At 67.6% G+C, this 57,052-nt stretch carries 51 protein-coding genes, 1 other RNA gene and 1 pseudogene (1 of these 53 cut by a window edge); 38 read left to right on the top strand and 15 right to left on the bottom strand.

Annotated features, from left to right (window positions below):
- From ASC87_RS15295 to gyrA, 6 genes are all read right to left on the bottom strand, one after another.
- Window positions 1-1,226, bottom strand: partial view of a bifunctional 3-phosphoshikimate 1-carboxyvinyltransferase/cytidylate kinase gene (locus ASC87_RS15295; RefSeq protein WP_056663485.1) — the 5' portion only. Its footprint begins 787 nt before the window's first position; only the first 1,226 of its 2,013 coding nucleotides appear in the window; it begins with the start codon at window positions 1,224-1,226; its stop codon lies beyond the left edge, outside the window.
- Between the two features lie 65 nt (window positions 1,227-1,291).
- Window positions 1,292-2,176 carry a prephenate dehydrogenase/arogenate dehydrogenase family protein gene (locus ASC87_RS15290; protein WP_056663483.1) on the bottom strand — a complete coding sequence of 295 codons (885 nt, stop codon included), beginning with the start codon at window positions 2,174-2,176 and terminating at the stop codon, window positions 1,292-1,294.
- 44 nt (window positions 2,177-2,220) lie between these two features.
- Complete coding sequence (gene pheA / locus ASC87_RS15285; protein WP_056663480.1) at window positions 2,221-3,327, bottom strand: prephenate dehydratase; 1,107 nt, start codon at window positions 3,325-3,327, stop codon at window positions 2,221-2,223.
- On the bottom strand, window positions 3,320-4,426 hold the full coding sequence (serC, locus tag ASC87_RS15280; RefSeq protein WP_056663588.1) for a 3-phosphoserine/phosphohydroxythreonine transaminase: 1,107 nt from the start codon (window positions 4,424-4,426) through the stop codon (window positions 3,320-3,322). The genes pheA and serC overlap by 8 nt, the downstream gene beginning before the upstream one ends.
- A 39-nt stretch (window positions 4,427-4,465) precedes the next feature.
- Window positions 4,466-5,116 carry a hypothetical protein gene (locus ASC87_RS15275; RefSeq protein ID WP_056663478.1) on the bottom strand — a complete coding sequence of 217 codons (651 nt, stop codon included), beginning with the start codon at window positions 5,114-5,116 and terminating at the stop codon, window positions 4,466-4,468.
- Window positions 5,113-7,740, bottom strand: coding sequence for a DNA gyrase subunit A (gyrA, locus tag ASC87_RS15270; protein WP_056663476.1), 2,628 nt, complete (start codon window positions 7,738-7,740; stop codon window positions 5,113-5,115). Before gyrA ends, ASC87_RS15275 begins: the two co-directional genes overlap by 4 nt.
- Before the next feature lie 258 nt (window positions 7,741-7,998).
- Here gyrA and ompA point away from each other — a divergent pair, with 258 nt between their 5' ends.
- From ompA to ssrA, 4 genes are all read left to right on the top strand, one after another.
- Window positions 7,999-8,652, top strand: a complete 654-nt coding sequence (ompA, locus tag ASC87_RS15265; RefSeq protein WP_056663473.1) for an outer membrane protein OmpA — start codon at window positions 7,999-8,001, stop codon at window positions 8,650-8,652.
- A gap of 87 nt (window positions 8,653-8,739) precedes the next feature.
- Window positions 8,740-9,441, top strand: coding sequence for a bifunctional 2-polyprenyl-6-hydroxyphenol methylase/3-demethylubiquinol 3-O-methyltransferase UbiG (ubiG, locus tag ASC87_RS15260; RefSeq protein ID WP_056663470.1), 702 nt, complete (start codon window positions 8,740-8,742; stop codon window positions 9,439-9,441).
- A complete protein-coding gene (gene gph / locus ASC87_RS15255; protein ID WP_056663586.1) occupies window positions 9,438-10,103 on the top strand; it encodes a phosphoglycolate phosphatase in 666 nt (221 codons plus the stop codon). Before ubiG ends, gph begins: the two co-directional genes overlap by 4 nt.
- A 15-nt stretch (window positions 10,104-10,118) precedes the next feature.
- Window positions 10,119-10,489, top strand: a transfer-messenger RNA (tmRNA) gene (ssrA, locus tag ASC87_RS30775).
- Window positions 10,490-10,635: 146 nt separating this feature from the next.
- Here ssrA and ASC87_RS15250 read toward each other — a convergent pair.
- Both ASC87_RS15250 and ASC87_RS15245 read right to left on the bottom strand, forming a co-directional pair.
- On the bottom strand, window positions 10,636-10,956 hold the full coding sequence (locus ASC87_RS15250) for a HigA family addiction module antitoxin (protein WP_056663467.1): 321 nt from the start codon (window positions 10,954-10,956) through the stop codon (window positions 10,636-10,638).
- 55 nt (window positions 10,957-11,011) lie between these two features.
- Window positions 11,012-11,281 carry a type II toxin-antitoxin system RelE/ParE family toxin gene (locus ASC87_RS15245; protein WP_056663463.1) on the bottom strand — a complete coding sequence of 90 codons (270 nt, stop codon included), beginning with the start codon at window positions 11,279-11,281 and terminating at the stop codon, window positions 11,012-11,014.
- A gap of 247 nt (window positions 11,282-11,528) precedes the next feature.
- Between ASC87_RS15245 and ASC87_RS15240 the strand changes: the two genes are divergently transcribed.
- The 3 genes from ASC87_RS15240 (at window position 11,529) to ASC87_RS15230 (ending at window position 13,300) form a co-directional block, all read left to right on the top strand.
- Window positions 11,529-12,452 carry a class I SAM-dependent methyltransferase gene (locus ASC87_RS15240; RefSeq protein ID WP_056663459.1) on the top strand — a complete coding sequence of 308 codons (924 nt, stop codon included), beginning with the start codon at window positions 11,529-11,531 and terminating at the stop codon, window positions 12,450-12,452.
- Between the two features lie 70 nt (window positions 12,453-12,522).
- Window positions 12,523-12,729, top strand: coding sequence for a hypothetical protein (locus ASC87_RS15235; protein ID WP_056663456.1), 207 nt, complete (start codon window positions 12,523-12,525; stop codon window positions 12,727-12,729).
- Between the two features lie 166 nt (window positions 12,730-12,895).
- Window positions 12,896-13,300 (top strand): nuclear transport factor 2 family protein, encoded by a 405-nt coding sequence (locus tag ASC87_RS15230; protein ID WP_056663449.1) that lies wholly within the window; start codon window positions 12,896-12,898, stop codon window positions 13,298-13,300.
- A 32-nt stretch (window positions 13,301-13,332) separates the two neighbouring features.
- Here ASC87_RS15230 and ASC87_RS15225 read toward each other — a convergent pair whose 3' ends face one another.
- On the bottom strand, window positions 13,333-14,127 hold the full coding sequence (locus ASC87_RS15225) for an IclR family transcriptional regulator (protein WP_056663447.1): 795 nt from the start codon (window positions 14,125-14,127) through the stop codon (window positions 13,333-13,335).
- Between the two features lie 143 nt (window positions 14,128-14,270).
- Between ASC87_RS15225 and ASC87_RS15220 the strand changes: the two genes are divergently transcribed.
- The 13 genes from ASC87_RS15220 (at window position 14,271) to ASC87_RS15175 (ending at window position 22,508) form a co-directional block, all read left to right on the top strand.
- A complete protein-coding gene (locus tag ASC87_RS15220; protein WP_056663444.1) occupies window positions 14,271-14,720 on the top strand; it encodes a type II 3-dehydroquinate dehydratase in 450 nt (149 codons plus the stop codon).
- Between the two features lie 39 nt (window positions 14,721-14,759).
- Window positions 14,760-15,902 (top strand): ABC transporter substrate-binding protein, encoded by a 1,143-nt coding sequence (locus tag ASC87_RS15215; RefSeq protein ID WP_056663442.1) that lies wholly within the window; start codon window positions 14,760-14,762, stop codon window positions 15,900-15,902.
- A gap of 172 nt (window positions 15,903-16,074) precedes the next feature.
- The gene (locus ASC87_RS15210; RefSeq protein ID WP_056663439.1) at window positions 16,075-16,962 is read left to right on the top strand and encodes a hypothetical protein; all 888 of its coding nucleotides are present in this window, start codon (window positions 16,075-16,077) and stop codon (window positions 16,960-16,962) included.
- A complete protein-coding gene (locus ASC87_RS15205; RefSeq protein ID WP_056663436.1) occupies window positions 16,959-17,714 on the top strand; it encodes an ankyrin repeat domain-containing protein in 756 nt (251 codons plus the stop codon). Before ASC87_RS15210 ends, ASC87_RS15205 begins: the two co-directional genes overlap by 4 nt.
- Before the next feature lie 75 nt (window positions 17,715-17,789).
- Window positions 17,790-18,371, top strand: coding sequence for a leucine-rich repeat domain-containing protein (locus ASC87_RS31900; RefSeq protein WP_157604061.1), 582 nt, complete (start codon window positions 17,790-17,792; stop codon window positions 18,369-18,371).
- Window positions 18,372-18,410: 39 nt separating this feature from the next.
- Window positions 18,411-18,893, top strand: a complete 483-nt coding sequence (locus tag ASC87_RS15200; protein WP_082568648.1) for a DUF2004 domain-containing protein — start codon at window positions 18,411-18,413, stop codon at window positions 18,891-18,893.
- 42 nt (window positions 18,894-18,935) lie between these two features.
- The gene (locus ASC87_RS30770) at window positions 18,936-19,493 is read left to right on the top strand and encodes a hypothetical protein (RefSeq protein ID WP_200954365.1); all 558 of its coding nucleotides are present in this window, start codon (window positions 18,936-18,938) and stop codon (window positions 19,491-19,493) included.
- Between the two features lie 195 nt (window positions 19,494-19,688).
- On the top strand, window positions 19,689-20,318 hold the full coding sequence (locus ASC87_RS15195) for a DUF4375 domain-containing protein (protein ID WP_162255164.1): 630 nt from the start codon (window positions 19,689-19,691) through the stop codon (window positions 20,316-20,318).
- A complete protein-coding gene (locus ASC87_RS15190) occupies window positions 20,315-20,752 on the top strand; it encodes an SMI1/KNR4 family protein (RefSeq protein ID WP_056663427.1) in 438 nt (145 codons plus the stop codon). Before ASC87_RS15195 ends, ASC87_RS15190 begins: the two co-directional genes overlap by 4 nt.
- A 36-nt stretch (window positions 20,753-20,788) precedes the next feature.
- On the top strand, window positions 20,789-21,160 hold the full coding sequence (locus ASC87_RS30765) for a hypothetical protein (RefSeq protein WP_200954364.1): 372 nt from the start codon (window positions 20,789-20,791) through the stop codon (window positions 21,158-21,160).
- Between the two features lie 51 nt (window positions 21,161-21,211).
- Window positions 21,212-21,706 (top strand): DinB family protein, encoded by a 495-nt coding sequence (locus ASC87_RS15185; RefSeq protein ID WP_056663425.1) that lies wholly within the window; start codon window positions 21,212-21,214, stop codon window positions 21,704-21,706.
- Window positions 21,707-21,780: 74 nt separating this feature from the next.
- Complete coding sequence (locus tag ASC87_RS15180) at window positions 21,781-22,182, top strand: hypothetical protein (RefSeq protein ID WP_157604060.1); 402 nt, start codon at window positions 21,781-21,783, stop codon at window positions 22,180-22,182.
- Window positions 22,179-22,508, top strand: a complete 330-nt coding sequence (locus tag ASC87_RS15175; protein ID WP_056663419.1) for a hypothetical protein — start codon at window positions 22,179-22,181, stop codon at window positions 22,506-22,508. The genes ASC87_RS15180 and ASC87_RS15175 overlap by 4 nt, the downstream gene beginning before the upstream one ends.
- A 44-nt stretch (window positions 22,509-22,552) precedes the next feature.
- Here the strand turns inward: ASC87_RS15175 and ASC87_RS15170 are convergent, their stop codons facing one another.
- From ASC87_RS15170 to ASC87_RS15160, 3 genes are read right to left on the bottom strand one after another with little or no spacing between them, the layout of a single operon-like run.
- On the bottom strand, window positions 22,553-23,326 hold the full coding sequence (locus ASC87_RS15170; protein ID WP_082568646.1) for a MetQ/NlpA family ABC transporter substrate-binding protein: 774 nt from the start codon (window positions 23,324-23,326) through the stop codon (window positions 22,553-22,555).
- The gene (locus ASC87_RS15165; RefSeq protein WP_056663579.1) at window positions 23,323-24,336 is read right to left on the bottom strand and encodes a formylglycine-generating enzyme family protein; all 1,014 of its coding nucleotides are present in this window, start codon (window positions 24,334-24,336) and stop codon (window positions 23,323-23,325) included. Before ASC87_RS15165 ends, ASC87_RS15170 begins: the two co-directional genes overlap by 4 nt.
- A 22-nt stretch (window positions 24,337-24,358) precedes the next feature.
- Window positions 24,359-26,293, bottom strand: coding sequence for an arylsulfatase (locus tag ASC87_RS15160; RefSeq protein ID WP_082568652.1), 1,935 nt, complete (start codon window positions 26,291-26,293; stop codon window positions 24,359-24,361).
- A 226-nt stretch (window positions 26,294-26,519) separates the two neighbouring features.
- On the opposite strand from ASC87_RS15160, the gene ASC87_RS32615 reads away from it, so the two are divergent.
- A complete protein-coding gene (locus tag ASC87_RS32615) occupies window positions 26,520-26,693 on the top strand; it encodes a hypothetical protein (RefSeq protein ID WP_056663417.1) in 174 nt (57 codons plus the stop codon).
- Window positions 26,694-26,720: 27 nt separating this feature from the next.
- Here ASC87_RS32615 and ASC87_RS15150 read toward each other — a convergent pair whose 3' ends face one another.
- Complete coding sequence (locus tag ASC87_RS15150; RefSeq protein ID WP_056663416.1) at window positions 26,721-28,388, bottom strand: Na/Pi cotransporter family protein; 1,668 nt, start codon at window positions 28,386-28,388, stop codon at window positions 26,721-26,723.
- A 79-nt stretch (window positions 28,389-28,467) separates the two neighbouring features.
- A complete protein-coding gene (locus ASC87_RS15145; RefSeq protein ID WP_056663414.1) occupies window positions 28,468-29,664 on the bottom strand; it encodes a GGDEF domain-containing protein in 1,197 nt (398 codons plus the stop codon).
- A gap of 138 nt (window positions 29,665-29,802) precedes the next feature.
- On the opposite strand from ASC87_RS15145, the gene ASC87_RS15140 reads away from it, so the two are divergent.
- The 8 genes from ASC87_RS15140 to ASC87_RS15105 all read left to right on the top strand — a co-directional run bounded on the left by ASC87_RS15140 (window position 29,803) and on the right by ASC87_RS15105 (window position 38,270).
- Window positions 29,803-30,618 (top strand): TIGR00266 family protein, encoded by an 816-nt coding sequence (locus ASC87_RS15140; RefSeq protein WP_056663412.1) that lies wholly within the window; start codon window positions 29,803-29,805, stop codon window positions 30,616-30,618.
- A 34-nt stretch (window positions 30,619-30,652) separates the two neighbouring features.
- Entirely contained in the window at window positions 30,653-31,522 is an 870-nt protein-coding gene (locus ASC87_RS15135) for an EI24 domain-containing protein (protein ID WP_056663408.1), read from the top strand.
- Window positions 31,523-31,537: 15 nt separating this feature from the next.
- Window positions 31,538-32,356, top strand: a complete 819-nt coding sequence (locus ASC87_RS15130) for a molybdopterin-binding protein (RefSeq protein ID WP_056663406.1) — start codon at window positions 31,538-31,540, stop codon at window positions 32,354-32,356.
- A 263-nt stretch (window positions 32,357-32,619) separates the two neighbouring features.
- Entirely contained in the window at window positions 32,620-34,035 is a 1,416-nt protein-coding gene (glnA, locus tag ASC87_RS15125; protein WP_056663403.1) for a type I glutamate--ammonia ligase, read from the top strand.
- A gap of 194 nt (window positions 34,036-34,229) precedes the next feature.
- Window positions 34,230-34,751, top strand: coding sequence for a hypothetical protein (locus ASC87_RS15120; protein WP_056663400.1), 522 nt, complete (start codon window positions 34,230-34,232; stop codon window positions 34,749-34,751).
- Between the two features lie 71 nt (window positions 34,752-34,822).
- A complete protein-coding gene (glnL, locus tag ASC87_RS15115; RefSeq protein ID WP_157604064.1) occupies window positions 34,823-35,845 on the top strand; it encodes a nitrogen regulation protein NR(II) in 1,023 nt (340 codons plus the stop codon).
- Between the two features lie 42 nt (window positions 35,846-35,887).
- Window positions 35,888-37,450 carry a nitrogen regulation protein NR(I) gene (gene ntrC / locus ASC87_RS15110; protein ID WP_056663395.1) on the top strand — a complete coding sequence of 521 codons (1,563 nt, stop codon included), beginning with the start codon at window positions 35,888-35,890 and terminating at the stop codon, window positions 37,448-37,450.
- A gap of 22 nt (window positions 37,451-37,472) precedes the next feature.
- A complete protein-coding gene (locus ASC87_RS15105; protein ID WP_056663393.1) occupies window positions 37,473-38,270 on the top strand; it encodes a transporter substrate-binding domain-containing protein in 798 nt (265 codons plus the stop codon).
- Here ASC87_RS15105 and ASC87_RS15100 read toward each other — a convergent pair whose 3' ends face one another.
- Complete coding sequence (locus tag ASC87_RS15100; protein ID WP_056663388.1) at window positions 38,271-39,044, bottom strand: exodeoxyribonuclease III; 774 nt, start codon at window positions 39,042-39,044, stop codon at window positions 38,271-38,273.
- A gap of 207 nt (window positions 39,045-39,251) precedes the next feature.
- Between ASC87_RS15100 and ASC87_RS15095 the strand changes: the two genes are divergently transcribed.
- The 9 genes and pseudogenes from ASC87_RS15095 to ASC87_RS33235 form a co-directional block, all read left to right on the top strand.
- On the top strand, window positions 39,252-39,773 hold the full coding sequence (locus tag ASC87_RS15095; RefSeq protein WP_056663385.1) for a sigma-70 family RNA polymerase sigma factor: 522 nt from the start codon (window positions 39,252-39,254) through the stop codon (window positions 39,771-39,773).
- Window positions 39,774-39,874: 101 nt separating this feature from the next.
- A complete protein-coding gene (locus tag ASC87_RS15090; protein WP_056663382.1) occupies window positions 39,875-40,099 on the top strand; it encodes a DUF4880 domain-containing protein in 225 nt (74 codons plus the stop codon).
- 127 nt (window positions 40,100-40,226) lie between these two features.
- Complete coding sequence (locus tag ASC87_RS15085) at window positions 40,227-40,493, top strand: MbtH family NRPS accessory protein (RefSeq protein WP_056663379.1); 267 nt, start codon at window positions 40,227-40,229, stop codon at window positions 40,491-40,493.
- 4 nt (window positions 40,494-40,497) lie between these two features.
- A complete protein-coding gene (locus ASC87_RS15080) occupies window positions 40,498-41,217 on the top strand; it encodes a thioesterase II family protein (RefSeq protein WP_056663376.1) in 720 nt (239 codons plus the stop codon).
- Window positions 41,214-46,352, top strand: a complete 5,139-nt coding sequence (locus ASC87_RS15075; RefSeq protein ID WP_056663372.1) for a non-ribosomal peptide synthetase — start codon at window positions 41,214-41,216, stop codon at window positions 46,350-46,352. Before ASC87_RS15080 ends, ASC87_RS15075 begins: the two co-directional genes overlap by 4 nt.
- Window positions 46,349-52,153: a type I polyketide synthase gene (locus tag ASC87_RS15070; protein WP_082568644.1), complete on the top strand. Its 5,805-nt coding sequence runs from the start codon at window positions 46,349-46,351 to the stop codon at window positions 52,151-52,153. Before ASC87_RS15075 ends, ASC87_RS15070 begins: the two co-directional genes overlap by 4 nt.
- Window positions 52,154-52,181: 28 nt before the next feature.
- The gene (locus ASC87_RS15065; protein WP_056663370.1) at window positions 52,182-53,243 is read left to right on the top strand and encodes a TauD/TfdA family dioxygenase; all 1,062 of its coding nucleotides are present in this window, start codon (window positions 52,182-52,184) and stop codon (window positions 53,241-53,243) included.
- Window positions 53,240-56,161: pseudogene (locus ASC87_RS33795) on the top strand (amino acid adenylation domain-containing protein); the annotation flags it as partial. The gene ASC87_RS15065 and the pseudogene ASC87_RS33795, both read left to right, overlap by 4 nt.
- A gap of 94 nt (window positions 56,162-56,255) precedes the next feature.
- The coding region (locus ASC87_RS33235; protein ID WP_369820768.1) for a condensation domain-containing protein at window positions 56,256-57,052 on the top strand (797 nt) is incomplete at its 3' end.

Genomic DNA, 57,052 nt, shown 5'->3' with positions numbered 1-57,052 from the left:
GCCAGCGAGAAGCACATGGCCACCCGGTGGTCGTCGTAGGTGTGGATCGCGGCGCGGTCCCAGCGGGCCGGGGCGGCGATCTCGATGAAGTCGGGCCCCTCGACGACCGTGGCGCCCAGCTTGCGCAGCTCGATGGCCATCGCGGCGATGCGGTCGGTTTCCTTCACGCGCCAGCTGGCGATGTTGGTCAACCGGGTGGTGCCGGTGGCAAAGAGGGCCATCACGGCCAGCGTCATGGCGGCGTCGGGGATGTGGTTGCAGTCGAGGTCGATGGCCTTGAGCGGCCAGGCACCGCGGCGCACCTCGAGCCAGCCGGGTCCGCTCGACACCTGGGCGCCCATGGCGCGGGCCGCGTCCACGAAGCGGATGTCGCCCTGGATGGAATCGTCGCCCACCCCCTCGATGCGAATGGCACGGCCATCGAACGCGGCGATGGCGCCGAGTGCCACGAAGTACGAGGCCGACGAGGCATCGCCTTCGACGTGGATGCTGCCCGGGGAGCGGTACCGGCTGCCCTGCGGGATGGTGAACTGCTGCCAGCCGTCGCGCTGCACGGCGATGCCGAAGCGGGCCAGCAGGTTCAGCGTGATCTCGATGTACGGCTTCGACGTCAGTTCACCATCGACCGCGATGGTGACCGGGCCGTGGGCCGACACGAGCGGCAGGCCCAGCAGCAGCGCGGTGAGGAACTGGCTGGACACGTCGCCGCGCACGCGGATGGGGGCAGACGTGTCGAGCGGCCCGGTGCCGGCGTTGAGGCGCAGCGGCGGGTAGCCGTCGTTGCCGAGGTAGTCGATGGGGCAGCCGAGCTGGCGCAGCGCGTCGATGAGGTCGCCGATGGGGCGCTCGTGCATGCGGGGGATGCCCTTCAGCTCGAACGTGCCTTGCTGCGTGGCGGCCAGCACGGCGAGTGCGGCTGTCAGCGGGCGCATGGCGGTGCCGGCGTTGCCGAGGAACAGGTTGGCGGACTTGACGGGCAACTGGCCGGCGAGGCCGGTGATGTGCCAGTCGGCGCCTCGCGCCTCGACGCCGCAGCCGAGCGCGCGCAGCGCGTCGAGCATCACGCGGGTGTCGTCCGAGTCGAGCAGGTCGTGGACGACCGTGGTGCCCTCGCTCAGGCCGGCGAGCAGCAGCACGCGGTTCGAGATGCTCTTGGAACCGGGCAGCCGCACGGTGCCCTGGGCAGCGCGCAGCGGGGGGAGGTCGAGGAACGGGGTCGTGAACATGGGCGGCGCGGGGAAGCTGCGGGCGAACTGAGGAAAGGGGGCGGGCGGCCGGCGGCGCGCCCGGTTCAGCGGCCGGAGCCGGGCTTCGTGGCGCCCATCTGCCAGCCAGCGCGGGCGTCGGAGGCGTTGCGGATCAGGTCCTCGAGCGCCTCGACGTTGCCGGACTTCATCACGTGTTCCATCGCGTCGAGCGTGTGCCGGAAGCGCATGGACTGCTTGAGGATCTCTTCGCGGTTGGACATCAGGATGTCGCGCCACACCTCGGGATCGCTGGCGGCGATGCGGGTGAAGTCGCGGAAGCCCGGGCCGGCCAGTGAAAGGAAATCGCGCCCGGCCGGCTGCTTGGCCACCGAGCTGAAGAAGGCGAACGCCAGCATGTGCGGCAGGTGGCTCACGGCGGCAAAGGCCGCGTCGTGGTTCTCCGGCGTCATGCGCAGCACCTGCGAACCGATGGCGGACCACACATCGGTGGCTTTCTGCACGAGGTCGGGATCGGTCTGCGGCAGCGGCGTGATGATGACCTGCCGGCCGGCGTACAGCGATGCATCGGCGTGGGCAATGCCGGCCACTTCCTTGCCGGCGATGGGGTGCGCCGGCACGAACGAGGAGAGGCGGTCTTTCAGCACCCGGCGGGCCGCGTCGACCACGTCGCGTTTCGTGGAGCCCACGTCCATGAACAGCACGCCGGGCTCCACCAGGTGGCGGATGGCGCGGAACGTGGCTTCACTGGCCGACACAGGGACGGCCATCAGCACGATGTCCGAGCCCGACACGGCGAGCAGCGCCGATTCGGCCGTATCGTCGATCACGCCGAGCTTCTTGGCCCGCTCGGTGGTGGAAGGCGACTTGCTGTAGCCGATGACGCGCTTGACGAGGCCTGCACGTTTGAGCGCGAGCGCGAAGGATCCGCCCATCAGGCCGCAGCCGATCACGCCAAGCTGGTTGAACATCGTGCGAGTGCTCTCTGTGTTCGTTGTTTTGGGGGCGCGGCGTTTCAATGGACGTCGACCGGGTAGGTGCCCAGCACCTTGAAATACGCGCAGACACCGCGCAGCGCGGTCAGTGCCGTGGCCACGTGGGACTGCTCCGGGTGGCCCTGCAGGTCGATGTAGAAGTAGTACTCCCACTGGCCCGAGCGCGCGGGGCGCGATTCGAAGCGGGTCATCGACACGCCGTGTTCCTTCAGCGGCACGAGCATGTCGTGCACGGCCCCGGGCCGGTTGGTGACCGACACCACGAGGCTCGTGCAGTCGTGGCCGGACGCCTGCGGCTGCGGCTGGCGCTGCGGGTGGGCCACGATGGCGAAGCGGGTGCGGTTGTGCGGGTCGTCCTGGATGGCGGGGGCCAGCGTGTGCAGGCCGTACTCGCCCCCGGCGCGGTCGCTGGCGATGGCAGCCAGCGACGGGTCGACGCTGGCCAGGCGTGCGCCCTCGGCGTTGCTGGAGACAGGGCGGCGTTCCACGTTGGGCAGGTTGTTGCTGAGCCAGCCGTGGCACTGCGCCAGTGCCTGCGGGTGGGCGCAGATGGCCTGGATGCCGTCGAGCGAGTTCTCGCGGCGCAGCAGGTTGTGCAGTACGAACAGGCTGGTTTCACCCACGATGTGCAGTGGCGTGGTGAGGAACAGGTCGAGGGAGCGGGCCACGACCCCTTCGGTGGAGTTCTCGACCGGCACCACGCCGAAGTCGGCCGCGCCGGCGGACGTGGAGCGGAACACTTCGTCGATGCTCGCGCACGGCACGCGCACGATGGACGAACCGAAGAAGCCGAGGGCCGCCAGCTCGCTGAACGTACCGGCCGGGCCCAGGTAGGCCACGCGGGTGGGTGTTTCGAGCGCGCGGCAGGCCGACATGATCTCGCGCCAGATGGGCGCGACGCTGTCGGACTTGAGCGGTCCGGGGTTCACGGCCTTCAGGCCGTCGATCACCTGCGCTTCGCGTTCGGGCCGGAAGGCCACCGAACCCTCGCGCTTCTTCACCTCGCCCACTTCCTGGGCGAGGCGGGCGCGCTGGTTCAGCAGGTCCAGCAGTTCGCGGTCGACGGCATCGATCCGGGTGCGCAGGGACAGCAGGTCGGGATTCAAGGGGGGCGTGGGGTCAGCCATGGCGGGTGGCAAATTCTCGCATGTGGCTCACCAGGGCTTCGACCCCGGCGATCGGCATGGCGTTGTAAAGACTCGCGCGCATGCCGCCCACGGACTTGTGGCCCTTCAGCTGCAGCAGGCCCTTGGCGCGCGCTTCGGTCAGGAAGGCGTCGTTGAGCGATTCGTCGTTCAGGAAAAACGGGATGTTCATGCGCGAACGGCAGGCCTTGTCGACCTTGTTCACGTAGAAGCCGGAGCCGTCGATGTAGTCGTACAGCATCGACGACTTGGCGATGTTGCGGGCCTCCAGGGCGGCCACGCCGGTGGCGGAGCCTTCGGTCTGGCCCTTGATCCACTGGAACACGAGCCCGGCGATGTAGATCGCGTAGGTGGGCGGTGTGTTGAACATGGACTCGTTGTCGGCCACCACACGGTAGTCGAACGCGGACGGGCAGGTGGGCAGGGCGTGGCCCAGCAGGTCTTCGCGCACGATCACGAGGGTGACACCGGCCGGGCCGATGTTCTTCTGGGCGCCGCCGTAGGCGAGGCCCACGCGCGACCAGTCGGTGGCGCGCGACAGCACGTGCGACGAGAAGTCGATCACGAGCGGGGCCTTCGACCCGAGGTGGGCCAGGTCGGGCAGGGTCTGGAACTCGATGCCGTGGATGGTCTCGTTGCTGCAGACGTGCACGTACGCTGCGTCGCTGCTGAGCTTCCATGACTTGGGGTCGGGCATCGACGTGTGGTGCGTGGCCGCATTCGACGCGATGGTGCGCGCCAGGCAATAGCGCTGCGCTTCCTTCTGCGACTTCTGCGACCACGACCCGGTGACGACGTAGTCGGCGACACCGCCCCGCGACAGGTTCATGGGCACGATGGCGTTTTCCGCGAGCCCGCCACCCTGCATGAACAGGATGCGGAACTCGGGTGGCACCGCCAGCAACTGCCGCAGGTCGGCTTCGGCGTGCTGGTAGATGGACTGGAACTCGCGGCCGCGATGGCTCATCTCCATCACACTCATGCCGCTGCCATGCCAGTCGAGCATTTCGGAGGCGGCCAGGGCCAATACCTCGTCGGGCAGCACGGCGGGGCCGGCGGAAAAGTTGAAGGGACGTGCCATCGTCATGTGCGTGTCGGGGGAGGGGGCGTCAATCGGAGGTCACTTCTTCGGCTTCGACGCGCCGCCGGCCGGGGCCTTGCCCTTGGCCGGCGCGGCGGGTTCGCCCGAGGCGGCCGGGCCGAGGGCCTGGTTGAAGTTCTGTTCCAGCGTCTTGAGCTTCGGTTCGACGGCCGGGCGCAGTTCGTTGACGACCTGCATGCGCAGCGCGTTGCCGATCTCGGGCATGGAACCCTGGTACTTCTTGAACGCCGGGTTCTCGAGGGCCACGAGCAGCTGGCGCAGCTCGTCTTCCGAGAAGCGCTCGTTCAGCAGCGGCAGCAGGGCGGTCTGGCCGAGCTTGGTGGCCTTGTCCTTGGCGATGGGGCCCACTTCGTCGGAGTACTGCTTGAACAGGCCTTCGATGCGGGTGATGGTGGCTTCACGCTTGTCTTCGGGCACGCGGCCGATGGCCTGCTGGGCGAAGGCCGACATCTGCTGCACCGGCTGCATCGTCAGGCTGCGGGTCAGGTCGTCCAGGCCTGGCTGCTGCAGGGCCACCAGGCGGTCGAGCAACGCCTTCTTGGCGGCGCTCGGTGCCGCGACGGGCGCAGGGGCCGGTGCCGACGCGGGCGCGGCGGGGGCGGTCACCTGGGCCTGGGCCAGGGTCACCACGGCGCCAGCGATCAGCGCGGTCAGGAGGGTTTTCTTCATGCTTCGGTCTCGTCAGTGGGCGGCTCTTCGCCTGCCTCGGGGTTGGCATCGTTTTCCGCGATGCGTTGCAAACCAATGAGCTTGGTTCCGTTATCGAGTGCGATCAGTGTGACGCCCTGCGTGGCGCGCCCCAGTTCGCGGATCTCCGAGACCCGGGTGCGCACGAGCACACCCTTGTCGGTGATCAACATGATCTCGTCGGCCGGACGCACCAGCGTGGCGGCAACCACCTTGCCGTTGCGTTCGGACTGTTGGATCGCGATCATGCCTTTGGTTCCGCGGCCGTGACGGGTGTATTCGACGATGCTGGTGCGCTTGCCGTAACCGTTTTCGGTGGCAGCCAGCACACTTTGCGTTTCATCTTCAGCCACGAGCATCGCGATGACACTCTGGCCTTCTTCCAGCGTCATACCGCGCACGCCGCGGGCGTTGCGGCCCATCGAGCGCACGTCGTCCTCGTCGAAGCGCACGGCCTTGCCGCCGTCGCTGAAGAGCATCACGTCGTGTTTGCCGTCGGTGAGGGCGGCGCCGATCAGGAAGTCGCCTTCATCGAGGTCCACCGCGATGATGCCGGCCTTGCGCGGGTTGCTGAACTCGTCGAGCGAGGTCTTCTTGACCACGCCTTGGGCCGTGGCCATGAACACGTAGTGATCGGCGGGGAAGCTGCGGAAGCCGTCGGTCAGCGGCAGCACGACGTTGACCTTCTCGCCCGGCTGCAACGGGAACATGTTGACGATGGGGCGGCCACGCGAGTTGCGCGAACCCGTGGGCACTTCCCACACCTTGATCCAGTACACCCGGCCGCGGGTGGTGAAGCACAGGATGTAGTCGTGCGTGTTCGCGATGAACAGCTGGTCGATCCAGTCGTCCTCCTTCGTCTGCGTGGCCTGCTTGCCGCGGCCGCCGCGCTTCTGCGCGCGGTACTCGGAGAGCGCCTGGCTCTTGATGTAGCCGGTGTGGCTCAGCGTCACGACCATGTCGGTGGGCGTGATCAGGTCTTCGGTGCCCAGGTCCTGCGCGTTGTGTTCGATCTGGCTGCGGCGGGCGCCGAGCTTCGTCTGGCCGAACTCCAGCTTCAGCGCGGTGAGTTCCTCGCCGATGATGGTGGTCACGCGCGACGGCGTGGCCAGGATGTCCAGCAGGTCGGCGATCTGCGCCATCACGTCCTTGTACTCGGCGACGATCTTGTCCTGCTCGAGGCCGGTCAGGCGCTGCAGGCGCATCTGCAGGATTTCGCTCGCCTGTTCCTCGGAGAGGCGGTACATGCCATCGGGCTGCAGGCCGAATTCCTTCGGCAGGCCCTCGGGGCGGTACGCATCGCGCCCGCCCGGGGTTTCACCTTCGGCACGCTGCAGCATCTCGCGCACCAGCGACGAGTCGAACGTCTTGCTCATCAGCGCGGCCTTGGCGGCCGGCGGCGTGGGCGACGTCTTGATGGTCTCGATGAACTCGTCGATGTTGGCGAGTGCAACGGCCAGGCCTTCGAGCAGGTGGCCGCGTTCGCGGGCCTTGCGCAGCTCGAACACCGTGCGGCGGTTGATGACCTCGCGGCGGTGTTCCAGGAACACCGAGATCAGGTCCTTCAGGTTGCAGAGCTTCGGCTGGCCGTCGATCAGGGCCACCATGTTGATGCCGAACGTGTCCTGCAGCTGCGTCTGCTTGTACAGGTTGTTCAGCACCACCTCGGGCACTTCACCGCGCTTGAGTTCGATCACCACGCGCATGCCGGAACGGTCGGACTCGTCCTGGATATGGCTGATGCCTTCGATCTTCTTCTCGTGGACCAGCTCGGCCATGCGCTCGAGCAGGGTCTTCTTGTTCACCTGGTACGGGATCTCGTCGACGATGATCGCCTGGCGCTGGCCGCGGTCGATGTCCTCGAAGTGCACCTTCGCGCGCATCACGACCTTGCCGCGCCCGGTGCGGTAGCCGTCGCGCACGCCGCTCGTGCCGTAGATGATGCCGGCCGTGGGGAAGTCCGGCGCCGGGATGATCTCGATCAGCTCGTCGATGGTGGCCTGCGGGTTCTTCAGCAGGTGGTGGCAGGCGTCGATCACCTCGTTGAGGTTGTGCGGCGGGATGTTCGTGGCCATGCCCACGGCAATGCCACCGGAGCCGTTGACCAGCAGGTTCGGCAGCCGCGTGGGCATCACGAGCGGCTCTTTCAGCGAGCCGTCGTAGTTGGGGCCGAAGTCGACGGTTTCCTTGTCGAGGTCGGCCAGCATCTCGTGGGCGATCTTCGAGAGGCGGATTTCCGTGTACCGCATCGCGGCGGCGTTGTCGCCGTCGATGGAGCCGAAGTTGCCCTGGCCGTCGACCAGCATGTGGCGCAGCGAAAAATCCTGCGCCATGCGGACCGCGGTGTCATACACCGATTGGTCACCGTGCGGGTGGTACTTGCCGATCACGTCGCCGACGATACGGGCGGACTTCTTGTACGGGCGGTTCCAGTCGTTGTTCAGCTCGTGCATCGCGAACAGCACGCGGCGGTGGACGGGCTTCAGGCCGTCACGTGCGTCGGGGAGGGCACGGCCCACGATCACGCTCATGGCGTAGTCGAGGTACGAACGCCGCATCTCCTCCTCGAGGCTGATGGGCAAGGTTTCCTTGGCGAACTGAGTCATTCGGTCTCGGCGTCAAAGCGAACGGGGGAAGCGCAGGCGGACCTGCTTGCGCAATCTGCGATTCTAATTCGCCTGCGATGTCGTGCTTGCGCAACAGCGCCCAAGACAAAGAACGGGCACGCGCCCAAAATCCGGCTGGCTCAATACCCTATGGCACAATCCGCCGGTCGGTGGTGATCCCTTCGAGAAATCGATGTCTCGCCTGTACTTTCCGAATCCGGTTTTGCAGAACACTGCACCTTCCTTGAGAGGAGAATCATGAAGAAACTCAATAAAGTCGCATCGCTCTTCGCAACGGCCGCTCTCGCCGCTTCCGCTTCTGGTGCGTTCGCCCAAAACTGGGTCAACAGCTCTGGTCAGTCGTGGAAAAACGGCACGGGCGAATACTGCTGGCGCAACAACTTCTGGACGCCGGCCAATGGCACGCAAGGCTGCGATGGCGTTCCCGCGCCCGCTGCGCCTGTCGCTCCGGCTCCTGTCGCTCCGGCACCGGCCCCGGTTGCTCCGGCGCCTGTCGCTCCGGTCGTCCCGGTCGTGCCGCCCGCTCCGGTGAGCGAAAAGGTCACGTTCGCTGCTGACGCCTTCTTCGACACCGGCAAGTCGGTGCTGAAGCCGGATGCCCGCTCCAAGCTGGACGACCTGGTCACGAAGACCAAGGACGTCAACCTCGAAGTCATCATCGCTGTCGGCCACACCGACTCCGACGGTTCCGACGCCTACAACCAGAAGCTGTCTGTCTCGCGCGCCGAGTCGGTCAAGAAGTACCTGGTGAGCAAGGGCATCGAAACCAACCGCGTGTACACCGAAGGCAAGGGCGAGAAGCAACCTGTCGCCGACAACAAGTCGAAGGAAGGCAAGGCGAAGAACCGCCGCGTCGAAATCGAAGTCGTGGGTACCCGCACGAAGAAGTAATCGACCCCGTGTCGTCTTGAAACCCCGCCTCGGCGGGGTTTTTTGTTTGTGCAGAGGTTTATCTCGACCGGAGGTACCATCGAAACCATGACGAATGCCGACCCCCAAGAACTCGCCAAATTCGGCGACCTGGCCCACCGGTGGTGGGACCCTGAAAGCGAGTTCCGCCCTCTCCACCAGATCAATCCGCTGCGCCTCGACTGGATCGACGGTTTCGCCCGCCTGAGCGGCAAACGCGTGCTCGACGTGGGTTGCGGCGGTGGCATCCTCGCCGATTCCATGTCGCGCAAGGGGGCCGACGTGCTGGGCATCGACCTGGCCGGCAAGGCCCTGAAGGTGGCCCAGCTGCACGCGATGGAAGCGGGCACGCCGTCGGTCCAATACCGCGAGGTGGCGGCCGAGGCGCTCGCCGCCGAGGCACCGGCCCAGTTCGACGTGGTCACCTGCATGGAGATGCTCGAACACGTGCCCGACCCGTCCTCCATCGTGCGCGCGTGCGCCACGCTCGTGAAGCCGGGCGGCTGGGTGTTCTTCTCCACCATCAGCCGCAACCCCAAGGCCTTCCTGTTTGCCATCCTCGGGGCCGAGTACCTGCTCAAGCTGCTGCCCAAGGGCACGCACGAGTACGCCCGGTTCATCCGCCCGAGCGAACTGGCCCAGTGGTGCCGCGACAGCGGCCTGCAGCTCGAATCCACCCGTGGCATGGAACACAACCCGCTGACGGGGCGCTACTGGCTGTCCGGTGACACCAGTGTGAATTACCTTTTCGCATGCAGGCGGCCGGCATGAGCGTGGCGGTGAAAGCCGTGCTGTTCGACCTCGACGGCACCTTGATCGACAGCGCCCCCGACCTGGCCGGCGCCGGCAACGAGTTGCGTGCGGCCCGTGGCCTGGAACCGCTTCCCTACGCGCGTTTCCGGCCCCTGGTGGGCACGGGCGCGCGGGGCATGGTCAAGGTGGCGCTCGACGTGGACCCGGAGCACCCGCAGTTCATCGAATTGCGCGACGAGTTCCTGGCCCGCTACGAGGCCCGCATGACCACCGAGACGGCGCTGTTCACCGCGATGCGCCCGGTGCTCGATGCACTGCGCGCCCGCGGCCTGCCGTGGGGCATCGTCACCAACAAGGCCCAGCGCTTCACCACACCGCTGGTGCGCGCCCTGGGCCTCGACCGCGAGGCCGCCACGGTGGTCAGCGGCGACACCACGCCCCATTCCAAACCGCACCCGGCCCCGCTGCTGGAAGCGGCCCGCCAGATGAACCTGGCGCCCGAGGACTGCGTGTACGTGGGCGACGACCACCGCGACGTGCTGGCGGGGCGTGCCGCCGGCATGCGCACCGTCGCGGCGTCGTGGGGTTACCTGGGTGCGGGCGAGGCCATCGGCGACTGGGGCGCCGACCACGTCATTGATTTACCCGAACAGCTCTTGAAACTGCCCGGGATGGCCTAAACTACTGACTTCCCTGGGGCCGACCTGGCTTCGACGCGGGTGCGGAGTTGGATCAGGGCATGCCGAGGACCAGTCACCTCGTAAATCCATCTGGATCAAAGTAACTGCGAACGACTCTACGTACGCCCTCGCCGCTTAACACCGGTGAGCTTCGCAACGGTTGGCCGATGGGCCGGGTCTGAGGGGCAACCCGAAGACTGCGAAGTCATTCACATTGGCTCGTCCCGAGGTGGGTCACTCATCACGGGATCAAACTTAGTGACTCGGTTTCTGGGTAGCATGCTGCTGCGCGACTCAGGGACTCAAAACCAAATCAGACAGCTAAGCATGTAGAACTGCCCGGCAATGGCTTGCGGACGCGGGTTCGATTCCCGCCGGCTCCACCAGTACGACGTCTGATTGTCCGATCAGACTGAAAGAAGGCCCAGAGAATCAACGCTCTGGGCCCTTTTTTTGCCCTTCTGCGAGCCGGGCTTCGTTCCGCGGCTACATGCCCGGGCGCTGAACGAGTGGCCGCCGGAGGTTGGCTCAATCAGGCGGCCAATGTGTACTCTCGAGGCTTCACTTGCTTTGCGATCGCCTTGCCCACGGCCTCCTGCGCCTTCTTCAAGTCATAGACCGCCTGCAGGTTGATCCAACCCTGTGCATCAGACTCGTCTCCGCCGAAAAAACGCGCCAGGCGCAGAGCCGTGTCAGCGGTCACCCCGCGGCGCTCAAGCACGATGTCATTCATCCGCGAAGCGGGAACATGCAGGGCCTTCGCCAGCGCATTCACACTCATTCCCAGCGGCTCGAGATAGTCGAGCTTGAGCACTTCGCCAGGATGCACCGGGCGCATTCCGTTCTTGAACATCTTGGTACCTCAATTCGCTGTGGCCTCCGGCAGACTGGCCGGGTCAGCGAAGACCTCAATGCGGATCTTCGATCAGGACGTCATAGGGGCCAGCGGAGCCCCATTTGAACGTCAGGCGCCATTGGTCATTGATTCGCACATGCCACGCACCGTCGTATTCCTTCAGGTCGTTGCCTGGGGGCGACTTCATGAAGTTGACCGTTGGCGCTGAGTCAAGCAGCTGAAGTTTTCGAGTGGCTGTCGCCTTGATGTTGGCGAACCTGGCGCACTTGCCAATCGTGAAAAGTGCTTCGGTGTCAGCGCATGCGAATGACTGGATTGCCATTTCGCAATCGTCGCACGTTCACCGGTAATCGGTCAACGTAATCTTGGGTCGCAGAACGCTGAGTTGCCAGTCGCGCTGAATCGCATGGTCTCAGCTCGTTGAGCAAAGGAGGAGCGCCATGAAAGGGATCTGCGCTTTTCTTTAATGAGCTAGTCTCTTGTGAACGCGGTGATCGTGCACGCCCGCCGTATCAGCCCACCTCAGGGCCCATGTGTTCCTCCTGGCCCCGCGGGGCACCCTACACGCCATGCAACCTCTCCTCGACGCCATCACCACGATGGCTTTCCCCACCGACGCCCAGCGCATCTTCCACGGCCGCGGTGGCCTGCACCCTGGCTGCGAACACTGGGTGCTGGACGCGTTCCCGCCTGTGTGGGTGCTGACGAGTTTCCAGCCCGCCACCGATGACGAACTGGCCGCGATCGGCGCCGCGCTGGCCCGGCGCTGGGAGCAACTAGCGCCCGGTCAGCCCCTGAACTGGGTCTACCAGTGCCGCCACGACGGCCAGAGCACCACGCGGGTGATGGCTGGCGCGGTGCCCGATCCCCATTGGGTGAGCGAGGACGGCGTGCACTACCGGGTGCACGTGGGCAGCGGGCAGAACCATGGCCTGTTCCTCGACATGGCGAACGGCCGGCGGTGGGTGCGCGAGCACGTGGCCGCGCGCCCGGGGATGCGGGTGCTGAATCTCTTTGCCTACACCTGTGCGTTTTCGGTGGTGGCGCTGCAGGCCGGTGCGAAGCAGGTCATCAACCTGGACATGAGCCAGGGCGCCTTGGGCATCGGCCAGCACAATCACCGCTACAACGGGCTGACAGGTGCCAGTTTCATGGCTCACGACCTGTTCAAGACCTGGGGCAAGGTGACGCGCAGTGGCCCCTATGGCCTCGTCATCGTGGACCCGCCCAGCTACCAGAAGGGCAGTTTCGTGGCCACGAAGGACTATGCCCGCCTGATGCGGCGGCTGTTCGACCTGATGCTGCCGGGCGGCCATGCGCTGCTGTGCCTGAACGCGCCCGAATTGGGGGCCGACTTCCTTCTGGATCAGTTGCGCGACTTGGCCCCCGAGGTGGACTTCGTCGAGCGGGTGGTGAACCCGCCAGCGTTTGCCGACGTGTCGGAGCAGCGGGCGCTCAAGGTGCTGGTGTGCCGGGCGCCGCTGCTGGCTTGAGTGGGCCCGGCCCGGGAACGCCATCTGCTCCTCGTTCCTGCGCGCAGGTGGCCTGCGCAAGGAGATCGACATGGCCGTGGATACCACCCGACTGACCGATGCACAGTGGATCGATGGGGTCGTTGCCAGGATGCTCGCGCTGGACGAGGGGCTGGGCGATGACGACGTGCGTGAGTTCGTGACCGACCTGGCCGGGCAACCCGCCTGGCGCGCGATGCTGCCCGACGAGGCTGCCGCCAAGGCGGTCCACGATGTGGAACCGCCGGCCGGCGGCTGACGGGTCCGTCAGGGCACTGCCAGCGGGGACGTCTGCCCGTCCCCCGCCGCCTCTTGTCCCGCGTGCCTGCGCGTAGGAGTCGCCCTACCGGCGCGCCGTCGTTCTTCCGATGGCACGGGACGCGGCAAGGAGGAGGATGGAAGCCCCTCGACTACAGGAGCGTCACATGTCGATGCCGAGCAAGACCCTCGTGGACCTTGAAACGAAGTTCTGGGAATCCATGGTGAAACAGGACACGGAAGCGGCCGTGCAGATGCTGAGCGAACCGGCCGTCATGGTCAGTGCGCATGGCGCATTCAAGTTCGATCACGCGGGCTACCGCCAGATGGCGGACCACGGGACGCGGGTCGTGACGTCGTTCGAACTCAGCGACATGGAGGTCGTCTTCCCGAACGACACCACCGCCATCCTGACGTACCACGTCAAGCAGGGCGTGGCCCCGCGGGGCAAGGGGAAGGGCGAGGCCTTCGAGGAGGAGATGAACGATTCGTCCACGTGGGTCCGCAAGGGCCAGCGCTGGCAATGTGTGATGCACACGGAGACCCCGGTCGACACCACGACGATGCACTGACGGCGCAAACCCCCGGCCCGGGATGCCGGGCCTCAGGCCTTGCCCAGCGGCGTCTTCGAGAACAGGCACGACGCGCTGCTGGCGGCAGCCAGCGCTTCGGCGGCGGCCAGCAGGGCCGGGGCCAGCGCCTGGATGCGTTCGGGCGTGAGGCGCTGCCGTGGCCCGGCGATGCTGATGACACCGATGGCCGCGCGGCCGGGCCGTTGCACCGGTGCGGCCACGGCCGACATGCCGGGCGCAAAGACCTCGTCGATCATCGCGTAGCCACGCACGCGGGCCGCGTGCAGGAAACCGAGCAGCGCCTTGACGGTGGTGGGCGCCTTCGGCCCGAAGTCCTTCGGGGCGCCGAAGCCCTGGCGGGTCACCAGCTCGAGGGCCCGTTCGTCGGTCATGGTCAGCATCCACGCATGGCCCGACGACGTGCAGGACAGGCGCGCGTCCATGCCCATGTCCGGGTCGTACCGGAACCCCTTGCGCCCGCCCTGGGCCTTTGCCACCCACGTGAGGCGGTTGTCGTCGACGACCGACAGGCGCACCAGTTCGCCCGAGGCCTCGGCCAGCCGTTCGATCAGGGGCTGCGCGATGTCGACGATGCCCGAACTGCTCAGGAACCCGAGGCCCAGCGACGCGATCTTCGTGGTCATGACGTAGTCGCCCATGGCACGCACCTGGCGCACATACCCCCGCGCCATCAGTTCACCGAGGAGGCGATGGCAGGCGCTCTTGGGGATGTCGAGCGTGTCGGCGATCAACGCGAGTGGCAGGCCCTCGGGGTGCGCGGCGAGGTGCTCCAGGATGCCTAGTCCGCGGTCGAGGGCGGTGGTCATGGTGCTGGGCGTCGGATGGGTTCTCGCAATATAGAACGATATTCCAGATTGGAACGGACCCTGGCCACGGTTCCCACAATCGATTGCGACGCATCCCTCCCGGGTTTGCCGCGCCACCGATCCCTTAGCCCAGGACCCCACCCATGGCCCACCCGCTGTTCGTTCTCAACGGCTCGAACCTCAACCTGCTCGGCAGCCGGGAGCCTCACCTGTATGGCGCCACCACGCTGGCCGAGGTGCGCACACGCACTGAAACCCTGGCCGCGCGGCTCGGGCTCGATTGCGACTTCCGCCAGACCAACCACGAAGGGGTGCTGGTCGACTGGATCCAGGAGGCCTTCGAGAAGGACGCCGCGGTGGTGATCAACCCGGCCGGCTTTTCCTTCGGTTCCATCCCCGTGCTGGATGCGCTGAAGCTGATCCGCAAGCCGCTCGTGGAGGTGCACATCACCAACATCCACCAGCGCACCGAGCAGTACCGGCATTCGCTGGTGTCCCTCGCCGCCACCGGTGTCATCTGCGGGCTGGGCGTGCAGGGGTACCTGCTCGCCGTGCGTGCCGTGGCCGGCGCGCTGGGCCTCGTGTCCGACTGACAGCCCCGTTCCTCCCCCGACCGATCCGGAGACATTCCGATGAACACCACCCGTATCCTCGCCGCCGCACTCGTGGCCTGCAGCACCCTGGCCGCCCAGGCACAGACCGGCCCCGTGCGCTTCGCCGGCATCATGGAACTGTCCGGCAGCGGTGCCACGCCGGGCACCAACTTCAACAATGGCGTGAAGCTGGCCGTCAAGGAAATCAACGCCGCGGGGGGCATCCTGGGCCGGCCCATCGACTACCAGCCGGTCGACACGCAGACGAACCCTGGCGTGGCCAAGGCCCTGGCGCAAAAGGCCGTGGACGACGGCTCGTACGTCGTGCTGGGTCCCGTGCATTCGGGGTCGATGCTCGTCACGATGGCGGAGACACGCCGCGCGGAGGTCACCAACTTCACCGGGGGGGAAGCCGCGAGCATCACCCAGCAGGGCAACCCGTACGTGTTCCGCTCGTCGTTCACGCAGCTGACGTCGATGCCCAAGGTTGCCCGCTACATCAAGGACACCGTGAAGGCGCGGTCGGTGGCGGTCATGTACACGAACAACGACTACGGCAAGGGCGGCCACGACGCGATGCTGAAGGCACTCGACGCGCTGGGGGTCAAGGTGGCGGTGGACATCTCCACCGACCCGCAGCAGGTCGACTTCTCGGCCGCGGTGCTGAAGGTCCGGCAGTCGGACGCCGACGCGCTGTTCCTCTACACGCTGGAGGAGGAGTCGGCGCGTGCGTTGCGGGAGCTGCGCAAGCAGGGGTACACGAAGCCCGTGATCGGCGAGACCACCGCGGTCAGCCAGAAGACCATCGAGCTGGCGGGTGATGCGGCCAACGGCATGCTGGGCCACGTGGGCCTCACCGCCGATGCACCGCAGGCGCGGATCAAGGCGTTCGATGAACGGTTCCTGCGCGAGTACAAGTACAAGAGCGAGCACAACGGCATGAAGGGCTACATCAGCGTGTACGTGGTGAAGGCCATCACCGAGCGCATCGGCAAGTTCGATTCGAAGGCGCTGTCGGAGGCCTTGCACGGCGCGAAGATCTCCGCCGCGCAGCACCCGGGGGTGCTGATGGACCTGTCGTTCGACGCCCATGGCGACCTCGACCGCGAGAGTTTCCTGGTGCGCGTCGAGCAGGGCCGGCAGCTGGTGATCGGGACGCTGCCTGCGGTGTCGGCGAAGTAGCGTTCCTGAAGAGCTGACTTTGGTCAGGGCACCGAGAGGCCCTGCCGGGTGACAATGCCTCACCACAACAACGTTCCGCCGCCGCCGCGGGGTGGAACGGGTTCAAGGCAGGGTATGTCGCAAGGAATCTTCCGCGGGAACGCGCTCGCCAGCCGCCGGGGCGGGGCCTGACATGGGCGGTGTCTACCGCATCGTGCGCCCCGATGGCACCGTCGAATATTCCGATGTGCCGGGCGGGCCCGGCCAGATCGACGCCGTCGGCCGCGATGGCCGCGTGGCCGAGCGCCGCGAAGAAGAACCGTACGACCACAAGCAGACGCAGAAGCTGATCGCCGAGGCGCGCAAGCGCATCCCGAAGATCAACGACTACCTCGAGTACATCTCGTACCTGCGCAGCAACTCGCCCATCAAGCTCGACCGTGTGTTGCAGCAGCTGCAGAAGGAAGACCCGCAAACCTGGCTCAAGCTGCAGAAGTACCCGCAATTCCGCCCGCTGCGCGACACCGTGGTGGGCCTGAAGGCCGGCGAAAAAACCATGTCCGCGGGCCTGGGTCTCGCCACCGGCAGTTTCACCGGCAGCGCGGAAAAGTGGTTCGAGACCACGGTCAAGGACATGATGAAACGCGACCGGTGGGGCCCCTATGCCGACGTGCTGGGTGCCAAGGCCAGCACCTTGCCGCCCCCGAAGCCGCCCACCTATTCCAACTCGCGCCTGGGCCAGTACCTGAAGGTGGAGGATGCCCGCGCCGCAGCGGCCGCCAAGGCTGCCGCCAAGGAGCTGGAGGCCTCGCGCGCTGCATTGCGTGCAGCGAAGGCCACCGCCTTCACGCGCGTGGCCGGGCCGCTCGTCGACCTGGGCGTGGCCGCGCTCGATCCCGAGGTGGCCAAGTCCACTGGCAACGTCGTGCTCAACATGAAGGCACGCAAGCTGTACGAGCGCGGGGTGATCGACGAAACCCAATGGGCAGACGCCCAAAACCTGCTCAGCCAGGGCAAGTACGTCGAGATGCAGAAGCTGATGGACGATGCCACGAACGCCTATATGCGGGGTGACCGGTGAAACGCCTGGCGGCAGGGCTGTTGTCGCTCGTGGTGGCCGCTTGCGCAGCCGCGCCATTGACGCGCTGTCCCGAGCCCCCGGAAGGCACCGGCTTCGGTGACTACGCCGATGAGGCGGTCAAGCGTGCCACCCAGGATGCACCGGCGATCGCCTTTGTTCTTGGAAAAGGGCGGCGTGCCGAGCTTGCCGCGCTGCTGGCGCGCGGAGACGACCCCAACGCCTGCCTCTCGGGCATCAGCATGCTGGCCTTCAGTGCGTCATTCGGAGAACAAGAGGAAGTGCGCATGCTGCTTGATGCCGGTGCTCGAACGGACCGGCCACTCGACAGCAACGGTGACACGCCCTTGTTTGCCGCGCTGAGCAGTGGACATTACGGGGCCGCGGAGCTGTTGCTGGCCCGCGGCGCAAACCCGCGGCACGTCGGCGATTTCGGCGCAACGGCGTTGCACAGGTTGTCGATGGCGCCGGTGCCCACAAGCGATGCGGGCCGCGCACAGCAGCACCGCTGGGCGGCTCGCCTGTTGGCGCTTGGGTTGACGGTCGATGTCCGCCTCCATCGAGGCAGCACACCGCTGATGCTTGCCACGGCCATGCGCAACCGGGAACTGGCGGACTTTCTGCTTGCCCGCGGCGCGGACCCCGATGCGCAGGACAACCGTGGCAGCTCTCCCGTCGCGCTCGCCCGAAAGCGTGGCGAGGCCGATTGGATCGAACTGTTCGAGCGGGCGAAGGCTGCGGGCGCTTCACGTTAGGCCTCTTGGACGCAGCGATCCTGCAAGTTCAGGAATACGGGAACGGGCCGGGAGCATTTCGAACTGGAGCGAGTTGTGGCATTTTCAAAGAATGAAGCTGGGATTTTTCTTGAGGGGAGAATCACGGCGAGTGATGCAGCCTTGATTTCTCAGCATAGGCAAAGCAGGCGCCTATGCATGACGGGTATCAAAGTGCAGGATCTGGACTTCATGTCTTGCTTGGCAAAGCTCCAGAGTCTGCAGCTCTATAGATGTGAAATTCCCCATGATCAACTTTCCCGGTTCGAGAATCTGGAGAAACTTTTCATCAATGGAACAGGCATACAGGCACTTGATTTTCTGCCTGGGCTGACCTCCCTGGAAAGCTTTTCAATTGGATATGCCCCTCGAATCGAAAATATCCCCGATCTCTCCGCGTGTGTTCGACTGAGGAGGTTGAATTTCTTCAATTGCAAACGCCTCGTGGACATCGGGAATTTGATATCCGTCCCCAACTTGGAGGCGTTTGGAGTGGTTGCAACGCCACAGAAGCCCGCGGACCTGGTTTTTGCAATGAGGCACCCGAATATGAAGAATATGTCGGGAGCATTCGGATCAAAAAAACTAGACGCTGAATTTCATGCTTTGTTGAAAGTGCATGATCTGGTATATGGCTGACTTCACAAGGCCGGGTGGCCTTAATTATTGGGATTTTGCATGAAGATTAATGGTTTCAAGTTCGGTGAAATTGATCCCGAAAAAAATTCATTCATCAGGGCACAAATTGAAGTCAATGGAAAAGGCTCGCAGTGCAGCTTGTATATTGGCGACGGGGTCTGCAGGGACAAAGAGGCACTTCAAACGGTTGAATCGGTGCTGGAAACGCTTGACGAGTGGGATCGACGTTCGCGCCAAGAGCTATTGAAGTTTTCGAACACTGAAGATCCAACGGTGGCAGACTTCATCGAGTTCCATCTGGAGGAGCTGGGCAATGAGGTGCGTGCCAAAGTTGGCTCCGCGGAGGTGGATCAGGAAACGTTCATGAGTGCACTCGAATTGTGTGGCGTCTCATTTCATGAGCAATCCAACGGGTTGAAGATTGTGTTTGACTATTCGATAGGGAGGGAATTCTCCGATGCACTTCTGGCAGTGAAGTTTTCGAGCGACGGCGTGCTGCTGGAGATCGCGCATGAAAGCTAGATACTTGCTTGAGGCCGGCGCATGTGATGCGGGGTTGCAAGCATGATTCAACCGGGGCAAACCCAGGTGCTGGCTCGTGTCGACAGCCGCCAGCCAGCCTCGGTCAATCGCTTAACTGCAATGTCAGCCATCATGAAATATACATACTCCATCTTCGCCGACTACCATCAGTTCTACCTTTGGGATAGAGATACCTCACCAGAGGCGCCGACCGACTACACCGATACCGACATTGAACGAAGAATCAAAGCAGCACCAAACGTTGTTGTGATTCAGCCCGAAAGAAACATGGACGTACCCGTTACGCTCGAAGTCTTCGCAGCGGAGCCCGAAACCGATTTCGACGAGTGGGATCACGTGGCCGAGGCGAGCCTGGAGTTGCCATCCGGTCACCTTGAAATCCGTGAATGCACTGGTGGCTCAATTGACCGCATAGACCTGAGCCCCGCTACATACCGGGTCCGAGCCTACTTCGGAGCGCTGAGTGAACTCAGTGAAGATGGCCTTGAAGGCAAAGACCATTACAGATTGGTGCTCTGGCCAGCGGTATTCTCCCCAGTTGAAGTGCTCAAGCAGTTTCCTGGCCGAAATGCTGGCTAGGGTTCCAATACGCGATGCGTATATCTCCAACGAGCGCGCGACTGGGGATTGATCTTGTTGTGGGCGCAAACCCTTCCTGCGCTTGGCGCGCCCGATCAATGGGAGTGGAAGGCCGTTGAAAGACAAGTGCGAAGGCTCATTCGGGTACTGCGGCATCCCTGACCTTCGGGACGTTAGACAGCTGGAATGTCCACAATGAGAAATCTATCAGTTGGCAGCATTGACTTCACAAAGGCCCATGTCAGCGTAACGCTGGCCGATGGTCGAATTCTTCGCGACACGCTTTCGCGCAATCCGGACCTATTGAAGGCAAGTGCCACGCAGAGATCTGAATGGACATTGCTGGACGATGGCCTGGTGTCATGGCCGCACCTGGGTGACAAGGTAACGCTTGATACGCGCTGGTTGCTTTGGGAGGCGCTGTGCAAGCAGGCAAACGACGAGGCAATGGCCAAAGGTTTCAAGCTGGATGAACTGCAACCTCGCTCGCGAGAGATCGTTGCGCTGTGGCGACTTGAAGCGGATGGGTACAACGGGGGGTTCATGCAGTTCTTCGGCAACTGGGGCGAAGAAAACTGTCGCATCGCCTTGTCAGCGCTACAGGCCATCGGGGCCGATGCCACCTATGCAATCGTGGCACGTCAGCGAGAAATATTGGAAAGAATAAAAGATCACCCTGACCTCAAGTCGTATGAGGATCTCTGGAGTCTTCTGGCCAAGGAAGAGCAGGATGAGATTGGCGACAAGCTGGACCCAGAGTTTTGGAAGGCGGGGGACGAAATACCAAGGCTGGCCGCGTTGCACTACTGCGAGTGCTTCACATGAATGACACGTTGATGCGACGGTTGGCACACTTCCTCGCAAAGCATGAAACCCTGCGAGGAAAACCTGCCCTCGAGGAGGAAATCAACGCCGCAGAGGAAAAACTCAACGTCAAGTTTCATGGCAACTACAAAGCCTTCATAAAGCGTTTTGGAGGCGCCTACGCGGGAATGCCCATCCATGCCTTCTCCAATGGGACTTCCATTGGGAAGGAAACAGTTGTTGAGCTCACGCTCGACTTTCGAGCGAGCTATGCCGGTGATGAGCGGGCTGTCGAGTTAAACAGCAGCTACGTCATCTCCATGACAGGTGCCGGAGATCCGATCTTCATCAACCCTGCCGGCGAAGTCGTTGTTGCCTACCATGACAGCGATGAGCGTGAAGTCCTGGCGCCTTCTCTTGAGGAGTTACTCCAAGAGAGTTTTGTCGAGTGGTAGCAGTTGGCGTCAGGCGCCACAGGAGAGAAACTCGTTATGCATTACACAATCATCTTGTCAACATTGCTTCTTTGCGCCGCCTGCAGCAAGACATCGCCGCAACCAGCCGACGTCGCCCGGCCCACAGCGCAAGCCGACGCACCCGCATTACCCAACACGAAAGAGGCCACGCAAGCACTCCTTGAGATGCTGGACATGCAAGGGCAGCAAAATGCCGAAGCCAAGCTCGGCACTTGCATCCCAGCTGTTCAGGCCGAGCACCCAGGTCAAGTGGCCTGCACGGTGGCGGTGAAGATCGGGGCTGGTACTTCTGAAACCCAAGCGGATTTTTATCGCCGCGGCAGTCAATGGGTGGCCCAGCCGAGCAGATCGCAGGACCAGCTGCCATTTCCAGACCCCAAGCTTTGAAAGGCCTTCACGGCCGCGCAGCGACGAGCCATATCTTTCCGGGAGAGGCACATGCTCATCGAAACATTCAAGTACAAGCAATGGGCTGATCGACGCACGCTCGATGCAGTGGGCACGATGGATGAAAACGAGCACCCGTCATCCACGGCATTCGCACGACAGCAGCTGAACCACATGGTCAGGGTTGAAGAGCTGTTCAAAGCACGGCTCCTCGGTGAACTTGCCCCTCACGCTTCTACAAACACCGAGTCTGTTCCTGACCTCGATGAGCTTGATCGGCGAATGACGGCTTCGAATCTCTGGTTCGCCCGCTACATCGGGCAACTGGACAGCAGCCAACTGAACCAGTCGCTCAACTTCCAGTTCGTCGATGGCCTGCAGGGAACGATGACGCGCCGGGAGATCCTCTTTCACATCGTCAATCACGGCACCTATCACAGAGGTGCCATCGGCCATGCGTTGGACTTGGCAGAGGCGGTGCGGCCGGCGGACACCTACACGGTCTTCATTCACGCTGTCGAGCCAAGCCGCCGCGAAAACGCCTGACCCTGCCAGTCGATGAATGAGCGCATGCGTCTCTGCGTCCAACGGCAGGTTTCGGGTGGGCGCATCCGGTTCGAATGCGTGAAGCCCGCTACCATGTCACGACAGCGCACTCACTCAGGATGGTTGCCATGCGTCGCGTCGAGTTCATCAGCATCGAAGACGATTCCGACCTCATCGTGTCGTTCGCGCTCGCCCCGGCCGCGTACGACAGCTTCACGTTGATTCGGTCGCCCCAATTGGAATGGGCGCTGCCGGAAGACGAGCGAGGCACCAGCGTGTCAACGCTCGACCCGGCGGACCTGCGTCGCAATCTTCTCGTTTCGGTCACATGGAGAAGCGACACGGTCATCGTCAAGACGGAGCTGTACGAACACAAGCTGGATGTGTCGCGGGTTGATGCCGATGAAGTCGCCGAGGCCAAGGTGGTGCTTCGGAAGATGGTGGCGGACGGGTTGGCCACGTTCGAAGACAAGTGACCCACCACCTCACCGACGTTGTCCTGATGCGACTCTTCCTGCTGACCCTGCTGCTGGCCGGTTGCACCACCGGCCCGACCATCGCACCGATGGCCACCGCGCCGGACGTGTTCGTGCTCACCCGCGAATCGCCGGGCGGTTTCCCGATGAAAGACAAGCTGCAGGCCGAAGCCCTCGAGGAGGCACGCAAGTACTGCGAGGCACGGCAGGCGGTGCGCCAGGTGGTGGATTCACAGACGTCCACCGGTTGGAACATGACGGGCAACACGCCGCGGTTCCAGGTGCGCTTCCGCTGCGTGCCTCAGGCCGAACCCACGCCCAAGTAGGCTTCCGTGCTCGCCGCCCCCGTCGGCGGCGCGCGGGGTCGTGTTCACCAGGGCCTGCGCACCGAGTCCTGGTAGTGCTCGAAGACGAAGCGCTTGACGGTCTCGGACTGGTACGACGCCACCAGCGTGCGCACCCAGCCCGCGTCACGGTCGGCGCGGCGCACCGCCAGCACACCGGCCCACGGCGAGCGGGCGTCCTCCAGCCCGATGGAGTCGCGGGCGGGCAGCAGGCCGGCGCGCGCGGCGCAGGGCCGGGCGATCACGGCGGCGTCCACCCGGGTCAGCGCGGTGGCCAGATCGGCCTCCGGCAGCGGGGTCAACTGGAAGCGGAATCGGTTGCCCGTCACGTCGCGCAGCGTGGCAACCAGGCCCGAGCCAGGCCGCAGTTCCACGAGTCCGTGGTTGTGCAGCAGCACGAGTGCCCGCGCCAGGGTGGGGCGCTCGCGCGGGATGGCGATGGTGCTGCCCGGCCGCAGGGCGCGCACGGACGCGACACGGCGCGAGTAGATCGCAACCGGAAGTGTCACGGTGCTGGCGATGTTCGCGAGCCGCGCGGGGTGTTCGGCGGCGAACGCCACTGCATCCTGGAAACAGGCGGCGTCCAGGCGCCCGGCGGCCACGTCCGCGTTGATGCCGCGCCCGTCTTCGCGTTCTGCGAGCGCCAGCGCCAGGCCGCGGTCGGCGGCCACACGCTGCACCACCGCCATGATGTCCGCATGAGGGCCCGGGAGCACGCCGATTCGGCGCGGCGGCGTGACCGCGAACGCACGTGGTACCAGGCCCGCGGCACCGAGCAGCACGAGCTGGCGCCGGTTCATCGGTCACCCCGCCACACGGTGCGAAAGCCGATGTGGGCCGTCGCGAGGTCGGCTTCCTGTGCTTCGCGTGCCGAGGCTCGGTAGCGCACGCAGAAGTCGGGCGAACACAGGTACGAGCCGCCCTTGATCACCGTGCGTTCGTTCGGCCGGTGGAACGGGGCGGCCACGGCCGCGGTGTCGCCGTTCATGTGAGGCTGGTGCGGGCCGGTGTAGGCGTCGCGGGTCCATTCCCACACGTTGCCGATCATGTCGTGCAGGCCGAAGGCGCTGGCACCATAGCAGCCCACCGGCGCGAGGCCGGCGTGGCCGTCTTCGCGGGCATTGATGGCGGGAAAGATGCCTTGCCAGTAGTTGGCCGTGGGCTTGCCGGCGCCGTCGCGCGGGGCGGCGTCGAGCGGGTCGCCGGACTGGCCCGCCTTGCCGGCGTATTCCCATTCCACCTCGGTGGGCAGGTCGCGGCCCAGCCAGTGGGCGTAGGCGAGGGCGTCGGCCTTGGTCACGAACGTGACCGGCACGTTGTCGAGGCCGGTGATCCCACTGCCGGGGCCGCCGGGGTGGCGCCAGTCGGCGCCCTTCACGAACGTCCACCAGGCGTACGGGCGCTGGTTCATCTCGGCATCGGTGGGCGTGTGGAACACCACCGCGCCGCCCTGGCGCTCGGCTTCGGTGACGTATGCGGTCTCTTTCACGAACGCAGCGAACTGCGCCACGGTGACCTCGGTCTGGTCGATCCAGAAGGGCTGGACGTGCACGGGGGCGGCAGCGGCGGGGCGCTCGTCGGGATAGCCGCGGGTGCTGCCGAACGTGAAGTCGCCGCCGCGCAGCGGCACCATGCCGGCCTTCGGATCCTGCTGCCAGCCGGTGGGCAGGCCGGTGTAGGCGGCGCACTGCGCCTCGGCGCCGAGGGCGGCGCGGGGCGGCCCCGACGGGGCCGCGGTGGAATACAGCGCGAAGCCGCCGCCCGCCAACGCAAGCGCACCGGCGGCCGTGGCGATGCACCAGCGCGTCAAGATGGTCACGCGGGCGCTCCGGTCAGTAGTAGCCGACCGGACGCAGCGGCTCCACGCCACCCACGGATTTCATGTACTCCGCCCAGTTCGTGACGAGGCCCTGGACGACCGCGGGGTTCTTGTCCGCGAGGTCTCTGTTCTCGCCACGGTCGGTGGCCAGGTCGTACAGCTGCCAGTGGCCGTCTTCCGGGCCGAAGGGCGGTTCGGTCCACAGTGCCTTCCACTTGCCGTCGGCGCTCGTCAGGTACGCGCGGCCGTACGACTCGTCGCCGAACGGGGCCTTGCGCACGGATGTGGCCGTGTTGCCCAGCAGCACCTGCAGCAGCGACTGGCCGGTCACCGGGTACACGTTGCGGTTGTCGTAGACGACCTTGCCCTGGTTCTGGTCCACGCCGGTGAGCGTGTTGATCAGCGGCGGTGCGGCCTGGGTGGGCAGCGTGGCGCGGCCCGCGTCGAGGAGCGTGGCGGTCAGGTCGATGATGTGCGTGAAGTGCGCGAACGCGGGCAGGGCCTTCGTCTGCCCGGGCATGCGCACGATCAGCGGCGTGCTGACACCGCCTTCGCCGAAGTGGCCCTTCGTCTGGCGGAACGGCGTGGCGCTCACCTCGGCCCAGCGCATGCCGTACTGCAGGCGCCTGGCCGATGCGGTGCCGCTGTCCTTGCCCAGTGCCGAATACACCGGCTCCGTGGCGTTGGCTTCGTCGGTGGCCAGCGGGTCGGTGGCCGCCGAGGCGATGGGCCAGCCCTCGGCACCGTTGTCGGACTGGAACACGATCAGCGTGTTGTCGTACTCGCCGATGTCCTTCAGGTGCTGGATCAGCACGCCGATGTTGTGGTCGAGGTTGTCGACCATGCCGGCGTAGATCTCCATGTACCGCGACTGTGCCTTCTTCTCGAGGGCGGTCAGGCTGTCCCACTTCTTGTTGATGCGTCCCGCGCCGTGGTCGACGTACCCGTTGGCCGGGCTGTTGACCGCGCTGGTGTACTTCGCGTTGGCCGTGCCGTTGCTCGTGGTGGCTGGCGACGACACGCGGGTCTCGGCTTCGCCCTCGTAGGGCGTGAAGTCCTGCGGGATCAGGCCCAGCTGTTTCTGGCGGGCGATGCGCGCCGCGCGCACCACGTCATACCCCGCGTCGTACTTGCCCTTGTACTTGCCGAGGTAGGGCTCGGGCACCTGCAGCGGCCAGTGCGGCGATGTGTACGCGGCGTACGCGAAGAACGGCTTGCCGTCGCCCTGGCTGGCGTCGATGTAGTTGATCAGGCGCTGCGTGTAGAAGTCGGTGGAATAGAAGACCTCCGGTGTGCCTCCGGTGCCACCCGGCTGGCCGGGCTGGCCCGGCTGCACGTAGGCGCCGTTTTCGGTGTAGTTCCGCGAGCCGGCGGCTTCGTGGGCGTAGTGGTTGCTGGCGGCCCCGCCCATCAGCGCATAGCTCTTCTCGAAGCCCCACTGGTCGGGCGTGTGACCGGCGGTGCCCAGCGGCACCGGGCTGGCCGGGTTCGCGATGTTCGAGCCCAGGTGCCACTTGCCCGCCATGTAGGTGTGGTACCCCGCGTCCTTCAGCAGTTGTGCCACCGACAGCGAGCGGTCGTTCAGGTACCCCTCGTAGCCGGGCAGGCCGCGGCGTTCGTCGTTCGGTGCACCCATGGTGCCTTCTCCGACCAGGTGATGGTCGGTGCCCGAGATCAGCATCGAGCGCGTGATGGCGCACACCGTGCCGGTGTGGTGGTTCGTCAGCAGGCGGCCACTGGCGGCCAGTGCGTCGAGGTTCGGGGTTTCGATTTCGCCGCCATAGGCGCCGATGTCGGAGTAGCCCAGGTCGTCCGCCATGATGAAGACGATGTTCGGGCGCTTCGCGAGGGTGGCCGGGGTGGTCGTTTGCGCCGTGTCGTCACCGCCACCGCCGCATCCCTGGAGCGCGAGACTCAGCACCACGAGGCCGATGGCGGTCTTGCGCATGCCGTGCGAGGCGGCCGGGAACTTCTGCTGCATGAGAGACACTTCGAAGGAGAGGGGCTTGCAGCGTATCGGCCGCGGGCCCGCTCACGAAGCGCGGAATTCGACGAATCTCATGCGTTCTCTGGCGCACGGGTGCGCCATCGGCCTACACGGCCGGGCCCGGTTGTCCGCTCCCGCGGCGGCGCGGCCTCACCCATCATTCCTGCAGATGCAACAGGAGAGCGGTATGTCATTCGCCTTGTACCTGGCGGGGTTCGTCATCTTCATCGCGGGGGTCGCCTGGGCGCTCGTCACGGCCGGCGTGCCGGGCCTCTATGTGGCCATCGGCTCGGTGATCCTGCTGGGCATCGGCATGTTCACCGGCGTGTCGCGCACGCGTGGCAAGGACCCGTCCGCCTGATGCCCATGCGTCAGTCCAGGCGTGGGCTCATGCCTCATCCGTGAGGTCGGCCAGCTGCGACGGCCGGATGCGTGTCTTCGACAGTGCGCCGTGCGACTCCAGGATGGGGTACGCGATGGAGCAGATGTGCGAGTTGATGCGCTTCAGGTCGCTGATCAGGTCGATGTGGAGCGAGCTGGTCTCGATGCTCTGCGCGGTGTTGCCGCGCAGCCGCGCAAGGTGGCTGGCCGCGTACTCGTGTTCCAGGTCGCGAAAGCGCGCCTTCTCTTCCAGCAGGCGTTGCGCGTCACGCACCTGGCCGTCGAGGAACACCCCCATCGCGAGCCGAAGGTTCGACAGCAGCACCTCGTGCAGGTGCACGATCTCGGCCATGCCGGCGTCGGAGAAGCTGCGGTTCTTGCGCACCTTCTTGTCTTCCACGTCTTGCAGCACCCGCTCGATGGTGTCGCCCACCTGCTCCATGTTGATGGTGAACGACATCACGTCGGCCCAGCGCCGGCCTTCGCGCTCGGAGAGCGCCTCGCGGGAGACCTGGGTCAGGTAGAACTTGATGGCGGCGTACAGGTCGTCCACCGTGTCGTCCATGCGGCGCAGCTGTTCGGCCAGTTGCAGGTCGTTGTTGCGGATGACCGGCAGGATGCCGCGCAGCATGGTCTCGACGATGTCGGCCTGGTGCAGCGCCTCGCGGGCTGCGCAGCTGATAGCCAGCGACGGCGTGGCCAGCGCCACGGGGTCGAGGTGGCGGGGGCGGGTGTTGGCGGCGCTGGTGTCGGCCACCGGTAGCCAGCGATCTACCAGGCGGGCGATGGGACCGGTCAACCCGATGAACAGCACGGCCAGCGTGATGTTGAAACCGAGGTGGAAGGTGACGATCTGCTGGTGCACCGTGGGGATCAGATCCTGGAGCAGCACATGGGCGTGACCCACCAGCGGGATGGCCACCAGCACGCCGATCAGCTTGAACATCAGGTTGCCGAGCGGCAACCGCCGGGCCTGGGGAGTGGTGCCACCGGCGGCAATCAGGGCGAGCAACCCGCTGCCCACGTTGGCACCCAGCACCAGGCCCAGCGCCACCGGGGCTGTCAACATGCCGGTTTCGGCGAGCGTGGCCGTGAGCAGCACGATGGCGAGGCTCGAGTACGACATCACCGTGAGGGCTGCGCCCACCACGATGTCGAGCAGCACCTCGTTGGGCAGGGCCACCAGCAGCGCCCGCACCGCCGGCGAGGCGGTGAGCGGCCGGGTGGCCTCGACGATCAGGTGCAAGGCGAGCGTGATGAGCCCGAGGCCGATCAGCACCCGCCCGATGCGGCCGGCCGCCGTGGCCTGCCGCGTGGTGAACATCACCACCCCGACGAAGATCAGCAGCGGTGACAGCCAGGACAGGTCGAAGGAGAACACCACCGCCATCAGGCTGCTGCCCACATCGGCCCCGAGCATCACGGCCAGCGCCGCGGCGGTGGTGACGAGGCCCTTGCCGACGAACGACGAGACGATGAGGCACGTGGCCGTGCCGGACTGGACGATGGTGGTGACCCCGAGCCCGGCCAGCAGCGCCTTGAAGCGGTTGCCGAAGCTGCGTGACAGCACGAGCCGGAGGTTCTCCCCGAACACGCGGAGCACGCCGGTGCGCACGATGTGGGTTCCCCAGACGAGCAGGGCGATGGCGGCGAGCAGGTTGAGCAACGACTGCATGAAAGCGGCGGGCTCCGGGATGCGGTGGATGCCCCCAGTCTATCCCCGGCGGCGTTGTCGCGCGAATTTCACGGCGGGATCAGACCAGGCCGAGCGGCATGCTTTCCGCGAAAACCGGGTTGTCGTTGTCGCCGCTGGCCACGACCGCGCAGCTGCGCCCCTGGCGCTTGGCTTCGTAGAGGGCCTGGTCGGCACGGTGGAGTGCGGCGTCGACCGATTCGCCGGGCTGCACACGCACGACACCGAAGCTCAGGCCCAGCGGCACCGGCCGTTGACCGGACAGCGGGTCGACGATGCGGGAGGCCACGCCCACGGCGTCATCCGACGATGTGTGGGGCAGCAGCACCACGAACTCGTCTCCACCCAGGCGCCCAGCCACGTCGCCCGCGCGCAGCGAGTTGCGCAGGCTCTGGGCCACGTCGCACAGCGCCTCGTCGCCGGCCCTGTGACCGAACCGGTCGTTGATGCCCTTGAAGTGGTCGACGTCGAACATCAGCAGCGCAGCGCCGGCCGATGCGGGCGCTGCCAGCACGCGGGCGGCCAGCTCGTGGAAGTGCCGGCGGTTGGGCACCTGGGTGAGCATGTCGATGTTGGCCAGCTCGCGCAGCAGGCGCTGGGATTCGCCGAGGTCGTGCTGGGTGCGTTCGTAGGTGAGCAGCAGGGCCAGGTACACCATCATGAACGACAGCAGCACGGCGATCACGGCGCCGGCCAGCAGCAGGTTGATGGCCGATTCGGGGTTGTGCCGGGTGATGACGCTGTGGAGCATGCGCCACACGTGCATGGCGCAGGACATGAAGAGGGCCACCGACAGGGTCTTGAGGCCGGTGCTCGTGGCGTAGCTGTCCAGGCGCATCAGCAGTGCGGCCGTGTAGAGCAGCAGCACCGCGGCCGCGAACGAAAATGCGGCGATGCGCCACATCAGGTCGGTCTGGGCCACCCAGGTGGTGAGCCACAGCAGGTAGCCACCCACCAGCAGCATCCAGTCGAACGCGGCCGGCAGCGGCATCTCGTTGCGCTGGTAGAAGCGGCGCAGCCCGGCGAGCAGCAGCACCGGCCACTGCAGCACCAGCAGGTTGGCCAGCGGGAGGATGAGGGGGTGGGTGTCTCGCACCAGGTGGAGCCCGAGGCCCAGCGCGGCGAGGGCCTGGGCGGTGGTCCAGTGGGCGTAGCCGCGGTAGACACGCTGCGTGAACCCGAACACCGTCATCAGTGCTGCCGACATGGCCATCGCCAGCACGGAACAAAGCAGCAGGGTGGGTGGGTGGAGGTTCATGGCCGGTGTCAGAATCGATGGTGGATTTTCCGGCGAGGATCGGTTCTTTGGGTTCCCCCCGATGAACGATAAACGCCGCTGCCGGGCCCCCCAAAGGGAGGCCCGACCCATTTTTCTGACGACCGTGGAGAGAACAACGTGGCAATGGACGTGGTGGATTTCGAAATCAAGGGCTCCGAGATGCAGTTCGTCGAGGTCGAACTGGACCCGGGCGAAGCAGCCGTCGGCGAAGCCGGCAGCCTGATGTTCATGGACGCCGGCATCGGCATGGACACCGTCTTCGGTGACGGTTCGGCCCAGCAGGGCGGGTTCCTGGGCAAGCTGCTCGGCGCGGGCAAGCGCCTCGTCACTGGCGAATCGCTGTTCACCACGGTCTACACGAACCAGGCCTCGCGCAAGCTGCGGGTGGCGTTCGCCGCGCCGTACCCGGGCAAGATCCTCCCGATGGACCTGTCCAAGATGGGCGGCAAGCTCATCTGCCAGAAGGATGCCTTCCTGTGCGCCGCCAAGGGCGTGTCGCTCGGCATCCACTTCCAGCAGAAGATGTCGGTCGGATTCTTCGGCGGCGAAGGGTTCGTGATGCAGAAGCTCGAAGGCGATGGCCTGGCCTTTGTCCATGCCGGTGGCACCGTGGTGCGCCGCGAACTTAAGGCCGATGAAACGCTGCTGGTCGACACCGGTTGCCTGGTCGCCATGACGCCGGGTGTCAACTTCGAGATCCAGTACGTCGGCAAGATCAAGACGGCGCTGTTCGGCGGCGAAGGCCTCTTTTTCGCGAAGGTGACCGGTCCCGGCACGGTGTGGCTGCAGAGCCTGCCGTTCTCCCGCCTGGCGTCGCGTGTGTTCGCGGCGGCGCCGCAGCGCGGCGGTGGTGGCCGTGAAGAAGGCTCGGTGCTGGGCGGTTTTGCCGGCGGCGGCGTACTCGGTGGCCTGCTTGGCGGCGACGACGAATGACCCCCGGGCCTCGGGCCCGGTATCCTCGCCACCCATGACGTTGTTCATTGATTCGTTGTGGCGCGCGGCAGCGTACTGTCTGCACATCCGGGTGATCGTGTATTCACTGCTGCCGCTGGCGCTGATGGTGGCCATCGCGTTCGGGGCCGGCTGGTTCTTCTGGGAGCCTGCCATGGATGCCGTGGCCGACACCCTCGGCTCGTGGGACCTGGTGACCGTGGCGCACGAGTGGCTGTCGGGCGTGGGGCTGTCCGGCCTGAAGGCGGTGCTGCCACCGCTCATCGTGCTGCTCGTGGCCACGCCGGTGATCGTGGTGCTGTCGCTGCTGGCGGTGGCCACGCTGATGACGCCGGCCATGGTGCGGCTCGTGGCCGCGCGCCGGTTCGACACGCTCGAGAAGCGCCATGGGGGCTCATTCCTCTACAGCGTCGTGGGCGGGCTGGGCGCCACGGTGCTGGCGCTGCTCGCCATCATCGTCTCGATGCCGTTCTGGCTCATCCCGCCGCTCGTGCTGCTGGTGCCGCCGCTGATCTGGGGATGGCTCACCTACCGCGTGATGTCGTACGACGTGCTGGCCGACCACGCGTCCCGCGAGGAGCGCCGCGAACTCGTGCGGCGCCACAAGCCCTTCCTGCTGGCCATCGGGGTCATCACCGGTTACCTCGGGGCCGCGCCGTCGATCGTCTGGGCGTCCGGGGTGATGTTCATCGTGGCCGCGCCCGTGCTGATCCCCGTGGCCATCTGGATCTACACCCTCGTGTTCGCATTCTCGGCGCTGTGGTTCTCCCACTACGCGCTGTCGGCGCTGCAGGTGCTGCGGGCCGAGCAGACCCTGGTGCTGCGGGCCGAACCGCTCGAGCCGCCCGACCAGGGTACGCTGCCGCCCCTTCTTCCCCCTTTGTGAAACCGTGAGAACGCCATGAACTTCGGCCTGATCATCGTCGGCGACGAAATCCTCTCCGGCAAGCGCCAGGACAAACACCTGCCCAAGGTGATCGAGTTGCTCGCTGCCCGCGGGTTGTCGCTCGGCTGGGCGCGCTACGTGGGCGACGACCCCGCGCGCATCGCCGCCGACCTGGAAGACGCCTTCGCCGCCGCCGAACGCGACGGCGACATGGTGTTCAGCTGCGGCGGCATCGGTGCCACGCCCGACGACCACACACGCCAGAGCGCCGCCCGCGCGCTCGGCCGGCCGCTCCTGCTGCACCCAGAAGCGCGTGACCTGATCCTGCAGCGCATGCGCGAGGTTGCCGCCGAACAAGGCATTCCGTACGAACCCGACCGCGACGACAACGCGCACCGCCTGAACATGGGCGTGTTCCCCGAAGGCGCGGAGATCATTCCCAACCCCTACAACCGCATCGCCGGCTTTTCGGTGAAGGCCGGCGACGGGGCGGTGTGGTTCGTGCCCGGTTTTCCGGTGATGGCCTGGCCCATGATCGAGTGGGTGCTGGACCATCGGCTCGCGCACCTCCACCGGAGCGAGGTGCAGCGCGAGCAGTCGGTCATCGTGTTCGGGTCCATGGAGGCGGCGCTCACGCCGCTGATGGAAGACATCGAGGCCCGGTTCACCGGCATCAAGGTGTTCAGCCTGCCGAGCGTGGACCACCCGGAGTGGGGGCGCCACATCGAACTCGGGGTCAAGGGCGTTGGCGACGGTGTCGCCGCTGCCTACCGCCACCTGCTTGACGGGTTGCGCGCTCATGGTGCAGAGTTGGGCCCTGAATTGGTGCGCTGATGGCGGCGCATTTGCACAATATTGGTGCTGTCAAGCCGCCCTGGGATGGCCGCCTGACCCATCTGCGACGGTTCTGCTGCGAACCTCGCCCTGTGCCGCACGATCACTGCTGAAAACGCAGCGGATCGGGGCGCTCGCCTGGTCGGAATGGGCATGCTTTCTGCTACATTCCTGTGCGCGTTTCAGCGTCCGTCGGGGGCTGAACGCCTGTTCTGAATCATTCGAATCCACCCCGCCCAAAAGCGCCTCGCTAGGAGTTCCTGATGGCAAAGACCGTCGCCGACGTGATGAATCTGGTGAAGGAAAACGAGATCAAGTTCGTTGATTTCCGTTTCACCGACACCCGCGGCAAAGAGCAGCACGTGACCGTGCCCGTGTCCCACTTTGATGAAGACAAGTTCACGTCGGGCCACGCCTTCGACGGCTCGTCCATCGCGGGCTGGAAGGGCATCGAAGCCTCGGACATGCAGCTGATGCCTGATCCGAACACGGCGAACATCGACCCGTTCTTCGAAGAACCCACCCTGATCCTGACGTGTGACGTCATCGAGCCGGGCGACGGCAAGCCGTACGAACGCGATCCGCGTTCGCTGGCCAAGCGCGCTGAAGCCTACATGAAGGCCTCGGGCCTCGGCGACACCGCCTTCTTCGGCCCGGAACCCGAATTCTTCGTCTTCGACAACGTGCGTTGGTCGAACGACATGTCCGGCTGCTTCTCGAAGATCGAATCCGAAGAAGCCGCCTGGAACACGGGCAAGGAATACGAACACGGCAACTCGGGCCACCGTCCGGCCGTCAAGGGTGGCTACTTCCCCGTGCCCCCGGTCGACAGCGCGCAAGACATGCGCTCGGAAATGTGCCTGGTGCTCGAGTCCCTGGGCATCCCGGTGGAAGTTCACCACCACGAAGTGGCCAACGCCGGCCAGATGGAAATCGGCACCCGTTTCAGCACGCTCCTGCAGCGCGCCGACTGGGTCCAGCTCCAGAAGTACGTGATCCACAACGTGGCCCACTCGTACGGCAAGACCGCCACGTTCATGCCGAAGCCGATCGTCGGCGACAACGGCTCGGGCATGCACGTCCACCAGTCGGTCTGGAAAGACGGCAAGAACCTGTTCGCCGGTGACGGCTACGCCGGCCTGTCCGAGTTCGCGCTGTTCTACATCGGCGGCATCATCAAGCACGCTCGCGCGCTGAACGCCATCACGAACCCCGGCACCAACAGCTACAAGCGCCTGGTGCCTGGTTTCGAAGCCCCGGTGAAGCTGGCCTACTCGGCCAAGAACCGCTCGGCCTCGATCCGCATCCCGTACGTGGCGAACCCGAAGGGCCGCCGCGTGGAAGCCCGCTTCCCGGATCCCCTGATGAACCCGTACCTGGGTTTCTCGGCCATGCTGATGGCCGGTCTCGACGGCGTCGAGAACAAGATCCACCCGGGCGAAGCCGCCAGCAAGGATCTGTACCACCTGCCGCCGGAAGAAGACAAGCTGATCCCGACGGTCTGCCACAGCCTCGACCAGGCCCTGGACTACCTCGACAAGGACCGCGCGTTCCTGACGAAGGGTGGCGTGTTCACCGACTCCTACATCGATGCCTACATCGACCTGAAGATGCAGGAAGTCACGCGCTTCCGCATGGCGACCCACCCGGTCGAGTTCGACATGTACTACAGCCTCTGATCCCCCCGGGGATCATCCACCCGGCTCGCCGGGTGGGAGGAAACGAAGGGACGACGCGAGTCGTCCCTTTTTTTTGTTGGGGTTTGTTCTCGGGAACGTCCGGAGGGCAGGGCGGTCTTCTCCCAGAGGCCGCTCCTTCGGCCACAATGGGGCGGTTCCCGGGTCGGGGTTGGAGTGCAACAAAGGTGAAGTGCATGAGTCGTGTTGGCGGCAAGGCCGTTGTATTGCTGGCGCTGGCGATGGCCGGAGGGGGGGCGGTTGCCCAGACCGATTCCTCCAAACCCGTCTACCGGTGCCCGGGCAAGCCCGTGCTTTACACCGACGCCCTGTCGGCCAAGGAAGCCAAGGAAAAGGGGTGCACCACGCTCGAGGGCGCCCCGATCACGGTGATCGCGTCCCCGAAGCGCACGGCACCGGGGTCGTCGTCGGGTGCCCCGGCCGCCGGCCAGCCTGCGCGCCCCGACGCCCGCATCGACCCGAACGACCAGCGCCTGCGCGACAACGACGCCCGGCGCATCCTCGAGCAGGAGCTGCGCAAGGAAGAAGAGGCGCTGGCGGCGCTGAAGAAGGAATACAACAACGGTGAACCCGAACGCCGCGGCGACGAGCGCAACTACCAGAAGTACCTGGACCGCACCGCGGAACTCAAGGCCAGCCTCGCCCGCAAGGAAAGCGACGTGGCGGCGCTGAAACGCGAACTCGGCAAGATCCAGTGAACGCGTCTCTCCGCAACGCCGGCGCCGCGAGCGCCGCCGCGACCTATGTGGCGTTCGACCACCTTGCCACCATGGTGGCCGTGGTCCGCCACGACGGCAGCTGCCTCTTTGCCAATGCGTCATTCGAGAATGTGCTGGGCCTGTCGCGCCGCAACGTGCTGCGGGGGTCGCTGTTCGAGTGGTTCGTCGAATCCCAGCTCGTGCGCGACACGGTCGCCGCGGTGGCCCGCAACGATTTCGCCACCAGCCGTTTCGACGGCCAGTTGCGCCGGCCCCTGGCCGCGCACGGAGAGCCGTTGCCCGTCCACGTCATCGTCAACCAGATGGACCGGAGCGACCAGGTCATCGTCGAGCTGGTCGAGATCGAGCAGCAGACCCGGCAGGACCGCGAGGAGCGCGCCCTCGACCAGGCCCAGGCCAACAAGGAACTGATCCGCAACCTCGCCCACGAGATCAAGAACCCGCTGGGCGGCATCCGCGGCGCCGCGCAACTGCTCGAGATGGAAGTGGAGAGCCGGGCGCTCACCGAATACACCCAGGTCATCATCAACGAGGCCGACCGCCTGCAGGCCCTGGTTGACCGCCTGCTCGCCCCGCACCGCAAGCCCCACGTGGTGAGCGACGTCAACATCCACGAGGTGTGCGAGCGCGTCCGGTCGCTGATCCTCGCCGAGTTCCCGCGCGGCCTCACGGTCCAGCGCGACTACGACATCTCCATCCCCGACTTCCGCGGGGACCGCGAGCAACTCATCCAGGCCGTGCTCAACATCGCCCACAACGCCGCCCAGGCGCTGGTGGAGCGCATTGCCCGGGGCGACGGCAGCATCACGCTGCGCACGCGCATCGCCCGGCAGGTCACCCTCGGCAAACAACGCTATCGACTGGCATTGGAATTGCATATCGAGGACAACGGCCCGGGAATCCCCGAGTCGATTCGGGATCGCATTTTCTACCCGCTGGTGTCGGGGCGCGATGGCGGGTCGGGCTTGGGGCTCACGTTGGCGCAGACGTTCGTGCAACAACACCAGGGCATGATCGAATGTGAAAGCCAACCGGGCCAGACTATTTTCAAGATCGTGATTCCGCTGCCTTGAGCACCCGGCTCGTGTCGGCGGAAGCACAACCACAGGCACGGCATGAAACCCATCTGGATCGTTGACGACGACCAATCCATCCGCTTCGTGTTGGAGAAGGCACTGGCCCGCGAGGAACTGGCGGTTCGCAGTTTCACCAACACCCGCGACGTGCTCCTCGCCCTGGAAGACGAAGCGCCGCAGGTACTGGTCTCCGACATCCGCATGCCGGGCGGCTCGGGCATCGAGTTGCTGACCAAGGTCAAGGAACGCCATCCTGGCCTGCCGGTCATCATCATGACCGCGTACTCCGACCTCGACAGCGCGGTGAGCGCCTTCCAGGGCGGCGCATTCGAATACCTCCCCAAACCGTTCGACGTGCCGAAGGCGGTCGAGTTGATCCGCCGCGCGCTCGATGAAAGCGTCCGCGAGGAAGTGCGCGATGAACGCATGGCGCAGATGCCCGAGATGCTGGGCCAGGCGCCGGCGATGCAGGACGTGTTCCGCGCCATCGGCCGGCTGAGCCAGAGCATCGTCACCGTGCTGATCACCGGCGAGTCGGGCTCCGGCAAGGAACTCGTCGCCCACGCGCTGCACAAGCACAGCCCGCGCGCAGCCGGCCCGTTCGTGGCCATCAACACCGCGGCCATCCCGAAAGACCTGCTCGAATCCGAACTCTTCGGCCACGAGCGCGGCGCCTTCACCGGTGCCCAGACCACGCGGCGCGGCCGTTTCGAACAGGCCGACGGGGGCACGCTGTTCCTCGATGAAATCGGCGACATGCCGTTCGACCTCCAGACCCGCCTGCTGCGGGTGCTGAGCGACGGCCAGTTCTACCGCGTGGGCGGGCACAACCCGCTGCGCAGCAACGTGCGCGTGATCGCCGCCACCCATCAGAACCTCGAGGAGCGGGTCAAGCTCGGCGCGTTCCGCGAAGACTTGTTCCACCGCCTGAACGTGATCCGCCTGCGCCTGCCGGCGCTGCGCGAACGCCGCGAGGACGTGCCCGCGCTGACCCGCTTCTTCCTGCAAAAGAGCGCGAAGGAGCTGGGTGTCGAAGCCAAGCGCATCACCGACTCGGCGCTGTCGCGGTTGATGCAGTTCGACTTCCCCGGCAACGTGCGCCAGCTCGAGAACATCTGCCACTGGCTGACCGTGATGGCCCCGGCCCAGGTGGTGGAGCCGAAGGACCTGCCGCCCGAACTGATGGGCGGCGAAGGCAGCCCCGAGTCGCGCCACGTGCCCGTGCCCGCGGCGCCGGTGCCGCCCGGATTGGAGGGCGTCCATGGGGACCATGCCGGGCTCGGCCCGGCTGCGCCCGCGCCGTGGGTGCCGCCGGCCGTGGTCTACCCGTCGAACATCGATGCCGTGTCGGCGTCGCCCGCGATGTCGGCTGGCTCGTCGGTGCCCACGCACTGGCTCGCCGACCTCGAGCGCGAATCGCGCACGATGCTGCAGGCCGGCATGCCGGAAGTGTGGGACACGCTCACCCGCAAGTTCGAGGCGCAGCTGATCCACACCGCCCTCGAGATCACCCGGGGCCGGCGCATCGAGGCCGCGCAGAAGCTCGGCATCGGGCGCAACACCATCACGCGCAAGATCCAGGAGCTGGGCCTGGAGGACTAGGGCCTGCTACTTGAAGCCCACGATGAACATCTGCAAAAGTGGCCGTTTGCTGGGTTGTGGGACCGTGTTGCTGCTGCTGCTGCTGCTGGGCGCCACGGCCCAGGCACAAAACGCGTTGGACACGATACTGGAGAACAAAAAGGTCACCATTGCGGTACCGCAGGACATCCCGCCGTATGGCGCCATGGACAATGACTTCCACACACAGGGCCTGGATGTGGACGTGGCCAACTACATTGGCGCCAAGCTGGGGGTAGCGGTTCGCCTGGTGGCAGTGATCGGTGTCAACCGAATTCCCTTCCTGGAGTCAAAAAGGGTCGATATGGTCGTCGCCGCCCTGGACAAGACGCCCGAGAACGAGAAGCGGATTGATTTCGCCGCAGCCTATTCGCCATTCTTCGAGGCGGTATATGGCGCCAGGACCAGCCAGGTCAAAGGCTTCGAGGACTTGGCGGGCAAGACCATTGCCGTTACCAAAGGGTCGGTGGAGGATGTCGAGTTGCGCAAGCTGGCCCCCCAGGGAGCGGACATCCGTAGCTACGAAATCACCCTTAAAGCCAGGTCCGCGTATGTCAAGGGCCAGGTGGATCTGATCGCGGCGAATGCCATCGTGGCGGGTTACATCATGCAGCTACACCCCATGGTGAGCACCGAGTTCAAGCTGCTGCTGAAAGAGCGCCCCAACTACATCGGGGTCGCCAAAGGGGAAGACAAGCTGCGGCAGGCGATCAACGGCATCATCGCCGACGCCCGCAAGAACGGTGACTTGGACAAGATGGCGGTGCGGTGGCTGGGGCGGCCGGTGGGTGATCTGCCCTAGCTAGTCGAACGACAACTCGGCGACCACCGGCGCGTGGTCGCTGGGCCGCTCGTTCTTGCGCGGCAGCTTGTCGATCGTGCACGTGCGCACGTGGCCACGCAGCGCCTCGCTGATCAGGATGTGGTCGATGCGCAGGCCCTGGTTCTTGCGGAACGCGAGGTTGCGGTAGTCCCACCACGTCCAGGGCTTGGGCGGCTGGTCGTCGAACAGGCGAAAGGCGTCGTGCAGGCCGAGGCCCACGAGGCCCGCGAAATGCGCGCGTTCCTCGGGCGTGCAGTGGATCTGGCCGGCCCACAGCACCGGGTCATGCACGTCGCGGTCTTCAGGGGCGATGTTGTAGTCGCCGAGCAGCACGAGCTTCGGGTTGGCCGCCAGCTCCTCGCCGATCCAGCGCTTCAGCGCGTCCAGCCACGCCATCTTGTACGCAAACTTCTCGCTGCCGGGGGCCTGGCCGTTCGGAAAGTAGGCCCCGACCACGCGGACGCCGTCCACCGTGGCCGCGATCACGCGGGCCTGCGGGTCGTCGTGCCCGGGGATGTTTCGCACGACGTCCGTGACGGGGCCGCGCGTGAGGATGGCCACGCCGTTGTACGTCTTCTGCCCGAACCACTGCGCGTGGTACCCGGCCGCCTCGAAGTCTGCTGCCGGGAACTTGTCGTCGGTGAGCTTGGTTTCCTGGATGCACAGCGCGTCGGGACGATGCGTGCCCAACCAGTCGAGCACCTGGGGCAGGCGCACGGCGAGGGAGTTGACGTTCCAGGTGGCGAGTTTCATGGGCGGGCGGATCGGGATCGACGGCAGGGGCTCGCAGTGTCCTCCAAGACCTTCGGGGTTGTCGAGGCGTGGGCGGCTTAACATTCCCTCGATGACGTGCGCGCGAAAGGGCCTACCCGCGAGATAGTCCTGGCGTCCTGACACATCCCTGTGGCACCATTGCGAATAATTCTCAATACGCCTGGGCTCACCCAGCATGGGAGCGTCATGTCATCCAGCATCCTCGAGCGCCCGCTCAGCGAAGTTTTCGTGTCCAACCGCCCTCAGCTGCGGCGCATCGCCCAGAGCATCGTCCGCACCGTGGAGCAGACGGACGAAGTGATGCAGGACGCGTTCCTGAAGATCGTCGACATCGCCTTCGACCGGGAGGTGCGGCAGCCGTTCTTCTATTGCTGCCAGGTCGTGCGCAACCTCGCGCTCGATTGCTGCCGGCGGCGCACGGTGGAGGGCAACCACCGCAACTTCGACGTCGACGTCGACATGGTGGATGTGCCGGGCGCGCCGTCGCCGCACAAGGTGCTGCACGAGCGCCAGGCGCTCGACGCGATCGACCGCGCGCTCGACCGGTTGCCCGCCAAGACCCGCTTCGCGTTCGAGCTGTACCGGCTCGAGGGCCTGACCCAACGCGAGATTGCGCAGCGGCTGGGTTGTTCGCTCGGGCAGGTCAATGGCCTGATCGCCGATGCGGCGCGTGCGGTCGAGTCGTGCAGGCACCTCCTCGGCGACTGAGATTCCCCCCGCTGCACCTGCGAGGCGGGTGCGTGCAAACCTGAGATGATGTCGCCTGGGGGTGCCGGTGGTCGGGTGCCCCACCGCCTTCATCTGCACGCATGACAAACGATCAGCACGATCCCCACTGGGATACCGCCTGGGCCTGGGTCCAGCGCGAGCACGACCGCCCGCACTTCGACACGACCGCACGCGCCGAACTGTCGGACTGGCTCCGTGCCGATCCTCGCCACCGCAAGGCCTACGACAAGGCTGCCCGCCTGTGGCTGCTGGCCGGGCTGGTCCCGCCCGCCAACGACCTGGGTGGGCCCGACGGCGAGCGCTGAGGCCGGCCCCCGTTCCGCCCTCGGGCGTGAACAGATGCGCACCTGAACCGTCTAGGTGAACAGAAGCCACGCCGCGCGGCCCTCGGCCCGCGGCGTCCAACCTGTTCAACCCACGGAGGACGCATCCATGTCTACAAGCTGCTTCGATCGCGAGGACGAAACTTTCATCCTGCTCGTCAACCACGAAGAGCAGTATTCCATCTGGCCCCAATGGAAGGCCGTGCCGGCCGGATGGACCGCCGTCGCAGGCGTGCAAGGCGACAAGAAGACCGTGCTCGACCATGTCGAGAAGGTCTGGACCGACATGCGCCCGAAGTCGCTGCGCGACTGGATGGCCCAACAGGAGAGCGGGCGCACGGGTGAACCCGTCGCCACCGGCCGCACCACCGGTTGAGCGCATGCACGAGCCCCTCTCGCTGCTGTGCCTGCCGTGCGCCGGTGCCAGCGCGACCATGTACCTCCGCTGGCGGCGCCAGCTGCCCCGGTGGATCGAGGTCGTGCCAGTGGAATTGCCCGGACGCGGCGCCCGCCTGGCCGAGCCTTTCGTCGAGGACTTCGAGGCCCTGACGCTGCGCTTGTGCACCGAGCAGGCGCCGGCGATGCGTGGGCGGTTCGCGCTGTTCGGGCACAGCATGGGGGCGCTGCTCGCGCACGGCATGGCGCAGAAGCTACGCGCATCGGGGCGGCCGATGCCGCGCGCCATCGTGGCGTCGGGCAGCCCTGCGCCCACGCACCGCGACCCGGCACGGCGGTATGCCGCCAAGGGCGACCACGCGGGCCTGATCGCGGACCTGCGCAAGCAGGGGGGCACGCCCGACGAGGTGTTCGCGAGCGCTGACCTGATGCACATCACGCTCGCCGTGCTCGGTGCCGACTACCGCGTGTGCGAAAGCTTTCTCCCGCTCGGCGATGCGCCGCTGCCGATGCCGCTGCACGTGCTGGCCGGACGCCAAGACGACATCGCAGTTCCGCGCATCGAGGCCTGGGCCGGCGAGACCGCCGGCTCGTTCACCGTCGACTGGTTCGACGGCGGGCACTTTTTCATTCGTGAACACGAGGGGGCGGTGCTCGCCACCCTGGCGCGGCGCCTGGCCGCGGTGACTGGAGAGCCGACATGATTCCCGCGCGACCGCTCGACTTGGTCCAGCAACTCCGTGCGCTGGCCGACACCCGGCCCGCCGACCGGGCGATCATCGGGGTGCGGGGTGACACCGACGTGGTCGTCACCTACGCGGCGCTCGACGCACGTGCGCGCGCGCTCGCCGCGCGGCTGCAGGCCTCGTTCGCGGCGGGTGATCGCGCGCTGCTCGTCTTCGACAACGATGAACACTTTGCCGCCGCGTTTTTCGCGTGCCTGTATGCGGGGCTGATCGCGGTGCCGGTGGCACCGCCCGAGTCCGTGCGGCGCCAGCACGTGGCACGCCTCGTGGGCATCGCAGCCGACGCGCACGCCAGCGTGGTACTGACCACCACATCGCTCCAGCCGTTGGTGGAGGTGCTGGCAGCGAGCGCGCCACTCCTGCTGGTGGATCCGCTGGGCGACGACGGCGCCGACCGCTGGGCGCAGCGCACGCCGTCCGCGGGCGAGGTGGCGTTCCTGCAGTACACCTCGGGTTCCACTGCCGCGCCGAAGGGGGTGATGGTGACCCACGGCAACCTCGTGGCCAACTCGCGGGCGATCAGCGAAGGCATGTCGGTCACCCACGACGACGTGATGGTGTCGTGGCTGCCGCTGCACCACGACATGGGGCTGATCGGCGGGCTGCTGCAGCCGTTCCATGCGGGCATCCCGGTGGTGCTGATGTCGCCGCGCCATTTCCTCGAACGCCCTGTCCGCTGGCTGCAGGCGATCTCGCGGTACCGCGGCACCCTGAGCGGAGGCCCCGACTTCGCCTACCGCCTGTGTGTCGAACGGGTCACGCCGCAGCAACTGGCCGGGCTCGACCTGTCTTGCTGGGCCGTCGCCTTTTCCGGCGCGGAGCCCGTGCGCCCCGCCACGCTGGAGGCGTTCGCCGCGCACTGCGCGCCCGCGGGTTTTCGCCCGCAGGCGCTGTTCCCCTGCTACGGGCTGGCCGAGGCCACGTTGTTCGTGACCGGGCCGGGCCGCGGGGCGGGCCTCGCCACCGGCCGCTTCGACGGCAACGAGCCGTTGGCTGGCTGCGGCGCCACGGCGTCCGGTCACCGGGTCGAGATCGTGGACCCGCAGACGCAGGCGCCTGTCGCGCCGGGGGAACTGGGGGAGGTGCGTGTCACGGGGCCCAGCATCGCGCGGGGGTATTGGCAGAAGCACGCGGAGACCCAGGCCACGTTCGTGGAGGACGGCGGGCACACGTGGTTGCGCACGGGTGACCTGGGCCGCGTCGACGGCGGCCACCTGTTCATCGCGGGCCGCCTGAAGGACCTGATCATCGTGCGGGGCCACAACCTCTACCCGCAAGACATCGAGCGGCAGGTCGAGGCCGAGGTGGATGCGGTGCGTGCCGGACGTGTGGCGGCCTTTGCGGTCACGGGGCCGCACGGCGAGGGCATCGGGCTTGCGGCGGAGGTGTCGCGCAGCATGCAGAAGCTGCTGCGGCCGGACGTGCTGGTGGAAGCCCTCGGCACGGCCGTGAGCGAATACTGTGGCGAGCCGCTGTCGGTGGTCGTGTTGCTGAACCCGGGTGGCATGCCCAAGACCACGAGTGGCAAGCTGCAGCGCGGTGCCTGCCGCGAACTCTGGCGCCAGCGCGCGCCGGAGGCCTACGCGATCTTCGAGCACGGCGCGTTCGTGCGCGGGGAGGGCGCGGCCGCGGGCGCCGACACCCCGCCCGAAGACGCACTCGAACAGACGCTGGCCCACCTGTGGCAGGACGTCCTGCGGGGGCCGTTGCCCCACCGGGCCGCCCACTTCTTCACGCACGGCGGCAACTCGCTGACGGCCGCCGAGGTGGCGGCGCGGGTCGCCGAACGCTGGCACATCGACTTCCCGGTGCGGGCGTTGTTCGAGCACCCGCGCCTCGCGGCGTGTGCCGCCGAAGTGCGGCGCCGGCTGGCCGATCCGTCACCATCGCCGGGCTCCGCCCTCGTGCCGGTGCCGCGGGGCACCTCGCTGCCGCTGTCACATGCCCAGCAGCGGCAGTGGTTCCTGTGGCACCTCGAGCCCACCGGCACGGCCTACCACGTGGCGGCGCAGTTCACGCTCACCGGCCCGCTCGATCCGGCTGCCTGGCAGCGCGCCTTCGATGCCGTGGTGGCGCGGCATGAAGCCTTGCGAACTGTCTTCCGAGCGGGGCCCGATGGCGCGGGCGAACAGGTGGTGATGCCGGTGGCGCGGGTGCCCCTGGCGTTCACCGATCTGAGTGACCTCACGGCGGCGGAACGTGACGCCCGGGCCACGGCCGCGGCGCACTGCCTGAACCACACCGCGTTCGACCTGGCCGAGGGGCCGCTGGTGCGGGCCGCGTTGTTGCGTTGCGCGGCCGACGTGCACCGGTTCGTGCTGGTGATGCATCACATCGTGGCCGATGCGGTGTCGATGCAGGTCGTGCTCGACGAACTGGGCGCACCGGGTGCGCGGCCGGCCCTGCCGGTCCAGTATGCCGACTACGCCGCGTCGCACCGGGCCTGGCTCGATGGCGGCGTGCGCACGCGGCAACTGGCGTACTGGCAGGCGCAGCTCGGCGGCGATCAGCCGGTGCTCGCGCTGCCGGCCGATCTGCCGCGGCCGGCGGTGGCGCGGTACACGGCGCGCACGTTCGCCTTTGCGTTGGCGCCGGAGCGGGTGGCGGGCTTGCGCCGGCTGGCCGAGGACCAGGGGAGCACGCTGTTCATGGTGCTGCTGGCTGCGTTGCAAGCGGTGCTGCACCGCTACACGGGCCAGGAGGACATCCGCGTGGGCGTGCCGGTGGCGAACCGCCACCATGCCGGCCTGGCGGAGGTGGTGGGCTTTTTCGTCAACACGCAGGTGCATCGCAACCACGTGACGGGCCGCAGCCGGCTCGCCGACGTGTTGGCACGCACCCGGTTGGCCGCGCTCGATGCCCAGGCGAACCCCGACCTGCCGTTCGAACAGCTGGTGGAGGCCCTGCAACCCGAACGCAGCCTGGCCCACTCGCCGCTGTTCCAGGTGCTGTTCAACCACCTGCACGAAGATTTCCGCGCCTTCGAGGCGGCCACGGGGCTGGCCGTGCAAAGCGAGGCACTGGATGGCCAGGCGGCACAGTTCGAGTTGACGGTCGAGGTGCGCGAGCGGGCAGGCGGCGCCGTGGTCGTGCGGCTGGTGCATGCGCGGGAACTGTTCGAGCCGGCCACCATCGCCCAGCTGGCCGGCCACTTCGACACGATGTTGCAGGCCTTCGAGGCACAGCCGCAGCAGGCCGTGGGGGACGTGGCGCTGCTGTCGCCGGCCGAACAGGCCGTGCTGTCGGCATGGGACACGAACGCCGAGGCCCCCGCGCCGGCGGGCACCGTGCATGCGTTGTTCGAGGCCCAGGTGGCGCGCTCACCGTCGGCCCCGGCCGTGGCCTTCGGCGAGACCGGGCTGACCTACGCCGAACTGGACGCCCGCGCCAACCGGCTGGCCCACCTGCTGGTCGGCCGGGGGGTCTCGCCCGAGACACGCGTGGGTGTCGCGATGACCCGCTCGATCGAGATGGTGGTGGCCTTGCTCGCCGTGATGAAGGCGGGGGGCGCCTACGTGCCGATCGATCCGGAACATCCCGCCGACCGCATCGCCTACATGCTCGACGACAGCGCCGTGCCGCTGCTGCTGACACAGCGCCACCTGCCGCGGCCTGCCCACCGCGTGGCAGTGCTCGACGTGGATGCGCTCGACCTGTTCACGGGGCCGGCGCACGCGCCATGGGTGCCGGTCCATGGCGAGAACCTCGTGTACGTGATCTACACGTCGGGCTCGACCGGGCGTCCGAAGGGCGCGGCCAATCGCCACCGCGGGCTGTGCAACCGCCTCGCGTGGGGGCAGCGGCACCAGCCGCTCGACGGCGCCGACACGGTGTTGCAGAAGACGCCGTTCGGGTTCGACATCTCTTTCTGGGAGTTCTTCTGGCCGCTGACGGTGGGTGCGCGGCTGGTGCTCGCGGCCCCCGGGGACCACCGGGATCCGGCACGGCTCGTGGACCTGATCGAGCACCACGCGGTGAGCACGGTGCACTTCGTGCCCTCGATGCTGCAGGCGTTCGTGTCCCACCCCGGGGCCGCGGTGTGCCAGCGCGTGCGGCGCATCGTCTGCAGCGGCGAGGCCCTGTCGGCCGAGTTGCAGGACCGGACGCTCGCGATGTTCCCGCAGGCCACGCTGCTGAACCTGTACGGGCCCACCGAAGCCTCGATCGAGGCCACGTTCTGGGATTGCCGCACCGATGGCGCGTCCACCGTGCCCATCGGGCGCCCGATCGCCGGCCTGCAGGCGCGGGTGCTGGACGCCGACTTCAATGCCGCGCCACGCGGTGTGGCCGGCGAACTGCTGCTGGGCGGCATGGGCCTGGCCCGGGGCTACTGGAACAGGCCCGCATTGACGGCCGAGCGTTTCGTGGCCGATCCGGCAGGGCGCGCCGGTGAGCGCCTCTACCGCACCGGGGACCTCGTGCGCTGGCGTGCGGATGGCCAGGTCGAGTACCTCGGGCGCATCGACCACCAGGTGAAGGTGCGGGGCTTCCGCATCGAACTCGGCGAGGTCGAGGCCGCGCTGCTGGCGCTGCCCGGCGTGCGCGAGGCCGTGGTCGTGGCACCGGATGGCACCCGGCTCGTGGCCTACGTGGGTGCGGACGAGGGCCCCGACAGCGAGGCGGCGCGTCTCAAGACACAGCTCGGCCTGTCGTTGCCCGACTACATGGTGCCGTCCGTGTTCGTCCGCCTCGACCGGCTGCCGCTCAACACCAACGGCAAGGTCGACCGCAAGGCGCTGCCGGACCCGGGCGCCACGTCGGCGCCAGCCTACGTCGCTCCGCAGGGGGCGCTGGCCGAAGGCATCGCCGCGTTGTGGGCCGAGGTGCTGCAGCGTGACCGGGTGGGGCAGACCGACAACTTCTTCGACCTGGGCGGGCATTCGCTGCTGCTGATCCGTGTGCACGGGCTGCTCAAGGAGCGGCTCGGGGTGGTGCTGCCGGTGGTCGATCTCTTCCAGCACCCGACAGTAGGCGCACTCGCGCGCCACATCGGCAACGGGCCGGCGGCGGTGGTGCCTGCCGATGGCCGCGCCGAACGCCAGCGCGACGCCCTGCGCCGCCGCCGGCTCGCCACGGAAAGGACCCGGGCATGACACCGGACAACAACGACGACGCGGCGACCGGCATCGAGATCGCCGTGGTGGGCCTGGCCGGCCGCTTCCCGGACGCACCCGACGTGGACACGTTCTGGCGCAACATCCGCGACGGTGTCGAGTCGGTGGACCGCTTCACCGACGACACCCTGCGCGCGCGTGGCATCGATGCCGCGACGCTGGCTGATCCGGCCTACGTGAAGGCCGGGGTGCGGTTCGACGGCTTCGGCCGGTTCGACGCGGGCTTCTTCGGCTACACCCCCCGCGAGGCCGAGCAGCTCGATCCACAGCAGCGCCACTTCCTCGAATGCGCGTGGGAGGCGATGGAACACGCGGGCTACGACAGCGGCCGGGTGCCGGGCGCCGTCGGGGTGTATGCCGGTGCCGGGGCCAACCTGTACCTGCTGCGGCACCTGCTGCCGCGGGTGGGCGCTGCCGGAGGCATCGCCGAACTGATCGGCCTGATGAACGGCAATGCGGCGGATGCGCTGTGCACGCGGGTGGCCTACAAGCTGGACCTGCGCGGCCCCGCCGTCACGGTGCAGACGGCATGCTCGACCTCCCTCACCGCCGTCCACACCGCATGCCAGGCGCTGCTGAGCCATGAGTGCGACATGGCCCTGGCCGGCGGTGTGTGGCTGAACCTGCTGCAAGACGGCGGGTACCGCCACCAGCCCGGTGCGATCCTGTCATCCGACGGACACTGCCGGGCCTTCGATGCGCGGGCCGACGGCACCGTGCTCGGCAGTGGCGCCGGCGTGGTGGTGCTCAAGCGGCTCGACGAGGCCCTGCGCGACGGCGACACCGTGCACGCGGTGATCCTGGTCACGGCGGCCAACAACGACGGCGCGGACAAGGTGGGCTACACGGCGCCCAGCGTCGCCGGCCAGGCGGACGTGGTGCGTGCGGCCCACACCATCGCGGGCATCGACCCCGCCTCCATCGGGTACGTGGAGGCCCATGGCACCGGGACCACGCTGGGCGACCCCATCGAGATCGCGGCGCTCGCCCAGGCCTTCGGTGCCGTGGAGGGCACGTGCGCGATCGGCTCGGTGAAAACCAACATCGGCCACCTCGATGCGGCTGCCGGCATCGCGGGCCTGATCAAGACGGTGATGGCGTTGCGCCACCGCACGCTGCCGCCCAGCCTGCATTTCTCGGAACCCAACCCGCGCATCGATTTCGCGAACAGCCCGTTCCGTGTCAACACCGTGGCCCGCGTCTGGCCGGCAGGCACCTCACCGCGCCGTGCGGGCGTGAGTTCCTTCGGCATGGGGGGCACGAACGTGCACGTGGTGCTCCAGGAGGCGCCCGCGCCGGCCACGGTCCCGATGGGGAACGACTCTGCCGCGGTGCTGCTGCCGTTGTCGGCGCGAACGGCCACCGCGCTCGATGCGCAGGCCACGCGGCTCGCGGACCACCTCGTGTCGCAGCCGGCCGTCCCCTTGTCCGACGTGAGCCACACGCTGTCAACGGGACGACGTCCCTTCGCGCACCGCGCAGTGGTCATCGCGCGCGACCCGGCATCCGCCGCCGCCGCGCTGCGCGGGCAGGCCCCCCAGGCCTTCGTGTCGGGCCGCGTGCTGTCGGATGCACCCACCACCGCCTTCCTGTTCCCGGGCCAGGGGGCCCAGCACGTGAACATGGCGCGTGCGTTGTACGAGCGGGCGCCAGCCTTCCGCGCGCCGGTCGATGAATGCAGCGTGGCGCTCGCCAGCCGGATCGGCGTGGACCTGCGGGACTTGATCTACCCGGCCCCGGGCGGCGAGGCGGCCGCGGCCGCACGGCTGGCCCAGACCGCGGTCACCCAGCCCGCCCTGTTCACGATCGAATACGCGCTGGCGCGGTGGTGGATGGCGCGGGGGGTGTCGCCCGACGCGATGCTGGGCCACAGCATCGGCGAGTACGTCGCCGCGTGCGTGGCGGGGGTGTTTTCACTGGACGACGCGTTGTCGCTCGTGGCGGTGCGCGGCCGGTTGATGCAGGCGTCTGCGCCGGGCGCGATGCTGTCGGTGGCGCTGCCCGAGGCCGAGATCCAGCCGTGGCTCGCGGCAGGCTGTGACCTGGCCGCCGTCAACGCGGCGCGGCAGTGTGTGCTGTCGGGGTCCGTGGCGGCCATCGCGGCGGCCGAGCGTGACCTGTCCGCCGCGGGGGCAGTCGCCCGCCGGCTCGAGGCGTCGCACGGATTCCATTCGGCCCTGCTCGATCCGCTGCTGCCGGCCTTCGCCGAGGAAGTGCGGCGTGTCACCCTGAACGCGCCGCGCATCCCGTTCGTCTCCAACGTGACCGGCCGCTGGATCCAGGCGGACGAGGCCCGTGACCCCGGGTACTGGGTGCGGCACCTGCGCGGCACGGTCCGGTTCGCCGACGGGGTGGCCACGCTGCTCGAGAAACCCGACCGGATCGCGCTCGAGGTGGGGCCGGGCGAAACCCTGCGCAGCCTGGCGCGGCAGCATCCCTCCGCAGGGGCGGTGCGCCCGGTGTTGTCGACGCTGGCCCATCCTGGCCGCGCCGGCGCAAGCGACGGTCAACCCGACCGGTGCACCGCGGCACTCTGGGCGGCTGGCGTGGCCGTGGACCCGGCGGTGTTCGGCTCCGGGCGGCGCGTGCCGTTGCCCACGTACCCGTTCGAGCGTGAGTCCTACTGGGTCGACGCGGCCGCACCCGCGGCGCCCGCGCTGGGGCGTCCCCTGGACGACTGGTTCCACGTGCCGGTGTGGAAACGGGCCGAACCGCTGTCGGCCCTGGTGGCCCCCCCGGGCGGCGGCTGCCTGCTGATCCTCGGTGGCGACGCGGCCTTCGCCGACGCGCTGGCCGCGGCCGCGGGGGCGCCGGTGGTGCGTGTCACGGCAGGGGCTGCGCACCGGCGGGTCGATGCCGGGCACCACGTGCTGCGGCCCGCCCACCGTGGCGACCATGTGAAACTGCTGCAAGACGTGGCAGCCGACCACGGCACCGTCACGCGCATCGTCCACCTGTGGACGCTGGGCCACGACGACGACGTGCGGTCGCGCGGGTTCCTCAGCCTCGTTGCGCTGGGGCAGGCCTTGGAGAATGCGGGCCGGGTGGCCATCGCCGTCGTGACCGACGGCCTCGAGGACGTGCTGGGCGACGAACCCCTCGTCACCGACAAGGCCCTGCTGCGGGGCCCATGCCTCGTGATGTCGCAGGAGCTGCCTCACGTGGTGTGCCGGCTGGTCGACGTGGGCCGGCGGCCCGATGCGCCGGCGGCCACCGCGGTGCTCGCGGCGCTGGCGTCGGGCGACGAGGCCACGTTCACGGCCTGCCGCGCCGGCCATCGCTGGGTGCGCACGCACGAGGCCGTGCAACGCACGGCACCGCCGGCCGGTCACTGGCGCGACAACGCCGTGGTGCTGGTCACCGGTGGCCTGGGCGGGGTGGGCCTGACGCTGGCCGAACACCTGGCCCGCCGCGGCCCGGTGCGCCTCGTGTTGCTCGGCCGCACGCCGGTGGCCGACGATGACACACGCCTGCAGGCACTGCGGTCGCTCGGTGCCGAGGTGCTGGCCGTGGATGCGGATGTTGCCGATGCCGAGGCGGTGCATGCCGCGGTGGCCCGTGCCCGGGTTCGCTTTGGCCGCATCCATGCGGTGATCCATGCCGCGGGGGTGGAGGGCGGGGCGATGCTCGGCGACCTCACCGCGGACCTGGCTGCCGCGGTGCTGCGCCCGAAGGTCGAAGGCACCCGCGTGCTGCTCGACGCGCTGGCCGGCGAACCGCTCGACCACGTGGTGCTGTGCTCGTCGCTCGCGGCGGTGGCCGGCGGGCCGGGCAAGGCTGCGTACGCCGCGGCCAACGCCTGCCTCGATGCGGTGGCGGCGGCGGCCCGGCGCTCGTCGCCGGTGCCGGTCTTCTCGATCGCCTGGGACGGCTGGCGCGACGTGGGCATGGCCCGCGGGCTGCAGATGCCCGATGGCGTGGGGATCGATCCCGCATCGGGCGTGCTCGCCTACGACCGCATCGTGATGGGGCCGGCGGTGCCGGAGACGGTGGTCTGCACCACCTTGCTGGCGCTGCGCACGGGCCGCCTGGACCTCGCGCAGGCGGGCCTCGTGCCGGCCCGCCGGGGTGACAAACACCCGCGCCCGGCGCAGTTCGCCGGCACGTTCGTCGAACCCGAGGGCGAGGTGGAGTTGGCGTTGGCCGAGGTGTGGAGCGACCTGCTGGGCCTGGCGCCCATCGGTTCGGCCGACGACCTGTTCGAGATGGGCGGAGACTCGCTGCTGGCGATCCAGGTCATCTCGCGCGTGCGGAGCCGGTTCGGCGCCGACCTGTCGGTCAAGGCCGTGTTCGACGCACCCACCCCCGCGGCGTTTGCGCGTGTGCTTGCCGCAAGGAAGCAGCAGGCAACGCCTTCGACTGGTTTCACGATCGAGCCGGGGGTGTCCGGCCACGTGCCGCTGTCCTATGCGCAGCAGCGCCTGTGGTTCCTGTGGCAGCTGGAGCCGCACAGCGCGGCGTTCAGCATCACGGCCGCGTTCCACCTGCGCGGTGCACTGGACCTGGACGGGGTGCGCCGTGCGTTCGCGCAGCTGGTGGCTCGCCATGCGGTGCTGCGCACCGTGTTCGAGGACCACGACGGGCAGGCCACCCAGGTGGTGCGCGCCGACACGGGGATCCCGGTCACCGTGGTGGACCTGGCCGGGACGCCATCCGAGGTGGAGGCCCACGTGGCACGGCGCTCGCGCGAGCCGTTCGACCTGGGCCAGGGCCCGCTGTTGCGGCCCGAAGTGATTCGCCTCGCCCCCGGCCACCACGTGCTGCTGCTCGTGATGCACCACCTCGTCACCGACGGTTGGTCCATCGCGGTGATGATGGACGAGTTCGTGCGCACCTACGGCGGCGCGGAACCGCTGCCGCCGCCGCGGTACCAGTACGCCGATTTCGCCGTGGCCCAGCGTTGCTGGCTGGAGGCGGGCGAGATGCAGCGCCAGTCGGCCTATTGGAAAGGCCGGCTCGATGGCGTGGCGCCGCTCGTGCTGCCCGCGGACCTGCCGGCACCGGCCGCCCGCACGTACCCCGGCGGCCTGCTGGCCTTTTCCCTCGGTGCGGAACGCACGGCCGGTGTCCGGGCGTGTGCGCGGCAGGCCGCGGCCACGCCGTTCATGGTGTTGCTCGCGGCGTTGTCGATGGTGCTGTCGGAGCGGTCTGGCCAGCAGGTGTTCCACCTGGGGACCGACATGGCCAACCGCAACCGGCCGGAGACGGAATCGCTCGTGGGCTTCTTCGTGAACCAGGTGGCGCTGCCGATCGACTGCGCGACACCCGGGTCGATGGGGGCGCTGCTGGCGCAGTTGCAGCGCACCGTGCTCGACGCCACCGATCACCAGGACCTGCCGTTCGACCGCCTCGTGGAGGCCCTGCGTGCCGGTCCGCGTGGCGGCCGCGCGCCGCTGTTCCGCGTGAAAGTCATCTACCAGGACGACAACCTCGTGTCGTTCACGCTGCCCGGCCTCGCGGTGGCGCCGTACCCGCTGCCCTGTGGCGAAGCGGAGCTCGACCTCATCGTGAGTTTCCTCGCGTCGGCAGACGACATCCGGGTGGAGGTCAAGTACGACCGCGAGCTGTACGCGGACGCGACGCTCGAGGCCGTGCGGGAGGAACTGCTGGCGGCCTTGGCCGCCGTGGTGGCCGATCCCGCGGTGTCCCTCACCACCTTGCGCACGACGCTGCAGTCGTTGCGCCGCGCCGCGCAATCGCGCAGCGAGCGCGAGCGCGCCCAGCGCCTCGCCGAACGCCGCACGGGCCTCAAACCCCGTGCGGCATCCGCCTCTTCGTGAACAGATCAGACCCTTTGGAGTGTCAGCCATGAATACGAACTCGGGACGACCGGTGTTGGGCGGTGCGCGCCGCCGCGCCATTGCGGAGCCGGCCTCGGCGCTGGTGCGCTGGAGCCGCCTGTTTGAGCAGGGGGACTTCCCCACGCTGTGCGAGCCGGCGGTGCCCGGGGTGAGCCTGCCCGCGTGGGCGGAGGCCAACTCGGCGGACATCCACCAGCGCCTGCTCGACACCGGGGCGATTCTGTTCCGCGGCTTCGCGGTCGCGAGCGCGCAGGACTTCAACGACTGCATCGACGCGGTGTCCGGTGGCGCGCTCGAATACAAGTTCCGTGCATCGCCGCGCACGCAGATCCACAAGGACCTCAACGTCTACACGTCGACCGACTACCCGGCGCAGGAAAGCATCTTCCCGCACAACGAACACTCGTACTCCCCGGTGTTCCCGCTGCACCTCTTCCTGTACTGCGACCTGCCGTCGCTGACTGGCGGCGAAACCCCCATCGGCAGCACCCGCACGGTGCTCGCCGGCCTGCGGGCTGACGTGCGGGACGCCTTTGCCCGGCGCCGCATCATGTACGTGCGCAACTACGGCGAAGGTTTCGGGCTGCCGTGGCAGACCGTGTTCCAGACCACCGAACGCGCGGCCGTCGAGGCGTACTGCGCCACCGTGGGCATCCAGCCCGAATGGAAGGCGGACGGCGGCCTGCGCACCCGGCAGGTGGGCGCGGCGCTGATGCGCCACCCGAAGACCGGCGAGACGGTGTGGTTCAACCACGCCACGTTCTTCCACGAGCTGACGTTGCCCGCGTCGGCACGCGAACAGCTGCGCGCCGAGTTCGCGCCGGAGGACCTGCCGCAGAACACCTTCTATGGCGATGGTGCCCCCATCGAACCCGAGACCGTGCGCCACCTGCAGGGCCTGTACCTGGACGCGATGGTGAAGTTCCCATGGCAGAAGGGAGACGTGCTGATGGTGGACAACATGCTCGCGTTGCACGGCCGGGGGCCGTTCACCGGCCCGCGCCGCGTGATGGTGGCGATGGCCCACGCGTGCCGTGGCGCCGACCTGGACGCCGGGGAGGCTGCATGAGCGAGTACCGGCTGTCGTCCCAGCAATGTGCGGCTTATGCGCCCGGGGCCGCTGCGGTCATTCGCGTGGAAGGGCCGGCCGCGATGCAGGCGTCGGTTCGTGGCGCGCTTGATCGCCTCGTGGCGCGGCACGAGGTGCTCCACACCCGGTACAAGCCGCTGCCTGGCGTGAGGTTCCCGGTGCAGCAGGTGTCCGCCGGCCTGCGGGCCGTGTGGACGGAGGCTGGCGCCGACACGCTCGGCCAGGCGGCCCGGTCGTTGCTCGACCCGGCGGGCGGGGCGGTGGTGGGCGTGGCCACGGCGGTGTCCGGCGACCGCTTCCGATGGGCGCTGGCCGTGCCGCGTGGCACGCTCGACGCCGAGGGGCTCCAGGCGCTGGTGCGCGAGTGCATCGGCGGTGGCGCCGACACGTCGGACGTGCTGCAGTACGCCGACTATGCGGCCTGGCAAGCCGAACTGTTCGAGAGCGACGTGGGGCAGGACGGCGCGCGGTTCTGGGCAGCGCGCCTGCCCGAACCCGGTGACCGGTTGCGCCTGCCGTTCGAAGCGGTGGTAGCAGGCCCGGCGGCCCGGGTGACCCACGGCCTGGATGCGGCAGCGGTGAAGGCGCTGGGCGACCGCACGCGGGAAGCGCCCGAGACGGTGCTGTTCGCACTGTGGGCGGCCTTCGTGGCCCGCATCGCGCCGGCCGATGCCGTGCCGATCGCCTGGCAAGCGCCTTGGCGTGCCGAGGAGCTGCAAGGGGCGCTGGGGTGCTTCTCGACGCCGCTGCCGCTGATGTTGAAGCCCGAGCCGACGCACTCGGTGGCCGAGGCCGTGGCCGCGGTGGCCGGTGAACTCGCGACCGCGAGTTCGTGGTACGAGTGTTTCGATGCGGCAGACCGGGCCGATCGCCTGGCGCGCCGCGGTGCGCCGGAGGCCGGCCTGGGGTTCGCCCACGTGCGGGTGGCGGCCTTGCCGGCGGGTTGGTCGTGCCAAGGGCTGGACATCGATCCGCTGGCCACGCGGCTTCACTGCGAGGTGGTCGAATCGCCCGCCGGATGGCAGGTGACGCTGCAAAGCGGCGGGGCCTGCGCCGAGGACGTGCTGGCCATGTGGGCGCGGCAGTTCGCGGCGATGGTGGTGTCTGCCGCCGGCGACACCGCCGCGCCGTGGGCCACGCTCGACCTGGTGGGGGCGGCCGAGCGCGATGCGCTGTGGACGGCCGGCCGCGTGGGGTTCGAGGCGCTGCCTGCGGGCCTGTTGCACGAAGCGTTCGAAGCCCAGGCGCGGCGAACACCGTCGGCACCGGCCGTGGTGTGTGGCGGCGATCGCCTGACCTATGCCGAGCTCGACGCCCGCGCCGATGCGTGGGCCCTGTGCCTGCAGCAGCGGGGCGCCACGCCCGATCGCGTGATCGGTGTCCACATCGGGCGATCGGTGCACGCGGTGGTGGCGATGCTTGCGGTGCTGAAATCGGGCGCGGCCTACGTGCCCATCGATCCGGCCTACCCGGCCGACCGCATCGGGCACGTGCTCGGCGATGCCACCATCTCGATGGTGCTGGCGCTGTCGTCCCACCGCGCGCAGCTCGCGCCTTGGGCGCTCGACGTGCTGTGTGTCGACGAACCCGTGCCGGCGGGCCACCCGGCGCGAGGCTTGGCCCGGCCCGATCACCTCGCGTATGCGATCTACACGTCGGGCTCCACGGGCCTGCCGAAGGGCGTGATGGTGGCGCACCGCAACGCAGTGGTGTCCACCGCGGCGCGTGCGGCGTTCTACCGGGCGCCGGTGTCGGGGTACCTGCTGCTGTCGTCGTTCTCGTTCGACAGTTCGGTGGCGGGCATCTTCTGGACCTTGGGCCAAGGGGGCCTGCTGCATGTGCCCACCGACGAGGAACACCAGGACCCGGTGCACCTCGCGCGCCTCATCGCCGCCGGCACGGTGTCCCACCTGCTCGCGCTGCCGTCGTTCTTCAAGCAGATCCTCGGCAGTGTCGAGGACGCTGGTGCGTTGTGCTGCGCCATCGTGGCCGGCGAGGCCTGCCATCCGGACACCGTGCGCGCGCACCGGGCACACCTGCCCGGCGCCATCCTGGTGAACGAGTACGGGCCCACCGAGGCCACGGTGTGGTCGCATGCCCACACGGTGGTGGACGATGGCGAGCCGGCGGTGCCGATCGGCCGGCCGGTGGCGTCGGTGTCCGGGCTGGTGCTCGACGACCGCCTCGCCCTGTCGCCGCTCGGGCAACCCGGCGAGCTGTACCTGGGCGGCGCGGGCATCACGCGGGGCTACTGGTGCCGGCCGGGCCTGACGGCCGAGCGGTTCGTCGCCGACCCGTTCGTGCCGGGCGGACGCCTGTACCGCACGGGTGACCTCGTGCGCTGCCGGCCCGACGGTGCACTCGAGTACCTCGGCCGCACGGACCACCAGGTGAAGGTGCGTGGTTTTCGCATCGAACTCGGCGAGGTGGAGTCGGCGCTGCTGGCCCAACCCGGCGTGGGTGAGGCCGTGGCGGCCGCGCGCGACGGGCAGGGTGGCCTGCGCCTCGTGGCGTACGTGACGCCCCGCGCTGGCGCGCGGGTCGACACCGCCGTGTTGCGTGATGCGCTCGCGCGATCGCTGCCGGCACACATGGTGCCGGCCGTCGTGGCGGTGCTCGCGGACTTGCCGCGCATGCCCAACGGCAAGGTGGATCGCCGTGCACTGCCGGACCCCGACCTGGGAGGGCAGCGCCCATTCGATCCCCCGCGCGACGCCACGGAACAGGCCTTCTGCGACGTGTGGCGCGACGTGCTCGGCCTCGAACGCGTGGGCCGCAGCGACAACTTCTTCGAGCTGGGCGGAGACTCGATCATCGGCCTGCAGATCGTGGCGCGGCTGCGCAAGGCCGGCTGGAAGGTTGCACCGAAGCAGCTGTTCGATCGCCAGACCGTGGCGGAACTCGCCGCCGTTGCCGAACGCCAGGACGACACGGGCGTGCGCTCGCTGGTGAGCGGCGAGGCGCCGCTGCTGCCGATCCAGGCGGCTCGACGTGAAGGCACTCGGCCGTGCGCTGGCCGCGGTGGTGGCGCACCACGACGGGCTGCGGCTGCGTTACCGGCAAGATGCGGCCGGTGCCTGGCACCAGTCGTACGAGGCCCAGGGCCCGCAGGAACTGCTGTGGGTGCGCCACGCACACGACGCGGCGCACGCGGAAGTGTTGTGCGAGGAAGCGCAGTGCAGCCTGGACCTGGCGCAAGGCCCGTTGCTGCGGGCGCTGGTGATCGATGGCCCCGATGGCGCGTGGCGCCTGCTGCTGGTGGTGCACCACCTGGTGGTGGACGGGGTGTCGTGGCGGGTGCTGCTGGAAGACCTGCGCACGGGCTACGAGCAGGCGCAGGCCCAACGTGACGTGGTGCTGCCGGCGAAGACGGCGAGCACGAAGGACTGGGCGCTGGCACTGTCGGCGTACGCCGGTGAACACGGCGAGGCAGAACAAGCCCACTGGGCGTCGCTCGCGGGCACGCCGGTGGGGTTGCCGGTGGACCGGCCGGAAGGCCGCAACACGGTGGCTGACCAGCAGGTGGTGGAAGTGCGGCTCGACGAGGGCCGGACCACGCGGTTGCTGAAGGAAGCACCGGCGGCGTACCGCACGCAGGTCAACGACCTGCTGCTGACGGCCCTCGGGCGCGCGCTGTGCGGCTGGAGCGGGCACGAGCGGATCCTGGTGGACCTGGAAGGCCACGGCCGGGAAGACCTGGGCGGGGTGGACCTGTCGCGCACGGTGGGCTGGTTCACGAGCGTCCACCCGGTGGCGCTGGCCGCGGGCGGGGAGCCCGGCGTGGCGCT

The organism is Rhizobacter sp. Root1221, from assembly GCF_001425785.1.
Lineage (GTDB): Bacteria > Pseudomonadota > Gammaproteobacteria > Burkholderiales > Burkholderiaceae_C > Rhizobacter.
Note: the sequence above shows the minus strand (reverse complement) of the source record. Positions and strands in the feature narration are given on the sequence as shown.

Coding starts and splice junctions, on each gene's coding strand:
- ASC87_RS15290 (WP_056663483.1), bottom strand. CDS start 2,176: ATGTTCAACCAGCTTGGCGTGATCGGCTGCGGCCTGATGGGCGGATCC.
- pheA (WP_056663480.1), bottom strand. CDS start 3,327: ATGGCTGACCCCACGCCCCCCTTGAATCCCGACCTGCTGTCCCTGCGC.
- serC (WP_056663588.1), bottom strand. CDS start 4,426: ATGGCACGTCCCTTCAACTTTTCCGCCGGCCCCGCCGTGCTGCCCGAC.
- ASC87_RS15275 (WP_056663478.1), bottom strand. CDS start 5,116: ATGAAGAAAACCCTCCTGACCGCGCTGATCGCTGGCGCCGTGGTGACC.
- gyrA (WP_056663476.1), bottom strand. CDS start 7,740: ATGACTCAGTTCGCCAAGGAAACCTTGCCCATCAGCCTCGAGGAGGAG.
- ompA (WP_056663473.1), top strand. CDS start 7,999: ATGAAGAAACTCAATAAAGTCGCATCGCTCTTCGCAACGGCCGCTCTC.
- ubiG (WP_056663470.1), top strand. CDS start 8,740: ATGACGAATGCCGACCCCCAAGAACTCGCCAAATTCGGCGACCTGGCC.
- gph (WP_056663586.1), top strand. CDS start 9,438: ATGAGCGTGGCGGTGAAAGCCGTGCTGTTCGACCTCGACGGCACCTTG.
- ASC87_RS15250 (WP_056663467.1), bottom strand. CDS start 10,956: ATGTTCAAGAACGGAATGCGCCCGGTGCATCCTGGCGAAGTGCTCAAG.
- ASC87_RS15245 (WP_056663463.1), bottom strand. CDS start 11,281: ATGGCAATCCAGTCATTCGCATGCGCTGACACCGAAGCACTTTTCACG.
- ASC87_RS15240 (WP_056663459.1), top strand. CDS start 11,529: ATGCAACCTCTCCTCGACGCCATCACCACGATGGCTTTCCCCACCGAC.
- ASC87_RS15235 (WP_056663456.1), top strand. CDS start 12,523: ATGGCCGTGGATACCACCCGACTGACCGATGCACAGTGGATCGATGGG.
- ASC87_RS15230 (WP_056663449.1), top strand. CDS start 12,896: ATGTCGATGCCGAGCAAGACCCTCGTGGACCTTGAAACGAAGTTCTGG.
- ASC87_RS15225 (WP_056663447.1), bottom strand. CDS start 14,127: ATGACCACCGCCCTCGACCGCGGACTAGGCATCCTGGAGCACCTCGCC.
- ASC87_RS15220 (WP_056663444.1), top strand. CDS start 14,271: ATGGCCCACCCGCTGTTCGTTCTCAACGGCTCGAACCTCAACCTGCTC.
- ASC87_RS15215 (WP_056663442.1), top strand. CDS start 14,760: ATGAACACCACCCGTATCCTCGCCGCCGCACTCGTGGCCTGCAGCACC.
- ASC87_RS15210 (WP_056663439.1), top strand. CDS start 16,075: ATGGGCGGTGTCTACCGCATCGTGCGCCCCGATGGCACCGTCGAATAT.
- ASC87_RS15200 (WP_082568648.1), top strand. CDS start 18,411: ATGAAGATTAATGGTTTCAAGTTCGGTGAAATTGATCCCGAAAAAAAT.
- ASC87_RS30770 (WP_200954365.1), top strand. CDS start 18,936: ATGATTCAACCGGGGCAAACCCAGGTGCTGGCTCGTGTCGACAGCCGC.
- ASC87_RS15195 (WP_162255164.1), top strand. CDS start 19,689: ATGAGAAATCTATCAGTTGGCAGCATTGACTTCACAAAGGCCCATGTC.
- ASC87_RS15190 (WP_056663427.1), top strand. CDS start 20,315: ATGAATGACACGTTGATGCGACGGTTGGCACACTTCCTCGCAAAGCAT.
- ASC87_RS30765 (WP_200954364.1), top strand. CDS start 20,789: ATGCATTACACAATCATCTTGTCAACATTGCTTCTTTGCGCCGCCTGC.
- ASC87_RS15185 (WP_056663425.1), top strand. CDS start 21,212: ATGCTCATCGAAACATTCAAGTACAAGCAATGGGCTGATCGACGCACG.
- ASC87_RS15180 (WP_157604060.1), top strand. CDS start 21,781: ATGCGTGAAGCCCGCTACCATGTCACGACAGCGCACTCACTCAGGATG.
- ASC87_RS15170 (WP_082568646.1), bottom strand. CDS start 23,326: ATGAACCGGCGCCAGCTCGTGCTGCTCGGTGCCGCGGGCCTGGTACCA.
- ASC87_RS15160 (WP_082568652.1), bottom strand. CDS start 26,293: ATGCGCAAGACCGCCATCGGCCTCGTGGTGCTGAGTCTCGCGCTCCAG.
- ASC87_RS32615 (WP_056663417.1), top strand. CDS start 26,520: ATGTCATTCGCCTTGTACCTGGCGGGGTTCGTCATCTTCATCGCGGGG.
- ASC87_RS15150 (WP_056663416.1), bottom strand. CDS start 28,388: ATGCAGTCGTTGCTCAACCTGCTCGCCGCCATCGCCCTGCTCGTCTGG.
- ASC87_RS15145 (WP_056663414.1), bottom strand. CDS start 29,664: ATGAACCTCCACCCACCCACCCTGCTGCTTTGTTCCGTGCTGGCGATG.
- ASC87_RS15135 (WP_056663408.1), top strand. CDS start 30,653: ATGACGTTGTTCATTGATTCGTTGTGGCGCGCGGCAGCGTACTGTCTG.
- ASC87_RS15130 (WP_056663406.1), top strand. CDS start 31,538: ATGAACTTCGGCCTGATCATCGTCGGCGACGAAATCCTCTCCGGCAAG.
- glnA (WP_056663403.1), top strand. CDS start 32,620: ATGGCAAAGACCGTCGCCGACGTGATGAATCTGGTGAAGGAAAACGAG.
- ASC87_RS15120 (WP_056663400.1), top strand. CDS start 34,230: ATGAGTCGTGTTGGCGGCAAGGCCGTTGTATTGCTGGCGCTGGCGATG.
- glnL (WP_157604064.1), top strand. CDS start 34,823: ATGGTGGCCGTGGTCCGCCACGACGGCAGCTGCCTCTTTGCCAATGCG.
- ntrC (WP_056663395.1), top strand. CDS start 35,888: ATGAAACCCATCTGGATCGTTGACGACGACCAATCCATCCGCTTCGTG.
- ASC87_RS15105 (WP_056663393.1), top strand. CDS start 37,473: ATGAACATCTGCAAAAGTGGCCGTTTGCTGGGTTGTGGGACCGTGTTG.
- ASC87_RS15100 (WP_056663388.1), bottom strand. CDS start 39,044: ATGAAACTCGCCACCTGGAACGTCAACTCCCTCGCCGTGCGCCTGCCC.
- ASC87_RS15095 (WP_056663385.1), top strand. CDS start 39,252: ATGTCATCCAGCATCCTCGAGCGCCCGCTCAGCGAAGTTTTCGTGTCC.
- ASC87_RS15090 (WP_056663382.1), top strand. CDS start 39,875: ATGACAAACGATCAGCACGATCCCCACTGGGATACCGCCTGGGCCTGG.
- ASC87_RS15085 (WP_056663379.1), top strand. CDS start 40,227: ATGTCTACAAGCTGCTTCGATCGCGAGGACGAAACTTTCATCCTGCTC.
- ASC87_RS15080 (WP_056663376.1), top strand. CDS start 40,498: ATGCACGAGCCCCTCTCGCTGCTGTGCCTGCCGTGCGCCGGTGCCAGC.
- ASC87_RS15075 (WP_056663372.1), top strand. CDS start 41,214: ATGATTCCCGCGCGACCGCTCGACTTGGTCCAGCAACTCCGTGCGCTG.
- ASC87_RS15070 (WP_082568644.1), top strand. CDS start 46,349: ATGACACCGGACAACAACGACGACGCGGCGACCGGCATCGAGATCGCC.
- ASC87_RS15065 (WP_056663370.1), top strand. CDS start 52,182: ATGAATACGAACTCGGGACGACCGGTGTTGGGCGGTGCGCGCCGCCGC.